Genomic DNA, 57,671 nt, shown 5'->3' with positions numbered 1-57,671 from the left:
GTCGTCCGCAGAATGACGCAGGGATATGGCCGAATCCCTATATAGTCCCAAGCAATGGTGATCGTTTCTCTTGGATTTTCAGTTCGTTAACTCCCCTGCGTTAGATGGTGGCCCAAGGGATACGGCAGGCATCGAAAGGGTGGATTGCCCCATATAAGCGGTTGGCGTTCGTCGGGCTGGAATGCTAACTGAGGGCGTCGACGGGGAATGATCAGGTTGTTAATGCGATTACCAGTGGTTGCACTTTTAAGCGTGCTGTTGGCAGGCTGTGCCGCTTTGCCGGGCCAGGGACCGGCTGCGATTTCAATTACGGCTGAGGATATCGAGAGCGACAACACGAGCGCGCAGTATGCCGTCGTCCCGCTGACGCAGAGTACCGTTTCCACTGTCCAGGCGTACCAGCCTGTCCTGTTCGGGCGGAAATTCGGCGATGTCGGGGGCGGGGGCAGAGCGGCAACGCTCGGAGTGGGCGATAGTCTCGCCATAAATATCTGGGAAGCCGCGCCCGATGGGCTGTTTTCCTCCTCGGCCGGCAAGTCCGTCTCCATACCGACAGTGATCGACCAGTCGGGCTTCATCTTCATTCCCTATGCCGGGCGGATACCCGCGAACGGCAGAACCGTCGAAGGTCTTCGCGTCGCGATTGAGGAGCGGCTGAAGGGAAAGGCGATCGAGCCGCAGGTCTCGGTTCTCGTAGAGGGTAATGAAAGCAACAGTGTCGTTGTCGTCGGCGATGTTGTGAAGCCTGGCCAATACCCGCTCTCGGTGCGTGGATCGCGAATCCTGGAGGTCGTGGCTCAGGCAGGCGGCGCGCGTGAAGCGAGCTACGAAACGGTGGTGACGCTGAAACGCGGGCGAAGCTCGGGAACCGCGCGCTTCGAGGAGTTGATCGATTTTCCTGACAACAACGTGCGCCTCGCGCCGGGCGACAATGTGCTTCTGTCGCACAAGCCGCGCACCTACTCCGCTTTTGGCGCCGTGGGGCAAACCAAGCTTGTGCCGTTCAAGACCGAGAGCGTGACGCTGGCCGAGGCACTGGCGCAAGTGGGTGGCTTGAAGGATTTCTTTGCAGACGCGGGCGGTGTGTTCCTTTTCCGGTATGAAAGCGCGGATCTTCTGCGCCGCGTGAGGCCGGATCTGGAAGGCAGGATCCCCGGAGAAACCTTCCCGGTGGTCTACAAGCTCAATTTCCGGCAACCGAATGCCTTCTTCATGGCGCGGTCGATGGAGATGCGCGACAAGGATGTCATCTACGTTGCCAACCACCCTACGGCCGAATTCGGAAAATTCCTTCAACTCATCGGGCCGCTCTTGAGCAACTACAATGCGGTGAACCGGGTGATCACCAACTGATCGAAGACATTCTGGTGGTCGATCTCGGGAAGCGATGTGCAGGCGCTTGCCAATACCGGACGGAAAGACGGCAGCTGTGGGGGAAAGAAAAACCGTCCTGTTTTTGCAGGGGCCTCCGGGCACATTCATCCGGCACGTCGCGGACGAACTGGAAGTGCTCGGCCACCGTTCACTCAGAATAAATCTCAGCCCGGCGGACTGGTTTTTCTGGCATGACAAGCGTGCCAGGCTTTATCGGGGATCCTTGCGGGATTGGCCGGCCTATCTGGCGCGCTTCGTCGAGGACCACGGCGTTACGGATATCGTCTATTATCAAGACCGCTTGCCTTATCATGCGGCGGCGGCTGAGCTCGCTCATAATCTGGGCCTCAATGCGGTTGCTTGTGAGTTCGGCTATTTGCGGCCGGATTGGATCACGCTGGAGCTTGACGGCATGTCCGTGCTCTCGCGGTTTCCGGATCAGGCGGACGTAATTCTCGCGGCGGCAGGCGATCTTCCCGATGTCGACAGGAGGCCACTTTACAAGCACAGTTTTTTTATTGAAGCTTTCAATGAAGTTCTTTTCAATCTTTTGAATGTATTTTTCTGGTTTATAAGCCCGCGCTTTTCACAGGATAAATATTATCATCCGATTGCTGAGTACCTCTCGATGATTCCGAGATTACTGTTGTCGCGCCACCGAGACAGGAGCGCGACATTTCTGATCGATGATGTGATCGACGCGGGTACTCCGTATTTCGTATTCCCGCTCCAGCTGCAAAGCGACTATCAGCTTCGCTACAATGCCCCTTTCGACCACTTGCTCGATGCCGTCGATATGGTGATGGCGTCGTTTGCGAAAAATGCACAATCGGAAGCGCGTCTTGTCGTCAAGGTCCATCCGCTGGATCAGGGGATCGAACCATGGAAACGCGAGCTTAAGGCCATGGCGCGCCGGCACGGCTTGAAAAAACGCGTCTATATGATCGATGGCGGCAATCTCGATACGCTGTTGAAGAACGCGGCCGGGATGTTGACCGTGAACAGCACGACCGCTCTTCATGCCGTCCGGGTGAATTGTCCGATCAAGGTGCTTGGCATTGCCGTTTACGATATTCCGCGACTGACGGCGCAGGGCGATCTCGATGATTTCTGGCGCGACCCGCCGAGACCGGAGCCGGAACTTGGCATTGCGGTCGAAAAGCTGATGGCCACCGGTATCCAGGTGAAGGGCAGCTTCTACGAAAAAACAGGCCGCAAGATCGCCGCCGCCGAGATCGCGCGCCGGATCGTGGAGGAACGCATCAACCTTCCCGAAGCGCTTCGTGGCCCGTCACCGCGGGTCGCGAAGGCGAAAAAGCTCGGCCTTCCGATCGGATTTGCCGAAATGCTCGCCAAACCACAGAAAACGGACAGGTGGCGGAATGCCGTACGCCGGTGAAAATGCACCAGCGGCCCCAAATGCCACCTGGCCGACAGGGCGCCGGTTTCTATTCTTGCAAGGGCCGTTGTCCCCGCTTTTTCGCCTGATTGGAGCGCGCCTGGAGGCAGCGGGCCATGAAGTCAGGCGGATAAATTTCTGTCTTGGAGACCGATTATGCTGGAGCGGGCCCAATACGCTGTCTTTCAGGGGCAAGCCCGGGGAATGGGCAGGTTTCGTCGCAGCTTTCCTCGATGAGAATGCGATAACGGACCTTGTGGTTCATGGCGATCGGCGGTTCTATCATCGTGTTGCGATCGATGCTGCGAACGCCAAAGGCATCGGTGTGATAGCCTGCGAACTCGGCTATCTGCGGCCGGGGTGGATGACGGTCGAGCGTGGCGGCTTTTCGACGTTGAGCCACTTTCCGGATGATCCTTCGAAAATTCGTGAAATCGCGGCGACAGCCGGGCCCGTCGATCTGACACCGATGTTTCCGGGCAGCTTTGTTCTCGAGGCCTGGCAGGATGTCTCCTATCACCTCGCGAACCTCGCGGGCCGGCCGTTTTATCCGTTTTATCGAAGGCATACGCCGCTTCACCCGCTCAACGATTATGCGGCGTGGCTCATGCGCCTCTCAGGCAGCCGGCGACGGCGCAAACGGGCTCAGGCGACCGAAAGGGACCTTCTTTCGCACGGGAGGCCGTTTTTCGTTGTTCCGCTCCAGATAGACGGGGACTATCAACTCACCGCTCACTCTCCATACGCATCAATGCGTGCGGCACTTGAGGATATCGTTTCGTCTTTCTCAAGGTCGGCGAGGAACGATGCGCGGCTTGCAGTCAAATCCCATCCCAACGACAACGGCATCACGAACTGGGCGAAGGTAGTTGCGGAGTTGGCGGATCGGTATTCGCTCGCGGGCAGGCTTGTGTTTGTTGATGGAGGCAGGCTGGGGGCATTGCTTGAGCGGGCGGCGGGACTGGTGACCGTAAACTCGACCGCAGGACTTGAGGCATTGCGCGTGGGGTGCTCCGTAAAACCGCTTGTCCCGGCACTCTACGACATTCCGGGAATGACGCATCAGGGCGATCTCGACAGTTTCTGGAATGCGCCAGAGAAGCCGGATGGCGAACTTATAAAGGCGTTTATGGCGGCTGTCGCGGCAACGCTTCAGGCGCGTGGGTCGATCCACAATCGCAAGGGGCTGAGTGTCGCGGTGGAAGAGATGGCCCGCCGGATCCTGAGTGACGACCTCAACGAGCCGGGTGGTTTTGTCGATACCCCGCCTCGGCTTGAGCGTGCGCGCAAGGTCGGAGTGCGGCTGTGACGAGGCGCGTTGAGATCATTGATCCCGCGCTCATGCCTCTCAAGGCTCATCTTGAATCGGTCGCCAAACAGCCATCGTTTCAACGACACTTGGCCCGCGGCAAGAAAACCGCGCTTTTTACCGGCCTCTCCTTGAAAGGTTATTCGGCTGCTCGAGAGCGCGCAAAGCGCGAAAACTGCGATGTATTTCTTGCGGGCGAAGGGCCGTTTTCGGATCGGGTCGACAAGGTGTTCGTCTGGCCGGCATCGATCCTGATCGTGCCGGTGCCGCAACCCGTCCTCGAGCGTGCCGCGACGCCGGGCCGTGCCTTGCGGCTGGCGTTGCTTGATATGGCCAAAAGCCGGGAAAGCCAAAGGTCATGGCAGGCAATAGAGCGCAAGATCGCGCAAATCGATCCGATCCTCGCGAAGGCCTTGAGAAGGGGAGGCGCCGTCGCCATCGCTGGAGGCATGCATCTTGGCGCGGACGAAAAGGGAGAAGAATTCGCGCATGAAGCGGTTTCGCTGTCGGAGGTGCTGGTCTTCGATGCACTTTGGTTTCCCGACCCCTATTCGCAGTCGGGCTTCCTTGATCCCTGGACGGCACTGGATGCGCTCGGTGCAGGAGCGCAGGCGCTGAAGGACAATTCTCTTCCGGCTTTTTGCGCTGGTGCGCAGTCCTGGAACCACGCTTCCATCAGCGCGGCTTTCGGAACGGCTGTGTCACCTGTGACGTTTTGCGCAGCGTTGGATGAGGCGATCGAACGGGCAGCGGAAGCAAATGGACGCGTCATTTCCTGGGCCGGTAAAACCGACAATGCGCTGTCATCCTTTGCCGCTGCGCGCGGTGTGGAACTCATCAGGATCGAGGATGGCTTCATCCGGTCCGTTGGGCTTGGTGCTGGGTTGGTCGGCGGCGCGATGATTGCGTGTGACGATGAGGGCATCTACTACGATGCGACGCGACCAAGCCGCATGGAACGACTGCTCGCGACCGAGACCCTGAGCGAAGACGACAAAGCGCGCGGCCGAAACTTGCGGGAGCGCATCGTCGAATTGAGGCTTACCAAATATAATGTCGGTCGACGAGCCGTGGCTCTCGACCTGCCAACAGACAAGGAAATTGTCCTTGTGCCGGGGCAGGTCGCGGACGACGCGGGGATCAGGCGATCGCTTTCTTCGGTCATTGATTGCAAAACTACTGCGAACGTAAATCTTGACCTGCTGCGTCTGGTTCGAGCGAGAAATCCGGATGCGCATATAGTCTACAAGCCGCATCCGGACGTACAGGCGCGGCTCAGAAAGGGCAAGATTGCGGCGTCGGAACTGCAGGGGCTTGCCGACCGGATAGTGCCGGACATCGATATCCTGGAACTGATCGGGCTTTGTGACCGTGTCGAGACGTTTTCGTCACTCTCCGGCTTCGAGGCGCTCATTCGGGGCAAGCCGGTCACAGTTTACGGAATGCCGTTTTATGCCGGCTGGGGATTGACCAAGGACACCGGCTTTTGTGCGCGCCGCAACCGTAATCGATCCGTCGATGAGCTTGTTTACATAGCACTTGTGAAATATTGCCGGACGATAGACCCGGTATCCATGAAATCTTGCACGCCGGAATATCTGCTGGAGCGACTTGCACGACGGCGCGAAAGCGTCTGGCACACTTTCAAGGTACGCGCGCTAAGCGAATTATCATGGGTAGGACGCAAGCTCGGATTTTGATCGGGCATTTGAAATGTGGCGGTGAAGCCCGCTATCGGTGAGCCATCTCCTCGAATACATCCATATCGCCTTCAACCGACAGCCAGTCCGGTTTGGTGCGGGCGAACACGAACCTCTCGATCTCATACCAAAATGTCGGGCTGTCGAATGTTCCGCCTGCTATCCCTCGGAAACCGGGCAGAAACTCCAGTGTCCACGTAACGGTGGTGCCGCAGTGCGGGCAGAATTCGCTATCTATCCAGCGACCGGCATCGGAAAAAAGCCGGTATCGCTTCAATTCTCCAGCCGTGAACTCGACATCTTCCGTGCCGAAATAGACGGAAATGCCCAACGCGCTTCCCGTGCGCTTCTGGCACCAGCGACAGGAACAGACGCTGACCCTTTGCGGCTGGCCGGATGTCCGATAACGGATGTTTCCGCAAACGCATCCGCCTTCATGCTGTTCCGACATTCGTCTCTCCAATGAAAGCGTGCAGCGCAATTCGTCGGCGCGGGCTGCTTGTTTAAAGTGAATGGTATCGAAAATCGGAACGCTGAAAAACGATTGTAAGCTTTCGGTCGTGACCCGGGGATTGTGGTCAGCCGCCTTTTGCCAGAAGCGCGCTCACATCGTAGTCTGCGCCTCTGACAATCGCCAATTCCTCGGCGACTATCTCCACGGCACGATCGATCTGATCGAATGTGTGCTCACTGGTAATGAAGAAGCGCAACCTTGCGGATTTTTCTGCGACCGCCGGAAAGATGATGGGCAAGGCGTTGATCCCGCGCTCCAGAAGCCGGTTCGAAAGGATGGCCGCGCGCGGTGAATCTCCGACAATAACCGGAACGACCGCGTACCCTGCGCTCGGTCCGATATCCAATCCGGCGGCTTTCGCCTTCTCCAGGAAACGTTGGCCATTTTCCTGCAGGCTTGCAACGCGCTCCGGCTCCTGCTTCATCACCTCAATGGATGCAATCGCAGCCGCGCCAAGCGCGGGAGAAAGGCCAACGGAAAAGACGAAGCCAGGCGCCGTAGCGCGAAGATAATCACAGAGCGCTTTCGAGCCGGCGATATATCCACCGCAGGCGGAAAACGTCTTGGACAGCGTGCCCATCCAGACCTCGACGGCGTTCGGGTCGACCCCGAAATGTTCGGCAATTCCACGGCCGGTATTTCCCATGACGCCCATGGAATGAGCCTCGTCGACCAAAAGCCAGGCGTCGTGCTCCTGTTTCAAGGCAAGAAGTTTCGGAAGGTCCGGAAAATCCCCATCCATCGAGTAGATGCCCTCGACGGCAATCAGCACGCGCTCATATTTGTGCCGATTGGCGACAAGGAGGTTTTGCAGGGCCTCCAGATCGTTGTGACGGAAGTTCAGGCGCGTTGCGCCCGAAAGACGCGCACCCTCGGAAACGGAATTATGGATCAAGGCATCCGTCAGGATGAGATCCGACTTGCCGAGCAGATGGCCGATCGTGGTGACGTTGGTTGCGTGGCCGCTCACCATGACGATGGCATCTTCAACACCGTGAAGATCCGCTAGCGCGTGTTCCAGCTCGCCATGAAACGGCCGTTCTCCCGCGACGACCCGGCTGGCGGAAACACTGGTTCCGAAGCGCTCCACCGCCGCCTTTGCCGCCTCGACGACGTGGCTGTGCCCATTGAGACCAAGATAATTGTAGGACGCGAAATTGTCGTAACGTCGCCCATCGATAAGGGTTTCTCCGGCGGCGAGTGCATCATGCGGCCGGAAAAACGGATTTCCGATGCCCATGCGGTCTGCAAGTGCCCGCTGCATCATCAGTTGCTTGACCTGGGGCAACGAACCGAAATCGAAAGACTTGGCATCCGTTCCGTTCGCGGAGCCAGTGCCCTGCCGCATCGATTTGCTTTGGTTGGCGTTGCCTGACTGGCGCTGCGACCGCTTTTCCGTTCGCAGGCTCTCCAGAAGCTTTGCGCGATCTCCCGCGGCCAGCCCTTTGGATTTTCCGATGTCTTCGCTCAAAGCAGTGATCTCAGCTTGTCGCTTTCTGCTTCGATGTTATCAACAATTTCCGTAAAGTCAGCAAGGTCGGCATCCTGGATATGTTGGCCCGCGAGGTTTCGTGCCTCGCGAGACAGGCCCGCCGAACTATCTTCTCCTCCTTTGACGCTGGCCAGAACCTTCGCTGAGATGTCGGCAAGCGTTGTGCCATTGGCGAGCGACATCAAAGGTATATCAACGCCAAGTTGCCGCTCAGCGCCCATGCGCAGTTCCAGCGCCATAAGCGAATCCATGCCGATGTCCGACAGCGGTCGTTTGGCATCGATTTCATCTGCGGATACGCGCAGGATCTTTCCGATCTCCTTTGCAAGAAGGCCGGTAACCAGCGTGTTCGCTTCCTTGTCGGACAGGCTTTCAACCATGCCCGCCAGATCGATTTCCCCATCACTTGCGCCTGCTTCATCGGCATCGTTGAGGGCGAGAAGATCGACAAGTGGCGTGGACAGGAGCTTGAGGTCGCGCCTTGCAGCCTGCCAGTCGATGCGGGCATAGCCGGCGGCGGCAAGGCCGACTTCGTCTTGTGGCCGGCCCATCAGATCGAAAAGGCCGTCGAGAGCTTCGCGTGCCGTGAGCGCGTGGCGACCGAGCTTTCGAGCCAGAAGATCGCTCACCTCGCTGTTGCGTGCGAGATATCCGGCATCGGAGATGGCGCCCCAGGAGACGGCAAGCGCCGGCAGACCTTTCGCGCGCCTGCTGCGGGCAAGCCCTTCAAGGTACCCGTTTGCAGCGACATAATTCGCCTGGCCAGGATTTCCGACGAGTGTCGTCGCAGATGAAAACAGCACGAAGTGATCGAGCGGATCCTTCGCCGTCAGCCGATCGAGGATCTGTGCCCCGCGCACTTTTGGAGCCAGTACCTTCGAAAGGGCTTCATGCTCAAGATTTGCCATGAGCACGTCTTCGATGACCATGGCGGTGTGAAATACGCCGCGGATGGGCGGCAGAGACTTGCGCGCTTCCTCGAGGCTTTGCGCGACGGCGCTTTCCGACGTGACGTCGCATTCTCGCGCATGAACCTGTGCCCCCATGGCTTCAAGTTCATCAATCGCGGCTTTCGTGGCGTCGGATGCGGCCCCGCTTCGCGAAAGCACCAGAAGATGGCGCGCGCCCGAATGGGCCATCCGCTTCAGGAGTTCGGTTCCAAAACCGCCGAAACCACCCGCGACGACATAGGTCGCATCGGGGAGAAGTTCGCAAACCTGTGAAACGGACTCTGATCCAAGTACTTGCGGCGGCGTTAGCACGATCTTGCCGATATGTCCGGCCTGCTGCATCAGCCGGAAGGCATCGACAGCCTTATCGGCCTTGAACTGCCTATAGGGGAGGGGTGACAAGGCGCCCTGCTCGAACAAGGCGACGAGGTCGCCGAACAGCTTTTCGGCTAGCGGGCGCTGGCGCGTCAGTAGTTGATCCGCGTCTATGCCGAAGTACGAAAGGTTCTGACGGAACGGCCGGAGCCCGATATGCGTGTTCTCGAAAAAGTCCCGTTTGCCCAGCTCCAGGAATCTGCCGAATGGGCGCAGAACCTCGATGCTGCGTTCCATCGCCTCGCCGTAGAGCGAATTCAAGACGACATCGACGCCGTCGCCGCCGGTCAATTCCATAACCTGGTCGACGAATTCGAGGCTGCGGGAATCAAGAACATGATCCGCACCAAGAAGCCGGAGAAAGGAGCGCTTCTCCTCCGATCCGGCCGTTGCGATTACCCGCGCGCCTTTCCATTGGGCAATCTGAAGCGCAGCCAGGCCGACGCCACCCGCACCACCATGAATCAGGACCGTCTCGCCGTCGCAAAGGTGGGCCAATTGGCAAAGCGCGTAGTAAGCGGTAAGGAATGTCACCGGGATCGTGGCCGCTTCTTCGGCACCGAGCACATCCGGGGCAGGGGCGCAGGCAGCTTCCGTTACCGTAACATGCGAGGCGAAGCAGGCGGGGGCAAAGGTGATTACCCTGTCACCTACATTGAAGCGGCTGGCGTCTTTTCCTGCCCGTACAACCCGGCCGCAACATTCCATGCCGAGGGTCGGGCCCGCGAAACCGTCTTCCAGCGCCTCCTCCGGCAAAAGCCCGAGCGCCCACATGACGTCCCTGAAATTCAGACCACTCGCCTCGACTGCGATTTCGATCTCGTCGCCGGAAGGCTCGACGCGCTTTTCCGCGTGCCAGACAAGCTCGTCGAGCGATCCCTGGCGGCGGATATCGAGGCGCATCGCCGTATCTTCGCGGCCGTGCCCGGCCCCCCGCATTGCGGTGCTTCCTTCGTCTCGCTGGAGGCGAAGGCCGTAGAGCTTGTCGTCATTGACGATGATCTCGCGTTCATCAGTGCCGGAGCGAAGGATTTGCGAAATGACGCGCGCGCACTCCAGCGGATCCGCATCCGGGTCGACGTCTATGAGGCTGAGGTCGATGCCCGGAAACTCATTCATCGCAACGCGCGCGAATGACCAAACGGCCGTTTGTACCGGATCGGCCGGACTTGCCGTGACAAGATCGCGCTGCGCTCCCGGGGCGACGATCCTGACAGAGGTCGCCGACGTTCCGATTGCCCGAAAAAGCGTGGTCAGGAACCAGACGCGCGAATCCACCGCCTGTTGATGATCGACGGCGCCGTCACAAGCGTCGGCAAGGCAGACAATGCCCGCGTTTGCCGTGTCGACAAGGTCCCGCAGGCGTTCGGAGTCGTTATCCGGCGATATCGTCCAGACCCCTTCCGCGTCTTCCTCAGTCGTTTCCCCGGGGGTCGCGATGGAAACATGTATGCCGTGCGCATGCAGGACCGACCCGAGGCTTTTGGCTATCTGCCGGCTTTTCCCTTCCGGTTCGCAAATCACCAGCAAGCGGGACGGCTCATCCGTTCCGGCTCCGTCGGAATGGACATCAGCTTCACGGTGCTTTTCGCCTGCGCGGGCCAAAAGCACCGTGCCTTCGACGATCTTCGAGGAAAGTTCGTATGTATCGACGGTTGCGAAGCCTGCACCGAGAAGGGCGGAACGCCACTCGTCCGGCCATTGAAAGCCGGACATCGGAAGATCGGGCGAAACGCCTTTTTCCCACCAATCCTGACCGACGCCCCGGATAAGGTCGTCCATAATTGTCGGGACGGGCTCGACTGCGAATAGAACACCTTCGGTCGCCAGAAGCTCGTTCAGCCGAAGGCGTGAACGATCGTGCAAGGATCCCAGGCCGCCTGCCGACAGGATAATGTCAAACGGCCCCGAAGCGTCGACCTTCTCATCGTCAAGTGCAAGGAAACGAACTTCGCCGCTACCTTTCCAGTCTTCCTTGAGGCGGTGTTGCATTGCCTCGTCTTCACCGGCGATGACAAGCCTGCAGCGAGCGGGATCCATGAACGGCGCGATTGCCCGGGCAATCGCGTTATCGCGCGGTCCGGCAATCAGGACGGCAAGCGTGCGCTCGTGCGGCCAGCGCTTGATGGCATCGCGAGCTATGCCGATAGCGCCTTCGACGAGGGCCTGAACCGAAGGTGAAGATGACCGATATCCTTCGTAGAGGGAAGGCGCAAACCAGTTTTCGGCTTTTTCCGGCAGGCCGTCTCTCAGCAGTCCGGGAAGCGCTTTGTCGAGTCTTGCGAGAAGTGCGGCAGGCGCAACGTGATCGCCCGCCTCCTGAACAACCGTTTGCAGCAGGGCATTTACCGGCGGATGCGCGGAGGGATTGTCGAGCCGCCAGCCGGTTTCGGTTTCTTCGGCGATCCCCGCAGTTTGCAGCCAGTGCAAAAGTGCATAAACGAGCGGGCGCGCATTCTCGGCGATGTTGCCTGTGGCAATAAGGCTTTCGGCATCGAATTCCGCGTCGCCAACGATCGCGTAAAGAGAATTGTGAGCGATTGCGCGCGATAGTGCTTCCAGAAGGAGGGGCGCGTCGTCAAATTCCTTGGCTTCTCCTGTAACGACGCCTGTTTCGCGCAAGAACGCATCACCTTGCCCCAGTAATTCGCGTGCCGGTGACGTGGTCTGGGCATCCGGCAAGAGACGGGCGATCGTTCGATAAGAGAGTCTTTCCTCGCGCGCATCAATTCCGAGTTGCACGGCCTTGAAGCGCGCCTTGGCCAAGCGGGCCACGATGAGGCCGTCGGCATTCAGGAAGTCGAAGCTGGCCTCAACGGAGCGCGGAGAGGCGCGGGTGACCCTGATATGCACCTGCGTCGGGTCTTCCTGCGGCCTGAATAGCTTCAGACGCCCGATACGAACAGGCAGAAAGCTTTTCTTGCCCGTCGCTTCACCTTCGTTGCCGGCCAGAAGCGCAAACAGGCCATGGAAGCCGGCATCAAGAAGCGTCGGACACAATGCGAAACTGTAAGTCTCAACTGCCGGCGAACGCTGAAGAAGATCGACACGGGCGGTGTGATCGTCCAGACGCGCCACACGCTTCACTCGGCGGAATGCGGGGCCATAATTGAGGCCATAAGACGCCGTCAGTTCATAGAGCGCGTTTTCATCAAGAGTGGTTTTCGCCTCGCCTTCGCCAATTGAAGACAGCTTCGTTTCCACATCGCCTGTAAGCGTAACGAAACGCCCGCGTGCGTGCAGAGACCACTCGGCGTGCTGAAGCCGGGGACGGCTGAATATCTCGATGACGCGATCATCGGCCGAAAGCCGAACCATTGTTTCGCGCATTCCGCCGCCGTCGAATACCATCGGCCGGAATATCTCGAAATCGCGAAGTTCGATCCCGGGCTTTCCCGTCCACTGCTCAACCGCCCGCAAGGCCATGGCGACGAAGCCGGCAGCCGGAAAGACGGCCGCTTCCTCCACCTTGTGATCGAGGAGGAACGGATAGCGCTGCGGATCGCAATGATCGTACCATTCGGTTGAACTGGCGTTGAACCGATATCCAAGCAGCGGCCAGTTCTGGCCGAACATCGCCTGGTTCTGTTCGTCCGTCGAAGCGGGTTTGAATTCCTCGTTCTGCCAGGGATAAGCGGGCAATGAGCCGGGCATACGCCCACGCGAGCCGACGAAGGCATCAAGGTCCACGTACCCGCCATTGACGAATACGCTGGCAGCCACGCGCTCGACCGGATTGATGTCAGGCTCAAAGTCCTCGCAGGCGTCGAGCGAAGGAACCACGCGTCCGTCTTTTTCGCGTTCCCTGATATTGTCGTTGATGTATGTCGCGAGGATCGGCTTTGGCCCGATCTCTACGAAAACGGCAGCATCATCTTCAAGAATGCGCGCAACGGCTTTCTCGAATTGCACAGGCCTGCGCACGTTACGCCACCAGTAGCCTGCATCGAGAAGGGGGGATTCCGTATCCTCATCGACCGTCGATACGAAGCGGATTTCCGGTTTCCGGGTTTCGATGTTTGCCAGATCGCTCAAAAGCGGCGCTTCGATCGTGTCGACAAGGGCGCAATGGAACGGATAGGCGATCTTCAAGCGGCGCATCGCCCAGCGGTTCTTGCGAGCGTGGCGGGCAAACCCCTCCAGGCTTTCCGAAGGGCCGGAGATCGTCACGCTTCGCGCGCTGTTGACGGCTGCGATTTCCAGGCCGGGAAAGGCGGGATCATCGATTGCCGCGCGGGCGGCATCCGCGGACAATAGCAACGCGGCCATTCCACCAAGATCGCGCGTCACTTCCTGATGGGCCGAGCGCGCATGAACGACCTTGACGGCATCCGCAAGCCCAAGCGCTCCCGAAGCCCAGGCGCCCGCAACTTCGCCGACACTATGGCCGATCACCGCATCTGGACGTACGCCTTTTTCCCGTAGTGACTGAACGAGCGATACCTGGAGGGCAAAGAGAAGCGGCTGCGCAACCGCGGCACGATCGATTTCTTTTTCAAGGTCTTCTGAAAACAGCATCGTTTCCAGAGACCAGCCGGCGAGCCCCTTGAAGATTTCGTCGATATTCCGGAAAGCAGTTCGGAATGCGGCATCGGCAAAGAATGCATCGCGGCCCATGCCGGGCCATTGGGAGCCATTGCCGGAAAATGCGAAAACCACTTTCAGTGATTGCGCGCCAGCATAGCCAGCCACTACGGCCGGTGTCTTGCGGCCTTCGAGATGCGCATCCAGCGCATTTACCTTGTCGGCGGCGGTCGCGCCGTGAATGACGATACGTTCCGTAAGCGCGTCGCGATTGTGAGCGGCCGCCGCAATCAGTGCAGCAGCGGAAGTTGCATCCTTCCCCGAGGCGAGAAGTTGCCGGTAGTCATCGGATAATGCGCTCAATGCTTCCCGGCTTTTAGCCGAGACGACGAGAGGCGCGCTTTCCGCCGCAGGGCTTGGAGGCAGGCGGGAAGCTTCGCCATCGGCAATAACGACATGGGCATTCGTGCCGCCGAAGCCGAAGGAGTTGATGCCGGCCAGCCGAGGACGAGAATTGCGTTCCAGCGGCACCTGGTCGCTGGCGACAGAGAGGTTCAACCCCTCGAAGTCGATATCGGGATTCGGAGTTTCAAAGTGCAGTGAACGGGGGAAACAGTCGTGGCGCAGCGAAAGAACGGCTTTTAGCAAGCCTGCTGTGCCGGACGCCGATTCCAGATGCCCGATGTTGGTCTTGACCGACCCTATGGGGAGCACGGAACCTCGCCCGCGTGCGAGCACGGTACCAATGGCGCTGGCTTCGGCGGGGTCGCCGACACGGGTGCCGGTGCCATGCGCTTCTATGAACGCCAGATCGTTTACGTCGAGTTCCAGCTTGCCGTAAATCTCACGGAGCAGATCAGCCTGCGCAAAAGAGGAGGGAAGCGACAGCCCGACGGTGCGCCCGTCCGAATTCAGGCCGGACGCGACGATACGTGCATGAATCTCGTCGCCCCGCTCGCGCGCCACGTCCATTCGGCGAAGGATCAGCGCCACAGCACCCTCGGAGCGAACGTAGCCGTCTCCATTGGCATCGAAAGCCCTGCAAAGGCCTTGCTCGGACAGCATCGATGCGCGCGAAAACCCTACGAACGACAGCGGGCTCAGCAGCATGTTGACGCCGGCCACGATCGCCGTGTCGACCTGACCGCTGTCCAGAGCGTTTATCGCCTCGTGCAGGGCGACGAGCGATGACGAGCATGCCGTGTCGACGGTGAAGCTGGGCCCGCGCAGGTTGTAGATATAGGAAATCCGGTTGGAGATGATCGACAATGTATTGCCGGTCATCAATTGGACGTCCGCCGCTGCCGGATCGAATACGAAACGGTGATGGTAATCGATGGAAGATGCGCCCACGTAAACGCCCGCGCCGGACTCGGAAAGTTCACTCGGCTTGATGCCCGCGTGCTCGAGCGCTTCCCAGACGACCTGCAGCAACAGCCGTTGCTGCGGGTCCAACTGGATCGCCTCGCGAGGCGAAATGCCGAAAAAGCCGGGATCGAAGCCCCAGACATCGTCGATGATACCCGCTGCGAACGTATAGCTCTTGCCCGCCGCGCTGCGATCCGGGTGAATGAAGCGAGCCGTGGGAAAGCGATCGTCGCCGATCGAGGTAACGGAGCATTCGCCGGATTTCAGAAGACGCCAGAATTCATCGGCGGACGCGGCGCCGGGCAGGCGGGCTGCATAGCCCGAAATTGAAACCTCACAACCCCTGAATGCCATTCCAATCGCCGTTCAATCCGGAATTTCCAAAGTTGAGCCCATTCTCTTGATCCTCCAACCATCAAACGTCCGCCCGCAACGCCGCCGGGCCGATGCAATGCCGCCTGATTTAGCCGGAGCAGAGCCGGGCTGATTCACGTTTAAACGTGCCGGGTCATTTGATGAATGGTCCTCTCGTAACGAAACCGGCGCACTTAAGCAGTTGATTTGATAATGGCTGGTCGGGCCATATGCAACTGCGGTACTCGCACAGCGTAATCTTAGCTAGGAAATTAACGAAGACGCAGCGTTTATAATTGGGTCGCACTCCCGCGGGACACTTGATTGTGGATAATCGCGGAATTGCCGGCTCTCGGTGTGCAATGTTGGCGTCCGGCACCCGCGCCGCGTTGCGAAGAGACCGTGCGTCGCTGGTGGGATGATCGCAAAGGGCGTGTACCGTTGGAAAATCATGCTCCGGTCGAAGGGATATTTGGGCGGGTGTTTCCTTGCAAATCGCGAAGGACGGCTATACCTGCTGCCTGTCCGAACGCAAAGGAGGCTGCGGTGGCCGATTTGGAACTCGCGAAGAAGTTGAATGCGATCGCCTGGGCGGCCGGCGCCATTACGCTTGAGTATTTTCAGGTCGATACGGCGGTGGAAAGCAAGGCGGACGACTCGCCGGTGACGCAGGCCGACCGGGCGGTCGAGGAGTTCATTCTTGCCGAACTCGAAAAAGCGTGCCCCGGCATTCCCGTTGTCGCGGAAGAAGCGGTCAGCGCTGGTTCCGTGCCCGCCTCAGCGGACCGTTTCTTCCTCGTCGATCCGCTGGACGGTACGAAGGAATTCATCGCCGGACGGTCGGATTATACGGTCAATATCGCACTTATCGAAAAGAACCAGCCGGTATGCGGCGTCGTGCATGCGCCAGCGCGCGGAACATCCTATGCGGGCGGGCGTGAGTGTGGCGCGTATCTGTGCCGAGGTGAGGAATTCGGCGATAGCGCCTCGCGCATAGCGGTTCGACACGCCGACCCGGCTGGCATCGTGGCGGTAGCGAGCCGATCCCACAATTCGCCTGAGACCGATGCGTTTCTTGCGAAGTTCGAAATCGCGGAGAGGGTTTCCGTGGGCTCCTCCCTGAAGTTTTGTCTGCTGGCGGCGGGAGAGGCCGATCTTTATCCGCGTTTCGGCCGCACCATGGAGTGGGATACGGCCGCCGGCCATGCCGTTCTACTGGCAGCCGGCGGGGGTGTAATGACGGATGCGGGCGTACCACTCGCCTACGACAAGCGCGACCAGACGAGCGATTCCGATTTCGCCAATCCGCATTTCATCGCGTTCGCCGATCCCGAAATCGGTTCTAAGGTCGAAAAAATGCTCAAGTCGACGGATATCGCCAAGGTCGGTTGAACCATCCACGGCCTGTCCAAGTGCGCCGAGTTCAATATCAAGTCGCCGGCTCGAAGCGAGCCCAAGTATTCGGAGTTGTCGATCGTGCCTCAAAGGCGTAGCCATCTTAAAAGACTGGAAGCGGAATCGATCCGCATCATCCGCGAAGTCGCGGCGGAAATGAAAAAGCCGGTCATGCTCTATTCGATCGGCAAGGATTCCAGCGTCATGCTGCACCTTGCGCGCAAGGCGTTTTATCCTGCTCCGCCGCCGTTTCCGCTCATGCATGTGGATACGACCTGGAAGTTTCGCGAGATGATCGAATTCCGCGACCGTATGGCCGCGGAAGCTGGAATGGAGCTGATTGTCCATACCAACCTTCAGGGCAAGGCGGACAATATCAATCCTTTCGATCACGGATCGTCGTACTACACTCAGGTCATGAAGACGGATGCGCTGAAGCAGGCGCTCGATATGCACAGGTTCGACGCCGCTTTCGGCGGTGCGCGGCGGGATGAGGAAAAATCCCGTGCGAAAGAGCGCATCTTCTCGTTCCGCACGGCCGCGCATGCGTGGGATCCCAAGAACCAGCGCCCGGAACTCTGGTCCATCTACAACACGCGCGTGAAGCAGGGCGAATCCATCCGTGTCTTCCCGCTGTCCAACTGGACCGAGCTGGATATCTGGCAGTACATCCTGGCGGAAAACATCCCCATTGTGCCGCTTTACTTCGCCGATCACCGCCCTGTCGTGGAGCGGGATGGCACGATTATCATGGTCGATGACGAGCGCATGCCTCTGAAGGACGGAGAAAGCCCCGAAATGCGGCTCGTCCGCTTTCGAACACTTGGCTGCTATCCACTGACCGGCGCCGTTGAATCGGGGGCAAACACACTCGAAGAGATCGTCGAGGAAATGCTGATTGCCAGGACCTCGGAGCGTTCCGGGCGAATGATCGACCACGACGATTCTGCGTCGATGGAAAAGAAGAAGCGCGAAGGCTATTTCTGAGGGGCCGGGACCATGAACGAATTGACCGAGATTTCGGCGAATATAACCGATTACCTGGCCGAGCAGGAAAACAAGGGCTTCCTTCGCTTCATTACCTGCGGCAGCGTCGATGACGGCAAGTCGACCCTGATCGGACGGTTGCTGTTCGACACGAAGCTGATTTTCGAAGATCAACTCGCGGCCCTTGCGCGCGATTCGAAAAAACACGGCACCCTTGGCGACGACATCGACTTCGCCCTGCTTGTGGACGGGCTTGAGGCCGAGCGCGAACAGGGCATCACGATCGACGTTGCCTACCGCTTCTTCGCCACCGACAAGCGCAAGTTCATCGTCGCCGATACGCCCGGCCACGAGCAGTATACGCGCAACATGGCGACAGGGGCTTCGACGGCCGATCTTGCCGTTATACTGATCGATGCCCGCAAAGGCGTTTTGACGCAAACGCGACGCCATTCCTTTATCGTGTCGCTGCTCGGCATTCGCCATGTCGTCGTCGCCGTCAACAAGATGGATCTCGTCGACTACAGCGAGGAGCGGTTCCGCGAGATCGAAGCGGCCTATCGCGCATTCGGCGAAACCTTCGATTTCGAGACACTCGAGATTGTTCCGGTATCCGCGCTAAAGGGCGACAACATTATCGAACGTTCGCCGGCCATGCCGTGGTATCAGGGCATGAGCCTGCTCGATCACCTCAACACGGTTGAGATCGGGAGCGACGAAGCCGAGCGCCCGTTCCGCATGCCGGTGCAGTGGGTAAACCGGCCCAACCTCGATTTTCGAGGATATTGCGGGACGGTTGTAAGCGGAACGGTGCGGCCGGGCGACAAGGTCGTTATCGCGAAATCCGGCAGGGCCACGGAAATTTCCCGTATCGCTTCGATGGACGGCGACCTTGAGGAAGCCGTCAGCGGCGATTCAATCACGCTTCTTCTGAAAGATGAGGTGGATATTTCCCGTGGCGACGTCATTTGCGCTTCGGATTCGCGCGCGGAAGTCGCCGACCAGTTTTCCGCACACCTGATCTGGATGAATGACGAGGCGCTATATCCGGGGCGCCCCTACCTGCTCAAGACCGGCACCCAGACGGTCACGGCTACGGTCACGGAGCTGAAGCACAAGATCGACGTAAACTCCTTCGAGCATCTGGCGGCGAAGGAAATGCATCTCAATGAAGTTGCCTTCTGCAATCTTTCGCTGTCGTCTCCGATCGCGTTTGATCCATACGAGACAAACCGGGAGATGGGATCATTCATCCTCATCGACCGTTTCACAAATCAGACCGTGGGCGCCGGCGTCATTTGGTATGCGTTGCGCCGTGCCTCGAACATTCATCTGCAGGCGCTTGACGTCGACAAGACGGCTCATGCCGATCTCAAGGGCCAGAAGCCGGCGGTTCTCTGGTTCACCGGGCTTTCCGGCGCCGGCAAGTCGACGATTGCGAACCTGGTGGAGAAGAAGCTTCACGCGCGTGGCCGCCACACATACCTGCTTGACGGCGACAACGTTCGCCACGGGCTCAACCGCGATCTCGGCTTCACCGAGGCCGACCGCGTGGAAAATATTCGCCGTGTCGGTGAAGTTTCGAAGCTATTCGTGGATGCGGGCCTGATAACGCTCGTTTCCTTCATCTCGCCGTTCCGCGCCGAGCGCCAGATGGCAAGAAATCTCGTCGAAGACGATGAATTCATCGAAATCTACGTTTCCACACCGCTTGCGGTTGCCGAAGAACGCGATCCGAAAGGGCTTTACCGCAAGGCGCGTGACGGACAGTTGAAGAACTTCACCGGTATCGACAGCCCGTATGAAGAGCCGGAAAATGCGCAGCTCGTTCTCGATACCGTCGGTAGCGATGCGGATGTGCTTGCCGACCAGGTCGTGCGGTATCTGGAAGATAACGGCTATATCGGGCGGTAGATCGCGCGTTTAATCAGATAGATGGAGATCGGCCTGTGTTCCGCCCGCTATTGCGGAGCACAGGCCGAATGCTATCAGGATGTCGCCAGGTGCTGCCTTTTGGGCGGTCCGATATCGATTACGCGTTCCAGAATTTCCCGCAAAGCTTTTAAGTCCACCTCTGAACTTGCCACTGAATTTCGTCCTTCGGCTGCCAGGTTCTGGAGGGCGAAATAACCATGGCCGAAGGCATTCGCGATCAGGGCATAGTGAAGCGATTGCAGATTTGGGTTGAAAAGTTCAATAACGGTCGTCGGCGAATGTCGGCGAAACAGCAGGTTGGTCAATCCGGCACCGTGAGCCGATATGAGAATTGCCGCCTGGCTGAATGTTTCAATCTGCTCGCGAAGGGTAAGGTCCTGAGGGTCGACTTTCTCGATCCCGAATTCGTCCAATAGCGCATCAAGGTCCGACTGGTTGCGAAAGAAGCGCCGATTTGGGGACTTCGGGCCGCGCGCGATAAAGATGCGCCGGTCTCCCTTAGGGTATCTCTCCAGACCCAATTCGTCGAATGTCGCGTCGATCAACGTGCGATCGACATCAAAGGGTTTGGCTACGTAAATCTCGCCGGCCTTGATGACCTCCCGCTTTCCCTGGACGATTATGGGGCGCTCTCCGAAAACGCCGAGTTCCAGCGCCTGGGCGAAGAACGGAACGTCCACGGCCGTCTTCGGCACCACGATCGGGACATCGGCGGGAACACCAGCCAGCGAAAGCAAAGGTGCCTTGGGGGCGATATTGTTCCAGAAGTGGAAATAGTTGCCGGAAAACTTGTGGTGAGCGAGCGCGATCCGGTCGAACGTGCGGCCGCGTCGCAATATGTGGCGGGCAAAGATCGGCGTCGGCTCTGCCGACCGGTTCCGTTCGATGTCGGTGGAGCCTCGCAAAAGCGTCCTGCCCGAAAAGACGTGCCCCGATCTCGGATCCACCGCGAGGTCGCCACGATATCGCCGCACGTAGGCTATATCTCGCCCGTCGGCCCAAACCTCACGTAGATGCACCAGGAATTCCGGCAGATCGACATTGAACGGTTCGGAGATCAGATGCCGCGTCGCGCAGTGTAATTCTTCTGCGAAGGGTGAGTACTCGGCCCACGGCCAGGCATTCATGACCTTCCGGCGAAGCCGTACGAACCGACTTTTTTGATGCAATTCATTCATCTGCTTGATACTAACGCAGCGGTAAGAAGATAGGGGACTAGGGAATGTTGTCGGAGTTTCAATATTGGCTGAAAAGCCGCGTGCCCCTGTCGGTACAGGAACGATTGCGCCCGGGCAAGGCGAAAAAGTTTGAAGCGAAAGCACGCGCTGCGGGAGCCGACGCCGTTGTCATCAAGATGGGGAGCGACCGGCAGCTTGCTCACGGCACCTGGTACAGGGGCGAGAATACCAACTATCAGCCGACCAAGGTAAATCTCCACGAAGCCAATGCGATCGAAGACTATTTCTTGAAAGGGTGGCTGCCGGAGAAGCCGTTCATCACGAAGCAGCATTATGTTACTGCATTCGGCAGCTGCTTTGCCGCGCATATGACGAACTATCTTGCGAAAAACAATTTCAACATTTTTGGCGGAAACCTGAAGCTTGATAGCTACGTCGTTCGATGCGGCGAAGGAATGGTGAATACATTCGCGATAGCCCAGCAATTCGAGTGGGCGTTCGGCGAGCGTGCTTTCGGTGATAATCTCTGGCATGACAAAAAGGGAAATGTTGCCGAGGATAGCCTCGATATACAGAACGAAACCCGCCACATTTTCGAGCAAACCGACGTATTCATCATTACGCTCGGTCTATCGGAGGTCTGGTACGACAAGCGTACGGGCGATGCGTTCTGGCGCGCGGTGCCCAGAAGCGAATACGATCCGGAGATTCATGGCTTCAAGGTTTCGTCCGTTGCGGAGAACCTGACGAACCTGCAAACGATCTATCGATTGATCCGTGAGCATCGGCCGGATGCCGCGATTGTTGTGACGCTGTCTCCCGTTCCGCTGGTCGCGACGTTCCGCCCCGTCTCCTGCATTACCGCGAATTCGGTGTCGAAGGCCGTGCTTCGCGTTGCCGTCGACGAGTTTTATCGTGACCACTCGGACGATGATAATCTGTATTATTTTCCATCATACGAATTGGTGAAAGAATATTTCAAAGATCCATATGAAAAAGACAACAGACATATCAGGTCAAGTGTGGTCGAAATGATCATGAAAACATTTCACAAGCATTTTCTGATCGGCTAGGCGACCAAGATATGTACGGAATAGGTACGCTTTCCAGTTCTCTATACTATGATTTGTGGGTTCGACTCCCGTCGGGAGAGCCGAGAAAATTCATACGTGAGTTGGCGCCTGAGTTTCATGAATATCGTCGACTGAAGCTTATGTTCATCATCTCGCATGAGCGCAAATATCTTTATGTGATCAATCCCAAGGTCGCCAGCACGTCTATCCGCAATCGCCTGAGGGAACTGAACGGATTTCCGCCTTTGGAAAACCCGCGCGATGTCATGGGACACAAGGGCTCCGGGTTCGTGCTTCCCAAGCATTTGAGTGAGAAGGATTTTTTTGAGATTTGCTCCGGGCGGAGAAATTACTACACGTTTTCGTTTGTGCGAAATCCGTTCGACAGGCTTGTGTCGGCCTATACCTACTTTCAACGTGGCGTGGATCAGCCGGGCTTCAATGCTGAAAAGAAGAGCATTTATCTGAGGAAATGGGACCCGCATCGCGATCCCAAGACGCGGGCAAAGATGGGTTTTGAAGAATTCGTCGAAGGTGTTTGCCGTCATCAGCATTACATGCAGGACCAGCACTGGAGGACACAATGTGACTTGTTGAAGGTAAAAAACATAAACTACGACTATGTGGGGAAGATGGAAGATTTCTCTTCGGATTTTATGAAGGTATTGAAGCATCTTGATGCTTCTGAAGAGATAATTGCACGTGCCGGTGACGTGACGAATGCCAGTGAGCGCCGGAAGAATGACATTGCATCTTTCTTCACGGACAAAACTGCCGATATGGTACGTGAAAAATTCAAGGAAGATTTTGTAAGGTTCGAATATTCGATGGACTTTCCCAGCCTTCATTCCATTTCGACATGAGCAAACCCCATATCTCGTATATTGTTCCGGTCTACAACAAGGCAAACTATCTTGATGAGCTTGTTGAAAGCATAATTGTACAAGTTCCAGATAAGCTGAAACAGATATGCTTTGCGGATGATGCTTCGACCGATAATTCAGTCGAAGTGCTGCATGACCTTGCTGAAAAATATAATCATATCCAAAACGTGGATATCAATATCGCGGCGAGTCCGCAAAACAAAGGGCCTGCCGCCGCAACCAATCTGGCATTATCCAATGCGACCGGAGAGTATTTTCATTTTGTAGATGCAGACGATCGTTTGCCTGAGGGTGCGAGCGCCTCGATGATCGAGGCGTGCGAAATTTCCGGGGCGGATATCGTTTATGGCGGCAAAGCGCATTTTATCGATGGTCAGCGCTCAAGAAGCGCAAGAGTAACGCCGGACGCGTTCAAGACATATTCTCCGGCTTTGCCTGCGCTCGTTCGGCGTCGTCTCGTCGGCATCAGATTTCTGGCCAGAGCGAGCAACGTTATTGCTGCGAATGGTGCGGATGGAAGCGTCTTTATCCAGGATGTGAGCCTTCCGCTTCGTATCGCTGCCGCATCTTCTTGTCTTGCGGTGCTGGAAGCTGCCGTCGTCGAAGTGCGCGATGCGGCGAATTCTGTGTCCTCCAACAAGTCGCAAGAGCTGCATGACTATTTGATGGCCGTGCGAAATTTCCTCGCTGAAGGCGATGTGGATCGTTCGGTGCAGAGCAGGCTGCTTCGCCGCTGCTATCAACGCATTGCCAGGCGGCGAAAATCGGAGGGAGTATCGGCGGGCGCGGTCCGCATAGCCTGGTTTGGCACTGTTATTGGGTGGTTGCCTGCCGACCCGCTAAGGTCCCTGGAAGAAGAGTGTGCGCGCCTCGCAGCCACCGGGAATGTGCGAATTCCCAACAGTCCGGGTTGATTGTCCGCCGGGGCGGTGGCTACGCTGCCCAATCGCAGTCAGGCGGACCGGGCACCGGCCAGTGCGCTGTCCCGGTAGTGCTCGCGGTACCAATCCACGAAGGCGCGTATTCCGTCCCTGACCGATGTCTCTGGCCGATATCCGGTCAGCGCGTGCAAAAGCGATGTGTCCGCCCAGGTGGCGGGAACGTCGCCCATTTGCATTTCCATGTAGTTGCGCTCGATCGGCGTGCCGATCGCAGCTTCGATTTCATCGATGAATTCGAGTAACGTGACCTGTTCCGAGTTGCCGATGTTGACGACGCGGTGCGGCGCAACTGCGCTCAAACTGTCGTTGTGAATGGATATCCCGCGCTCCGCGACCTGAGGAGGCGGACAATCGATGAGCAGGCGAATGCCGCGCACGAGGTCTGTCACGAATGTGAAATCCCGAGCCATTTTCCCGTGGTTGTAGACGTCGATCGGTTTGCCTTCGAGGCCTGCCTTCACGAATTTGAACAACGCCATGTCGGGGCGACCCCACGGCCCGTACACGGTAAAGAACCGGAACATCGTCGTCGGGATTTTCCACAGGTGGGCATAGGAATGCGCCATGCTTTCATTTGCTTTTTTCGTGGCGGCATAAAGGGTCAGCTGCGTATCGGCCTTCTGGATCTCCATGAACGGCATGTTCGTCTCGCCGCCGTAAACGGACGACGTGGAAGCCATCAAAAGGTGCTCGGGCGGGAACTCGCGGGCGCACTCGAGAAGGTTGAATGTGCCGACCAGGTTGGAATCGATATAGGCGCGCGGGTTTTCCAGACTGTAGCGCACACCTGCCTGTGCCGCGAGATGAACGATCACCTCAGGTTTGGCGTCGCGAACGGCGGCGGCAAGCGTATCCATGTCTTCGAGGTAGGCTTCATGTGCCGTGAAGTGCGGATTTTCGCTCAGAATAGCGTGCCGTTGCCGCTTCAGTTCCACGTCGTAATAGTCGGTCATGCCATCGAAGCCGACTACGCGGAAACCTTCCTTGAGGAGAAGCCGAGCCAGATGAAAGCCTACAAAACCGGCTGTTCCAGTTACAAACGCCGTACGCATACCGACCTCATACTTGCACATACGCAATGAGTGAAGGCTGTCGCCGAATGAAAGTCAACGCCTGAAAACCCCTTCGATTACCGGGATATTGACCGCCGACGCAGTGCTCACGGGAGGAGCCACTGCGGATTTTCCAAGGGGGGGCGCAGAGCCCCTGCAGCCATACGCAGATCCCGCCAAAACCGATACGGATTTGTCAGGATTCACTCTAGGTCACCAGATGTACGACAGTGACGAACGTGAGATCAGGCTCGGAAACTGGAAGCGGGCGAAAAGGCTCTCCGCTTTCAACGAACTTTAATCGCCCCTCTCGCTCCAACGTTTCGCAGAGTTTCCAGAGGCCCCGCTCTTTTGCGCGTTCATCGGACCCGCAGTAGACGATATATCCGCCCGGCTGCACGATGCGGACGAATTCGCGATAGCATTCAACGGGAAGGTGGATGCTTTCTCCAACGATGGTCACGGCTTGAAAGGCGTCGTCTGGAAATTCGAGCGATTTCGAGAGGTCGCCGGTCACCAGCTCGCGGTAGATGCCCTTGCGTCTCGCCTGTTCCAGCATCGCGGGCGAAAAGTCGAGCCCGACAAGGTTGGTGAAGCCCTTGTCGTGAAGTGCGGCGCCACTCAGCCCCGTGCCGCATGCGGCATCCAGAGTGCGAGCGTCGGGCCTGAGGTATCGTGCAGCCGCATTGGCCGCTTTCGCGGGAGCCGTGTAGTTCTCGATCTCGGTCAGGTCGGCGTCGTAGTGCCGGGCCCAAAGGTCGTAGCGAGCTTTCAGTTCCTCACTTCCGGCCGGAGACACCGCCCAATGAATTCGCTTAAGGCCATCGTCGGGTATGTTCGCCATGGACGCCTCCTCGTGTGACGTAAGGGCCGAGCGCTATTTTCAATCGGGCGCGGCTGTGTGACCGGACTGCAAGGCGAAACGTCCGGCAGAAAGTTTAGGCGCATTCAAGCGGGAGATCACGGCATCCGGAATCGCCAGGTTTTCGGCGCTTACGAACGGTCCTTCGTAGGGACGAATGCGGCCGGCTTTAAAACGCAGGCTCATTCGGCCGCACGGCGCAGCGTGACCCTCAGGCCGGGCCGCAGAATGTAGTTCGGATTGGGGAATTGGGCGATGATCGTGCCCATTTGCGTGGCTTCGTTGATATAGGGCCGCGCGGAAAGTGCGCGTCCCGTATGCTCGTAAATGCTGCCGTCGGGCAATTGGAGTTCTATGCGAAGTTTTTTCAAGATCTCACGATCGATGGCACCCGACTGCATCCGCGAAATCAGCATGGCGACGGGAAAATCGAAACGGACATTGATTGGGTCGAGCCGATATATGGTGCCGATTGCGCTGTCTTCGCCAACTTCGACATCCGCTCCCTCATTCGCCTTGGGTGATGACATCTGTCCGCTGAAGGGAGCATATAGCTTCTGATCTTCAAGCAGGATCTCCGCCCGGCGGCGCGTAATCCTCGCAAGTTCCAGATCCGCTTCGGCGACTTGCATGTCATGTACCGCCGTCAGGTAGTCGGCGACCGAGATCGTGTTGTTCTCCTTTAGCCTTTCGAGGCGCTCCAGTTTGTCGCGGGCGAGGGAGAGTTGAGCCTTGGCCTTGTTTTCGGCGGCCGCCGCGTAATCGGCGTCCAGACTTATGAAACGCGGGTCGAATTCGACTAGCAGATCTCCCTTGTCGACAAGCTGGCCCTCGATGAAGTTGAGCCGCAGTATCTTGTTGTCCGCAGCAGGCGTTATGTCAAAAGCGTGCGCGATTTCAACCACACCTTCAAACGCCATGCCTGCATCCAGGGCCTGATCTTCGGCCTGCGCAGTTGCATTCAGTGCGAGGAACACTGCGGCGAGTGCGAGAAGGCACCTGCGTCGAGGGATCGGTCCTGCTGTGACGAGGGCTGGAACCTGCATGGTGGTAGCGCCTCATTTCGCTGTGCATCCACTCTAATCATATTTCATCCGTGAGTCCGCATCGCGGGGTAGCGTGGGATCACGTGCAATAGAGCTGTCATCATTCTTCGCCGACAGTACCCTGCTCGAAAGTCGGTCATGGACCTTGTGCGGTTTGACCGGTTTCGCCCCATGACCAACAGCAAACGTAGAGGAAACTTGTCCTGCCAACCCGGATACCTGAGGATGTGTTAGGGTTTGGACCCAGTCCTCAACCTTTGTCCGGAACCCATAGTTCAAGCATTCAACAGGCGGATGAGGCCAACTGTCAGCCCGGTTGCTTCAAGGATTTAGATAAGGATTTACATATGGCTCTGACACCCACGACAAGCGCTCACGACGGTTCGCTTCACAACGAAGACCTTGCTCCGCTGCCGCCTGAAAAAAGAAAATGGGGCGCCTTCGAGATCTTCAACGTGTGGAACAACGACATTCAGAGCCTGTTCGGTTATTCGTTGGCCGCATCGCTTTTCATTACATATGGCATCAATGGCTGGGCGGTATTTGCTGCAATTGTCATTGCGGGCTTTTTCGTGATGATCCTCGTAAACCTCACCGGCAAGCCCTCGGTGAAATTCGGCGTGCCTTATCCGGTCATGGCAAGAGCGTCCATGGGCGTCTACGGGGCGCGCTTTCCCGCTCTCATCCGCGGTATCGTCGCCATTTTCTGGTACGGCGTTCAGACCTACTTCGCCTCAACGGCCGTGGCGTTGCTTCTCAACACGATACTGGGCACCGATGGGGGCGGCGAATTCCTGGGCATGACGTTGGTCGGGTGGCTCTCCTACGCCATCGTCTGCGTTTTCCAGGTCGCGCTCTTCATGCGTGGCATAGACTGGGTCGGCAAGTTCCTGAACTGGGCCGGTCCTTTCGTCTATGTGGTCATGATCGCGCTATGCCTCGTGATCTGGTGGAAGGCCGGCAACGGCATTTTCGGCGCGCTCGGTACGATTTTCGAAGGTGCCGAAGCCACGGACCCGCGAGGTCCCGTTGCCGCCTTCTTCACAATTATCGGCACCATGATCGCGTATTTCGCGGCCGTTATAATCAATTTCGGCGATTTTTCGCGCTTCGTGAAATCCGAGCGCGCAATGAAAACAGGCAATTTCTGGGGCTTGCCGGTCTCAATGGCTTTCTTTTCGCTCATCGCGCTGTTCGTCACAGCGGGAACCGTCATTCTTTTCGGAGAAAAACTCACCAATCCGGCCGATATCGTGGACCGGGTGGACAACGTGTTTCTCACGCTGGTCGCGGCCGTCACGTTCTTCGCGGCCACGGTCGGCATCAACCTGGTCGCGAACTTCATCCCGCCCGCCTATGACATCGCAAATCTTGCGCCATCGACGATCTCTGCAAAGATGGGCGGGATCATCACCGCAATAATCGCCTTTTTCATCGGCGCGCTATGGGTGCCCCTGATCTCCAACATCGGTATTGCGGGATTTGTCGATACGCTCGGTGCATTTCTCGCACCGCTCTACGGAATCCTCGTGGCCGACTACTACCTGCTGAGACGGCAGAAAATTTCGGTCGAGGACATGTTCTCGTCCGACCCGGAAGGGCCCTATTTCTACGGCAACGGCTGGAATCACAAGGCTATTCTCGCCTTTGGCGCTTCCGCGATTTTCTCGGTGGCGACCGTCTGGGTGCCCGCACTGGCGGGGCTTTCCGGTTTCGGATGGGTGATCGGCGCAGTTCTCGGTGGAACTCTGCATCTGGCGTTAATGCGAAGCAATTTGCCAATTCCAGAAAAAATCTGACCGATTGACCTCTCAATAATCGAAGCGGGGATACAACAAACAACGGCAATAAATCGCTGAAAGAGCCGTAATCCCCAACCGTCCGGATCAAAATCTTTTGCGACGTATTCGCAGCTCTTACCGAAGAACGCGCCTACAAGGAGCACTACTCGTGGCGCTTAGCCTATGCGATCCTGCTCGAGATGGGATCGAAAATCGACAGGGAGCTAACGAAGCAATTCCGGCCAGTGGCGTTGCGAAGCGAATTCGGTGAATTGGGCCGCGCAGCCAAGACCGGGGGGGGGCTCCCAAACTCACCGCTTCCGCCTGACAGAAGAAACGGAGAAGAACAACTCCGGGCATCCGGAGCGAATTCCTCCCATGAAAGCGATCCTGCTTTCGTGGAAAGCGCTCTAAGCGACCCACTCCGGCTGTGAAATTGACGTTCGTCTGCCACCCGCCGAAAACCTTTTCATTAACGGCACGAAGCGCGTTGATGACAATGACATTACGCCAGATCTTACAGATCCGATAGCCGGCGCCGAGGGCCAACTACCAATCAATCAACGTTCCCGGGGTTGCGGCAATTTGGATCCGTTGCCGACAAGATCTTTGCGGACTGAGGCGTGAAATGGCCGAACCAAACGCGGCGTCATCCGTGCCTGAACCGCAAGATGGGCCACCATACGAAGCGCCAACGCTATGATCGTCAAAGTCGGGTTAGCATGGCCACCTGTAGGGAATAGAGCGCCCCCGATAATGTAAAGGTTTCTCAAACCATGGACACCGCCGTTAGCGTCGGTTACGCCATACCGTGGATCTGAGTGCATGCGGGTAGTTCCGAGATCATGGGACGATGACGTTAAAACTGGCCAGCTATTCATTTGCGGGTCTAGGCGGCTTTGAAGGCTGCCAATTTTGTAGCGGCTGAGGTTTTGGCCTAGAAGTTCGTGGAAGCGGCAGAGGCTTTTCTTCTCCGCGTCACCGATGCGCCATCTCGTGCGCAGGAGAGGAACACCGAAGCGGTTCGTTTCCCTGGAAAGCTCAATGCGGCTGGATGGCTCGGGCAATTGCTCCATATGGTTGATTACCCGATAGTGCAGGGCTCCATGGGATAAAGAAGAGATTATATTCCTGCAGGTGGAAGCCGCGACCTTGGGTATGCCAATCGCACCAGAAGTCGCTACCATACGAAAGGCTTTTCCACATTGCCTCTCGCTCCATAAGGCGCGGAGTTCGCCGTAGCGTCTGGCGGCGTGGCTTCCCGAAAGCTGCAACAACGGAGCAAGTACGACCCGGTGGTTCAATAGCTCTTCGCGGCGCTGCCGTTGGTTTGTGAGCGAGATACAAGCCTTTAAAAGCCGATCTTTAAGCAAAAGGCCCGGCACGTAGCACTTCAATTTAGTATTTTTTCGAAGGGCTATATGCCCGTGGCTGCCTTTGGGATGTTGCATATAGTAGCGGCCAACCAGATCATTCTGATTTCCTACGCCGCAGGCATGTTTGCGTTTGGAGGCAAGCAGGAGTCGCGTGGTCTCAAGACCGCCGCATGCCAACACGAATATTCCTGCAGATAACCGGTGCTTTTTTCCGCCCTTTGCAAAGGAGTGGATAAGGCTAATACCGTGCTCTGATCGGCATTCTTCGATTTCTGTCGCGTAGGAGTTCAGCAGAACGCGGACATTTTGTGCCCGACCCAACGCCTCTTGGTACTGCTTTCCAAACCTGATGGGTCTGACAAGATAGGTCATGCACGATCGGAAAACGTCATCGTCGAATGCCGCGAGAAGGTGATCGCTATGCCGCTGTGCATCAAAATCTTCACTTGGCAGTTCGTTAACGAGGCTGCACGCGCGTTCGTAAAAAGGCTTTAACTCTTGGTAAGAAATTGGCCAGCCGCTGTTTGGCACCCACGGTCTCTTCTCAAAGTCGATTGGGTCGAGCGGCATGAAACCAACATTGAGTCCGCGTACGCCGCCCCAAGCATTGCTCATACCGCCAAAGTATCTTGTTCGTGGGTGAACTATGATCGAATGATTTAGCTGTTCGGACACGCTGGGGACCGCATGATCACTTTGTGGCAGCAAGCCACCTGCCTCCGTGAGGCAGATCTGTAATCCCATCTTTCCTAGGCCATCAGCAAGGACGATCCCTGCGGGACCCGCCCCGATAATGCAGATTTCGCAGTCCAATTGAGCATTGTCCGCCAATTCATTAGCGTCGATGAACATTTGGGCTGCCCCGTAAACTGGCATCAAAATCTAAGAAACAATCCGGTGGTCGTTGGTCAGAATTAAGTCGAGTTCACCAACAGCTTAGGCCAGGAAGGACGCTAACGGCAAGGCTGTAACAAGGCAGCAGGTCAGCGTAAGCAAAGGTGTCAGGTTTTATGGGCTCGGAGCGGTTTAAAAGTCCCTCTTTCCATAAGGCGGACGCGCCTATCCAACACCAGAGATTGATGGAGATTATGCGCGGGATCGAAGGTGCGATCGCCTCTCGGGACATCTTCGTGAAGCCAAATTCAATCAAAAGTATCTAGGGTCAGGACCTATTAAATTGACGGAAATGGCACCTGAAACGGCAAAGAGATGCTAGGAGATGGGCGCGGGGCGGGTTGACTACCCGGCCAAGCGCTTCGACAAGGCAGGTCGAAGCCGTTTCGGTGTCTGTACAGATATGGCCGATTTGGCCGGCGACTTTGTCGAAAAGCCTTGAAAACCAGACGGTTTCCTGCGCTTTTGCTCCTCGTATCCAACCAAATTGGCTCATACCATTTTCCTCAATTGAATAGGTCCTGACCCTAGGGTCTGGTTTCCTGCGTTCTTGTTCCTGCGTTCCTGTTCCTCGTTACCGCCTCAAATCGGCTCATACCATTTCCGTCAATTTTATGGGTCCAGACCCTAGCTATGGAACGCCCGAAGCGTCCACCGCTCGCTCTTGCATGTTTCGAGCGAAGGGCATCGATTATCGGGCGCATTTGAATTCCATATCGCCTGGGGCCGCCATCGGTAGTGGCTTTGCGCAGACACCCCAAGCATCCTTCAAATCCGGCCAACCGTTTTGCCTCGACTCAGGCGAACCTCGGCCTCTCGGAACAGCGCGATGATTTCTTCGGGGGAATAGCGTTTCTTCGGCATTCTCAGCTCCAGTATTGGAGCCAATGCTAACCTAGAGGAATGGCCACTTTCCGTGGAGCAGATCACCGTCGGGAACGTTTTTCGCCGAAAGTCGGGCCGTTAAAACGCCCATAAAGTGGCAGATGGGAAATACATCAATCACAGGCTGTTCGAATGCTACTTTCACGTGATGATTATTCATCGAGTCAACCAAATATTAAAATTTGCTTAAAAATAATACTTTAATTCACGTAAAGTTTCGTTAATATTAGTTTTCCACAGAAATTTGATTGGGACGTTGCCGCTCCGGTTGACAGTAGAAGGATTTTGGCATGGTCCGATTAAATGTAAACGAGCGAATTCTTGCCCGAGTCGTCGGAGCGACCCTGATCCTAGCCGCGACGGCGGGGGAATTATCCGCACAGCCTGTGGCTGGTAGGGCGGTCGAGAGCGTGCCCGACGCGCGAAGGATCAGTGCCAAAGCGGAAGTCGACATCGTAATCGTCAGGGGCACGGCGGTGCAGGAAGGAGACCGTATTGCAACGGATGCGGCGGGTCTCGTCCATCTCATATTCAGCGACCAGACTAAGCTGGTGGTAGGACCGCGCTCGTCCCTACTGATAGAATCCTATCTTCTTCGCTCAAGCAGTACAGCAAACAATTTCACCGTTCGGGCTCTAGGCGGGTCCTTTCGTATGATTACGGGAAATAGCGAAAAGCGGGCGTACAGGATAAATACGCCCACGGCGACAATCGGGGTCCGCGGAACTGAATTCGACATGTCGGTGGAGCCCAATGGCGCTACGCGCGTCGTTGTGTTCAGTGGCGCCACGGATATCTGCACCTACGACGGTTTTTGCCAGATCCTGCGCGGCGGCTGCGCGATGGCGCAAGCGGCGCCGAGGCAGGATGTGGAGCTCCTTGAGGACGAATCCGTCCGAGAAGAACAGCTGCGGGCGAATTTCCCCTTTGTGAAGACGCAAAATCCGCTGAGAGCGGATTTTCAGGTTTCGTTGGACGATTGCCCGACGCTCGGCCTGCAACCGAGCGCGCCGACGCAGCGGCGGGCGGGCACTGATACTGATCCAGCAGCGCTCGCGTCGCCACCGTTGGTGCAACGCGTTGGGCTATTCCCATCGCAGGAAGAACCCGAAGATCGCGGAGTGGTGGAGCTCACGAACTCAGGAAGCGCGAACTGAGGTCATCGTTCAAGGCGAGATCGCCATTGTAGTCGGGCAGCACCGAAAGCGGCGGCAGGCCGACAAAGAAAATTTCTAAAGCTGAATTCCCCAACGAAAAGCATTTGGTCTTTCGGCAGGCTTGGTGCGCTTCGGGAATTGGCTGCGAAGTGGCGAGGTAATAGGGGGCACAAAAGGGGGGGCGCCTGATCGCCGTGCGGAGCTAGGGCGATTTGATAACGGCGCTGCACGGGACGGCCGTACTTAAATACGAACGCGCATGGAGGGGTGCGCGTCGCAGCCTTGAGGAGAATGTTTTGCGCATCCTCGAAGAAAAACGGGCCTTTCGGCAAAATGTGCGTCCATCGGTAGCCATCGCCCTGAGCCGATCGGGGACGGGCTCCCATCGATTGGCGATACGGGCGGACCTAATCGGCCGTCGCCTGACGCCGATCCTGCGGCGGACGTTGAATTCTCCGCTACCGGTCTGGAAGCGCGGCTTCGACATAGCTGTCTCGCTGGCAGCGATCATGGTTCTTGCGCCTGTGCTGCTCATGATATCCGCGCTTGTCGCCATGGATGGAGGCCCCGTCATTTACTCGTGCAAGCGCCCAGGTGCAATGAAGCGCAGTTTTCGCATGTTTAAATTCCGGACAATGAAGATGGACGGGGACAGGATTCTCGAGGCGTATTTCGCGGAACATCCGGATGCGCGCGCCGAATACAACAAGCGCTTCAAACTTCGCGACGATCCGCGCATCGCGGGCGCGGGGCGCTTTCTGCGTAGATACAGCCTCGATGAGTTGCCGCAGCTTTTTAACGTGCTCAGGGGGGACATGAGCATTGTCGGCCCGAGGCCGCGCGGGTACAACGAATTAACACAGGCTTGTCTTTTCGATGGCGCCGACTTCGACGCTTATTTTCGCGTCCCCCCGGGAATGACCGGTCTTTGGCAGGTTTCGGGCCGCTCCGATACCGACTACGGCATCAGAATACAATTGGACGCCGAATATGTGCGCACCATCGCATTGAAGCGCGATGTGGCAATCGTTCTGCGCACGATACCGGCCCTGCTGAGCGGGCGGGGGGCATATTAGAGGATTTTCTGCCGAAAAGCAGTCGATTTAACGGTAAGATTGTACTTCAACATACTGATGTCGAAGCGTTTTCTTATCACAAAAGCGACTTCGCTTTTAGGGGAGAAGCTTTAGAATGATTAAGCGGTCTCGGCCCGCGGTTGCAAGCAAGCGACTACGCAGTGGGGCGCGCGTTGCGGAGGAGGAAAATGATCGATGGCTTGCGGCAAAACCGGGCGAGCCTTCCCCCTGAAACACTCATCTATGTGATCGGTGACGTTCACGGCTGCCTCGACCTCCTGGAAGGTGCAATCGCGGCGATAGAGGCCGATCGCACGAAACGTCGGCAGCAACGTCACTTCGTCGTGACCCTCGGTGACTGTATCGACCGCGGACCACAATCTGCTGAAGTCCTCGAAAGGCTGGCAAATAATCCCTTTCCTGGGGCGGAGTATGTCGCGCTTCTCGGAAACCATGAGCAGGCGATGCTCGGGTTTCTCGAGGAACCGGAGCGCTGGGCGAGTTGGCTAGAGATCGGCGGACTTGCTACTCTGGAATCCTACGGCATCAGCATGCAGTCGCCGGCAACGCCCGAGGCGCTGGCGGAAACGTCAATGTGCCTCGGTAGCCTTCTGCCTGAGCGCCATCGCGCATTCCTGCAGAGCCTCCAGCCGTTTTGGTCGGTCGGCGATTATTATTTTGTTCACGCCGGCATCCGCCCCGGAACACCGCTCGATCGGCAGTCGATCAGAGACCTAGTGTGGATCCGAACGCCATTCCTCGACACGAACGAGGAGTTTACTAAAGTTATCGTGCATGGCCACACCCCGGTCCCTGAAATTGATGTGCGGCGCCAGCGGATCAACATCGACACCGGGGCATATTTCACCGGAAACCTCTCGGTGCTCGTTCTTTCGAACGGACAAAGGGAAGCCCTGCGAATAATCCAACCGGCCCACGACCACGGCAAGATCGGGAAAACGAATGGAGGCGCACGTCCTTCAAGGTTGCGGCCGAGCCGTGCCGCCCATCCTGAAGGAGCTTGGAGGACGTCTGGATTTCAGGAGCAGGGTGCGCCGAATTCGCTCCGGAGAGTGGCGGATGCGAAGGTGCCAATGCTCCTGTCGGCCGCCATCATGCTGAGCGTCGGCCTTTGCTTGGCTTACAGCGGCGTATCGAGAGCAATGTCGGCGTACAACGAATTGACGCCGCTAGGCCTTTCGGCGTTGGTGGGTAGGGAATCAGTCGCAGATGGATCCAAGCGCCTGGTCCTTGCGACGCGCCTCACTCGATGCCGCAAGAATTATTTTTCCGGCATCAAAACACGCACGTCGCTTAGTTCTCAGGCCGTTTATCGGTCCTGTCAGAAACTGATCGCCGACTACAATGGACAATCTCCTGGTGATCCATATGGATGGCTGAATGCGGCTGCATTTGCGTACGAAGCCGACGGCGTCGGGCTGTTGCCGGTAGAATTGCTGCGAATGGCCTACAAGACGGGAAGGTCCGAAGGGTCGGGCATCGCAAGACGGATCGTCCTCGGCTTCTTATTGGACAGTATGTTAGACGAGGAGTTGCGGGAAAGGCGGCGTGCCGACCTCGAGGTCGCGGTTCGAGACCGGCTCTACATGATCCCTTTCATCGAGCATTATATGAAGAGCGCCACTGATCGACGCCTCATAAATTCGGTTATTGCCACCCTTCCTCTCAAGGAGCAGGAGTATCTTGTCGCAGCGATCGATCATGTCCGCTCGGCGGAGATGGAAATCAAGGCGCCGAAGATATCCTCCCCAAGGAACAAGGGACCGATATCGCGGTAAACAAAGCGCAGGATAGCCGGCTTTCGCGTCTTGCAAAAGCTGCTCGGCATTTGCAGGAGCTTAATATAATCATCAAATAGTATAAATTGATTTTCTATGACCATTAATAAAATTATTTTCTTTACATGTAATATTTTTTCAATCTAAGTAAAATAAATTGAAAAAGAGAAAATGGAAGTTTTTGTAATTAAATTTCGTATTGATATTTGATAATATTTTGCAAAAATCATGCTACGAATTAAAAATGGTAAATTCGCCAAACCTGTGAGAGCTTGGTGACTCTTCATAGAGGACTTGCGCAATGCACGACAGCTTTGGGCGGTCGCACAATCTCCAGCACCTCCAGCCCTCCAGCGACGAAACGCTGAGGCAAGAACAGAATTTGCTTGCGTGGGCCGCTGAGGTTTTGAAACGGCAACTCATCGTCGCGATTGCGGTATTTCTCTGCGTTGTCGTCCTTAGCGTGCTGCTCGTGGCAATGCTGGAACGATTCTACACGGCTACGGCACTCGTCGTGGTCGATCCGACCGAATCCCGGCTTCTTGGAATGATGGAGAGGGGGCGCCAGGATGATGCGGCGCTTGGTGTCATTGAAACGGAGGTGGAGATCGCGCGTTCCGCTGATGTTCTTGACGCCGTGATCGAACGGCTCGAACTGGCGGAGGATGATGAATATCGATATCGACCTTCCTCGGTAAACCGGGTTCTCGGCTGGATTGGATTAAGCCCTGTTGCCGATCCGCTGATGGTGGGGGAGGGAGCCCGGCTGCGCAGGGAGGCGGAACGGGCGGCCGTCGTTCAAAACCTTGCCCGCACGCTGAATGTCCGCCGGCGGGGGATCACGAGCATCATTTCGGTCTCCGCCGAGAGCCGCTCTCCGGAAAAAGCGGCGATGATCGCCAACGCCGTGGCGGAGGAATATATCGCGTTTCAGGCCCGCAGCAAGGCGATGTCGGCAGAGCGGGCCGTACGCCTGCTTGACGGACGGGTCGAGGCGATGTCGGCCAATATCCGCAATGTGGAGGATCGCCTCGATCTTTTCATCGCGTCGGCGGCTGAGCGTTACGGTACGCCCGAAGTGGCGACTCGGGTACGCGAACTGAAAACGCTGCTCAAAGATGAGACCGAACGCGCGGGAAACCTGAGAGCGGATGCGGCGAGCCTCGCACGGCTCCGGTCTCAGGACGGAGAGCTCGAAGATATCGCCGAACTTGTTGGCGGTGGCACGTTGAACCGCACACTGGCTGAGCGCCGCGCTGCGCAGACCTTTCTGCAGCAAGCCGGCCCAGACGAGACGGAGCGCGCGAATGCGGTGAGAGAACGCCTTGCTGAAATCGATCGCACGCTTGAGACGACCATCGGGGAATATAAGCAGAATCTCTCGCAGGCCCGGCAGGAGGCGAAGGATCGCATTGGCGAATTGCGCGCCGAATTGCAGTCTAGCCTCGGGGATATTTCGATCCCGAACGAGGGTATGGTGGAATTCTACACGCTGCAGAGGGAGGCGGAATCAGGGCGTCAGCTTTACGACGAAACGCTTACACGACTACGGCAACTGGAACTGCAGTCCAATTTCGCGATTGCCGATGCGCGTATCGTTTCGCGTGCGATGTTGCCGGAGGAGATCAGCTTTCCCGCCGTCAAGATCATGCTGGGACTCGGCTTCGCGGCGGCACTTGCCACGGCTTGGGGTGCCGCAGTGCTGCGTGAGCAATATATCGGCGGTTATCGCTCCGTCGATCAGATAGAGGCTCTAACCGGCCAAACGGTGTTGTCGAGCATACCCTATTATCGCCCGCTCTCCGGCGATTTGGCTAATGCATTGGTCGAAGAGCCTCTAAGTCCCTACGCGGAAGCCCTTCGGCGCGCAAAGCTGAACATCGACGTCATGCTCGATTTTCCGGAAAAACTCTCGCTGATAATGACTTCGACGACCCGAGGCGAGGGGAAATCCACCGTTGCGCTCGGCCTGGCCGAGACTTACGCGCTAGCGGGACGGCGGACAGTTTTGGTGGATGCGGATCTCCGGCAGCCTTCGATCGCAAGTATGGTCGGGGAAGCGCAAGGGGCCGGCCTCTTCGATTGGCTCACCCGTACGGATGTGCCGCTGCAAAGTGTCATCTATCCGGACCAACGTCCGCGGCACGGCGAACTTTCTTTCATCTTCGGCGGCTCGCGAGACGAACTGCCGACGGATCGGCTTGTTGCTTCCGAACGCTTCGGCGAACTCTTGAAGGCACTTTCCGATGCGTTCGAAGTGATCATTATCGACACGCCGCCATTTGGTCAGGTCGTTGATGCCGGCATCATGGCGCGCAATGTCGATCTTTCACTCTACATCGTCCAGTGGGGCGCGACGAGCCAGATCGAGGCGTGGACTGGCCTGCGCGAACTGGAGAGGGCGAGGGCGAGCCGCCTTTCCGTAATCGTGAACCAGTCGAAAGAAAAATCGACCTCATATGCGTATGGCTACGGCTATCACAGCGACACGAAGGCGTAAACGTTCATGCAAGTGGCCCGCTTGCACGCCACGGCGTTTGTTCTGGCTATTGCGGTCGTTTTGGTCGCGCCACTGCCCTTGGGCGCGAACCGGCCGCTGTTTTGGGCCGTCAACGGGGCCGTGATCGGTCTCTCGCTCGCTCTTTCGGGCGTAGCGCAGTTGTTTTCGCAAAAGGCGCCCAAGAAACTGTCGGCGCCTTTGAGGATCGCCGGCGCGATCTTTCTGTCGCTTCTAGCCTGGATTGCAGTGCAGATGGCTCCATTCGTGCCGCGCGCCTGGCAGCATCCTTATTGGGACGATGCCAGAGTGTTGGTCGGCGCGCCGATTCAAGGCGCGATAAGCGTTTATCCCACCGGCACCCTGGACGCCGCCCTGCGCTGGCTAAGCACGGGAAGCCTGTTCGTTGTTTTCCTCGCAACGGGACAAGACCGCAGGCGAAGAGAGGTAGCCTTGTTCGCGATTGCTGCGGCAACAACCCTTTATGCCTTTGGCAGCTTGATCGTGCATCTAAATGCTCCTCTCCTGATTACCGGGATCCGCAAATGGGCCTATTTCGATTTCGTGACCGGCCCGTTCGTCAATCCGAACCACTTTGCGACCTATCTGGGTATCGGATCGATGGTTCTTCTTGCTCTCATTTTATCGCGCATCGACTTGCTCCAACGGCGGACGGCCGCTCGCTTTCGCGTCGGGATGGCCTCCTTATCGGCAGTTCTGGACGCTCAAGTGTTTGTTTTGGTCTGTATGGCCGCGGTTGCCATCCTTGCGCTCTTGGCGACAGGCTCGCGCGCGGGGATCGCTTCTACAGCGGTGGGAGCGATCGTCTTGCTGGTGACCTTTAGCTTGCGTTCGCGTGAGCGTTCGGGACTTGCCAGCGTGATAGCCGCCGCGCTACTGGGCGCCCTGGTATTGGCGTTGCTGGGTTTCCTGGCAGGCGTGATGACGGGTGGCAGCGGGCAGGCGGCAAGCGACGTCGAAAATCGGTTGCGTCTATTTCGCGATACGCTTTCGGCAATCGGCGCGCGCCCTTGGACGGGGCATGGGGCGGGGGCCTTTTCTGATGCTTTTGCAAGCTTCGTCGGTGTGGATATTCACGTCGGCCGGACCTATCGCGAGGCCCATAACACCTATCTCGAGATTGCGGCGAGCTTCGGCATTCCAGCCGCGCTAGCCGCGCTCGTCATGTTTGCCTGTCTCATGATTCCCGTCGTGAAGGCCAACTTCCAGCGCGGACGACCATACGCGGCACCACTTGCGGCCACCGGTGCGATCGTTGTGGTCGGCATCCACGCTCTTTTCGATTTTTCGATCCAAATACAGGCCGTGACCCTGACCTTTTTCACGTTAATCGCGATCGCTCACGCACAAGCGATGTCGCAACAGTCGCAACGCGAAAAAAAGGCGCAGCGCGAGGCGGACCTCGGGCAACCCGGTCTGTCGGTTCGCGACGTGATTATTCGCGGGCCGGCGCCTTTTCCTCGATCCGAAGCAGGCGGTGACGAAGCGACGAGCGATAAAGGCGATTGGCCCACGAACGGGGGATGATGCGCATCAGTAAGCGGCAAAAGGCAAACGCGTAGGCAGGCGAAAACGGGCCGCGCGTTGCAAGGATGTATCCGGAATAAAGCCTCAGTTCGACGAGGCCTCGCGACAGAGAAATGCGGCGCGCGAAAAAGGCGCCCGCAACCCGGAACTTCAACAGGCGGGCGGGAGAGTTGCCGAGGCGGTGCCCTGCGAGAGCGAGGCGCATCACGAAATCGAGATCTTCGCAAAGATGAAAGGGCCGATATCGGATGCCCGGGTCGTCGAAGAGCTTGCGGCGCATCGCATAGCTTGGATGGAGAATTGGGTTCATGTAGGCGAGTGAGCGGACGATGGCATCGTGGTCCGTAGGGAAATTGCGGTCGCCTAAGGGCCTGCCTTCCGTATCGATATCGCATGCCTGGGCGCCGATTAGCGCGATTTCAGGATGTTCGACCAGATGAGCGACCTGAACGCGGAAGCGGTTAGGTTCGCTGATATCGTCCGCATCCGCTCTGAATACGAATTCTTCATCTTCGAGCATCTGGATCAGAATGTTGAGCGTGCGGGCAAGACCGATGTTCCGCTCGTTGCGATGGATCTTGTGGATCAGCGATGCGAACTCATCGTTCGCAGCCTCGATGGCTTGAGGAACCTCGCCGTCGATGCCGAGATAGATCCGGAGGTTATGCGAACTGATATCCTGATCCGCGATCGACTGGAGAGCATCACGATAAAGACATGGATCATCCTCACCGTAGACGCAAAGAAGCACGGCCACCGAAGGACGCGTTCTCTTTTCGATGTTCTGCTTTATTTTTGTTGGACGCTGCGTCATTTCATCGAAAATATCTGAAAAATTCGATTTAGGATCGAAAATAAAATAAAAATATAGCAGTTCAAAGCGATGGAGCAGCAAATTGCTGAGAAGGACTCTTCGTGAATCAGCGATCTTTGCCACCAATGTCGGTCAATGAACCTATCGTGTCGAATTCTCCGGTCATGCGTTTACTTGCGTCGGGTTTCTGGATCTCCGCGTTGCGGGTCGTCGGTCGCGGGGCCCTTTTCGCCGCCACGTTGTTGATGGCGCAGGCGCTAACGGATGAGGAATTCGGCGTATTTTCATTCGTGCTGGCCTATCTCCTCGTTGCCAGCCTTGTCGGTGCTTTCGGACTGGAGCAAGTCACCCTCGTGTCAATTGCAAGGCTTCGCGGCGCCGGGCGCGAATGCGATATGCCGGGACTGCTTGCACGCATCCTCGTGGCTCGTGCCTGGACGCTGTTGCTGGTGCCAGCCGGGGTCACCGCACTCAGTGCCGGTGTTCTTGGCACAGTCCCAGACCTGTTGGCGATGTTCCTCCTGAGCACATTCCTATCCGTCCTTGCCGTGCTGTCGGGCATATTGCGAGGCGCGGATCACACGCTTGCTAGCGTGGCGGTTCAGGAACTGCCGCGCGGAGGGGCATTGCTGTTCGCGGCGGCGCTAGTTCATGGCAATCCTGTCATGACGCACTTCTGGTGGATCGCTCTGGGATTGCTGGGTCTTTTCCTAGCGATCTCAATGCTTGTGACGGCGCGTGCGATCAGCCGATTGGGCAGGGAAGCGATCGGCAACGGCGAGCAGGGAGCGAGGGGGGAAGGAACGCTTGAGCTGCCGGGGCAGGTCGCCTTCATGATGATCCTGATCGCCACCAATCTCTACATCTGGATCGTGCCGCTGCTGCTGGAACGCCTGAGCGGCGTCGGCGAGGTCGGCAATTTCAATGTCGCCATGCAGTATCCCGCCCTTGTTTCGTTTGTATCGACATCGCTTTCAAGTCTGTACATGTCACGTATCCCTTTCCTGCAGCACCAGGGCCGCCTGCAGAAGATGCGCCCGGAACTGGTTGCCGGATCGGGCATGGTGCTGGCGATCGCCGTGCCAATTATCGCTTTGTTGGTGTTGTTCGGCGAGCCGTTGCTCGCTCTGTTTGGAGAGACCTACCGGCGCACCTACGACGCGATGCTGGTGATCGCGCTCGCCCATACCGTCGCGATTTCCTGCGGCCCGGCGGGGTATATGCTGCTGTTGACGGGCCGGGAGAAAACCAACCTTTCGGTGATGGCTTCCACCAACCTAGCCGGCATTGCGGTCGCGGCGGGGCTGGCGTCCCAGATGGGGCATATGGCCGCCGCCATCGGTTTTCTTGCGGCAACCGTCCTCGCCAATACATTCATGGCTGGTTATTGCATCCGGAAGTTACGCATCAACCCTACGCTGACATGCATCTTATGGTGGCCCAAAGAGCAGCAGCCATGAGCAATCCCAATGCGCTGTCAGGGACGTTCGATCGGAAAGAGACGGGCCGGGGAACCCGCTTGCGGAGGAAGCCCGCACGCGCGAGAAACAAGGTTATCGAGGCGCTCGCGGTGCTTTTCATTCTGACGCTGCCCTTTTCAAGCGTTAGTCTCCAGATTCCGCTGGGCAATTTTGCGCATAACGCGGCACTTCCCTTCTTCCTGATGCTCGTTCTCGCCTGCCTGCCGGTCATGCGCCAAGTGCGCCTTCCGGCCATCGGCGCGCGAGATCCGGCTGCGCAATTCCTGCTAGTGATAATCCTGTTTTTCGGATGGTGCGCGTTCACGACCCTCATAACAGGGGTAATCTTCGAGTATCGCGCGGTCGACGCCTTTGGCCATAGTCCGTTTGCCCATTCCGTCGCACGTTTTCCGATCCCGGTCTTTCTCGGCTTTGTCGTGTTCGCATCGTTTTTTATCGCACGCTTCATTCTGCCTCCGCGCAGGCTCGACGGGACGCTGCTTCTTGCCTCGACGGTCGTTACCATGTACGGCTTGGTTCAGTTTTACTCCCTTCAGTTCCAACCTGAATGGTACACCCGCATCGCCCTCCTCATGGAGGGTGCGCGAACGGCACGCGACCACATTTTTCTCGACTATGTGACGCTCAAGGGCCGGCTGAACCTCACGACCTACGAGGCCGCGGAAGGGGCAAGGCTCGTTCTTATCCTGCTGTTGCCGGCGTTACTGACGATGCCGCTGGTCAACGGGTTCGCAAGAGCGCTCCGCGTACTCTCGGTCTTGAGCCTGATCGTCTTCATATTCGCCGCCGAAACGTTGGTTGGCCTTGCCGGTCTGGCAATACTCACGGTAGTCATTATCTTTCTTGAACCATCACGCCAGCGCTCGCGGATTGTTTTTGTGATCGCGGGGTTCGGCATGGTTGCCTTTGCCCTTTTGCCAGGCGAGTTCCTGGACCGCATTCGCGTTATCCTGACCAATCCCGGCCTTGCCCAGACGGACCCTTCCACGCTTACTCGCGCCGCTTTCGTCTATGCATCGCTTGATATCGCGCTGGATCACCCGCTTTTAGGCATCGGCTGGTCCAAGGATATCTTCTTCATGCATGAGGCAATTCCCGATTGGGGACTTTCCTGGGAAGTCGTCAATTCGATCACCAGCGGTGAAGCCGTCGCGGCGAAAAGCCTAGCGATCAGGCTGTTGCTCTACGGTGGCTTGCCTGCCTTCGGAATTCTCACTTGGTACTATGTGAAAATGTTCCTCACCGCTGTGAGCAAGGCCAGACAATCGCGCGACCCATGCTGGCGGAGGCTGGCCTTCGTGCTCGCGACGTTTGGAATTTGCGGCATCGTCGACGGCGGAATCCTGTCGACTCTCTATCCTTGGGCTGCGATTGGGCTCGCCTTGGGGTCTATCCGCCCCGAAGCGGCATCGGGAAGGGATGGCGAATGAGCCCCGCAAAACGCGCAGTTCTCGTCTTGAGCGCCTACCACCCGTCTTCCGAGGCGGTCTCTTCAGGGCCGAAGATCGTCGCCAGCGTCATCGCCGGTCTGGAGCGAAAGGGCTATCTTGTTTCGGTCGTTTCATTCGAGAACGAACTGGATTGGGCTCATCGCCCCGGCGGTTACGTGGCACGGGGCGCCCCTGGGAGCCGCGTCTTCAAACTGACGAGGACAGGTCGCATAATTGCAGGCCTTCTCCATCCATTGCTCCCCTTCGCTGCCTCCGTGCGCCGCTATGCTGCACGCAGGCATGTGCAATGTGTGCTCGCGGAACGGGATTTCGCCAAGATCGAGGTCGAGTTTACCCAAGCGATGGAGGCGCTGCCTCACAACCTATGGCCGCGAGCGCGGCTGGTATGCCACGACGTTCTGACACAACTTCATGAGCGTCGGCTTGAACATGCGCAGGGGCTCTGGAAGCTTTTTGCCCGTTTCGAGCTCTTCCGTATTCGACGATGGGAAGAGAAAGTGCTGCGATCCGTGGGCGAAGTTGTGACGTTGAACGGGAAGGACAAGGCATTGATCGAGGCGATCTCGGGGCGAAGCGATGTGAGCGTCCGGTACCCTGAGATAGCATCATATGTGCAGCCGCAGGAAAGAACATCCTCGACGGTCGAACCCGCCAGCTTGCTCTACTGGGGGCATATGGGCCGCACGGAGAATGTCGACGCCGTGCTCTATTTCGTTGCGGAGATCCTGCCGCGCATCAAGCTGCACTGCCCCGAAGTGCGGCTCATCGTGGCGGGGATAGATCCGCCAGGGGCAATTCGCCGTCTTGAGGGGCAAGACGTGGAGGTGACCGGCTTCATTGAAAATCCGGCCGACGTATTCCGCCGCGCCGGCATCGGCATCGTACCGCTGAGATTGGGCGCCGGGCTAAAGATCAAGACGCTGGAGCTTCTTGCAAGCGGCCTTCCAGTTGTCTCGACAAGCGTCGGCGCCGAGGGTGTCGAGCCTTGTGCACGACTTCGTGTGGCCGATGATCCCGAAAGTTTCTCTGCCGCGGTGATCGAAGTCATCAAGGAAGAGGGACCTTTGGGGCTTGGCAAGCGATCCTAGAGCGCTTGTCCTGAAAGCGGGATCGCTTCCGTGACAAGAAATCGCTCCAGGATCAATGTCTTGAGCATATCCCTCGTCCGGCCCCTAAATCCGGCGCATTATTACGACAGAGCCGCAAACCGTTAAATCGTCAGTACGTCCTATTGTCACTGTGTCCTATTGAATATCCCACCTAATCCGGATCGGATTTTTTGACAGGGTATGTTTTATGTATTGATTCTGGAGATGTTCATGACCCGCGAGAGCGATCTAACGCATGATTCTCGTGGCGAGCCCGAGACGCAATGCATCTTGAGCATCGATCCATGTCATATCGCGGGGTTTGGTTTGGTCGATAAGCTTTCGAAGGGCTGGAGCGCTTGCACCTTGCGTTCCCATCAAGTAGGCGATGCGTCGATTTACTTCTCGGTCCGGCTTGAAGTTTCCATAATACGAAGAGTGAAATCCGATCCGCGAACGTTTCGATATTTCTCGATTTTTCCCGGCCGCAAACATTAGTGCGCAGATTGATGCGCAAGAAGCGCCGCCTGCAACGCGCGTGTCGGCCTTCGAATTGCGGATGGTGTCGCTTATATCGGCGCCCGCGAGTACGTGGCCACCCGGTGAATTCAGGGAATAGACAATCTTGTCGCCGGGCTTGCGCAATAGGCCGTCAAACCCTTTTACCTCTTGCGCCATGACCTTTGTTACGCGGCCGCGAATGTCGAGCAGCAGCGTCCTTTTGCAGTCTTTGGTCACCACAGTTGCCCGAATTCGGGAATACGCTGCGACATAGCGATCCACGCTATCCTTGCAGATGTTTGAGGTGGAGGTCAGCGCGAACTTCGGGGGATCGGACGTTTCCGCCATGTGAGCAGGACTGCAGGCCGCAATCCAAGCCCCTGCAATGCCGAGCTGCAAGAGCCTGACGACCCCAACCGAACCGGATACCCTTACGTTGCTTTTTCTCCGATTCGATCGAAGAAAGTTGCAATACACGGGTAAACGAGGCGCTGTTTTGATCATTCGCAGGTATCCCGCATTGGTACTTGCGGAATATTGACCCAGAGTCAGTTGAAAATATGTGAAAAGCAGAAGGGTATATTTAATACAATAATTATTTGAATGTGATGCCGGCTGGTTGCCTTTGCTGTCACGCTCCATTCAAGATGTGTGCCTGTCTAATCTTTCTGGATATTCCTGCAATCCGGATGCCGAGCGACAATACGGCAGTGCCAGGTCGTCATCGACCAATGCCAAGGCGACGACAATCACATCCGCCTACCAAGGTTTCAATATGTGCGCACTTATACCGGAGACAATCTAGGGTCTGTTGAGATTCAGGATTTGGAGCGTGGTATAAGCGAAAATCGTTCAGCTTCAGAAGCAGGGCCGCAGGAAGGATCGCCCCCTTTCAAGGTCCTGCGACGCAAAGATGGGCGATTTTCGCCATATCCCGAATCAGCCGAACCGAAATCATCCCGATTTCGGTTCGAGAAGTTGATCGTAAATTTATAGCGGAGCAACATGTCTGCGCCTTCCAGGCGCAGGTTGCTCCGTGGACGCGGCGAATTTCGGCCCTTGCCCTTCGGGCGTTCGGCTCGCGAAACGTCCACCGGACGTTTCGTCGGGCAAGCCCGATAAACGAGGCCTCACCGTTGAAGAGCCCTTGTGGTGGAATACACCACGGCGGTCTCTTGGCCTGTTCAGATCCGAAATCCGTCACGCGCAGAGCCTGTCCTCGGGCTTGCCAGAGGCAAGACCCGGGGGCTCGAAACCTGATTCTCAACAGACCCTAGAGAAAACCGGAAATCCGCCGCAGACCGAGGGGTATTACATTTAGCAAAACCATAACAACCGACGAAACGAGCGGCCGTTTTTGCTGCCGTTCGCAAGTGTATATTGGCCGGATATTCTATGGAATAGGGATATTACAGGCATAAGTGATTGAATATAATTGAAAAAATTGGCACGCCCAAGGGGACTCGAACCCCTGTTTCCGCCGTGAAAGGGCGGCGTCCTAGACCGCTAGACGATGGGCGCGCGGTCGACGTCGTTGCGACGTGGGCGCGTTATAGGGATGTTTGCGCAGGCGGGCAAGGGGGAAATCGTAGTTATATCCACAGGCTTGAGTTTGGCAGGCGCGGCACCGGTGTGGGGTGCCGCGCGCGCGTCATATTCAGGAGGCCTTACCAGCTGCCCGTGTTTTCCATGGACGCCCATGGTTCCTGTTTCGGCAGCGCCTCGCCCTTCTGCAGGAGTTCGATGGAGATACCGTCCGGGGAGCGAACGAATGCCATGCGCCCGTCACGCGGCGGGCGGTTTATCGTAACGCCCGCGTTTTGCAGAGACTCGCAAAGCTCGTAGATGTTGTCGCACTCATAGGCGAGGTGGCCGAAATTACGCCCGCCCTGATAGTCTTCCGTGTCCCAGTTATAGGTGAGTTCCACAAGCGGCGCCTTGTTTTCCAGCGCTGCTGCCTTGTCTTCCGGAGCGGCCAGGAAAATCAGCGTAAACCGTCCGGCTTCGCTTTCAGTTCGCCGGACCTCGGTAAGGCCGAGTTTGTTGCAATAAAAGTCGAGAGATTCGTCAATGTCCTTCACACGGACCATTGTATGGAGATAGCGCATGGTTTTCCTCATTGCTTTGAGTGGAAATTGAAATCCGGTTCGGGGTTCACAATATGGCGGCGATCACAAACATCAATGAGGCATCTGACCTGCTCCGCGCCTGCGTGGAGCGCGCGCGGAGAGGTGTCGGCTTTACAGGGGCAGGAATCTCGACGGATTCGGGTATTCCCGACTTTCGCTCCCCTGGAGGGATATGGGAGCATTACCGACCGATCGAATTCGACGAGTTTCTGGAATCCGAGGAGGTGAGGCTTGAGGACTGGCGCCGGCGTTTCGATATGATCGATACGATCCGCAATGCCGAGCCGAACGCCGGTCATATTGTTCTGACGAGATTGGTTCGGGAAAAGAGATTTTCACTCGTAATCACTCAGAATATCGATGGTCTGCATCATAAAGCGGGGCTGTCGCATGAAAATCTCGTCGAGCTGCATGGCAACGGAACATATGCCGCCTGCCTTGACTGCGGCCGGCGCCATGAATTTGACGATTTGCGATCGACATTCGCGGCCGGGTGTGCGCCGCGGTGTGCGGACTGTGGCGGCTTGGTCAAGGCTGCGGTGGTCAGTTTCGGTCAGGCGATGCCGGAGGCGGAGTTGGCCCGTGCCGCAGAAGAGACAGAATCCTGTGATCTTTTCGTGGTTCTTGGATCGTCCTTGCAGGTTCAACCGGCGGCGAGCCTGCCGATCCTCGCCAAACGGGCGGGAGCGCGCCTCATTATCGTAAATCGCGAGGCAACTCCGATAGATGATCTTGCCGACGTCGTAATTCGAACTTCCATCGCGGAGGTTTGCGAATCGCTGATTTGAGGTCACAATAGTCGCGACGAAAACGGAAAGTTTTCAACGACTGTAAAAATTATGTCTGTAGACGCCGCCATGGAGTGTTATGCTTATTATAGGGAATCGGTCGAAAGCGGATTGATTCACCGTTCTAAGTACATCGTGGCGGTCAAGACGACGGAGACAGGGTATCATGGGGGCGAAAACAGCAACTCAGCCGCGTCCCATTGACGTTTCGGGAGAAGATCCTTCGCTTGACGTCTCTGTAGTTGCGGGCGCCATCAAATGGTTCGATGTCGCCAAAGGTTACGGCTTCATCGTTCCCGATAATGGCGTCGGAGATATATTGCTCCATGTGACCTGTCTCAGGCAGGATGGATTTCAGACCGCTTACGAAGGTGCGCGCGTCGTCTGCGAAGTGGTTGAGCGTTCGCGCGGCCTGCAGGCGTTCCGCATCCTGTCGATGGATGAATCCACGGCAGTCCATCCTTCGCAGCTTCCTCCTTCCAGAACCCACGTCCAGGTCACACCTGAAAGTGGGTTGGAGCGGGCGGAAGTCAAGTGGTTCAATCGGGTCAAGGGTTTCGGCTTCCTCACTCAGGGGGAGGGAACGGAAGACATCTTCGTCCATATGGAAACGCTCCGGCGGTTCGGAATTACCGAATTGCGGCCGGGACAAACCGTGCTCGTCAGGTTCGGTAACGGCCCGAAAGGGCGGATGGCGGCTGAAATCCGGCCGGCAGGTGACGGCGCGCATATTCCCTCATCTCATTGAAGTCTGCATCTCGACCACTAAAGTATTGTTATAATTTATCTTTGCGCCCGGTAGATAGACGGGACGCGCCTGCCGCTGACGAGGTGTCCTGCTTCTCGAAAGTTTCGCCTGGCGAATGTCCTTTCGGCTTGCAATCCGCCTTGACGAACGGCAGCGGACGGCCAAGTCTGGACCGGAACATTCAGACACTGGTGACGCATGACGCCTTCGACCTTGATATCGATATACCGCACTACCCGCCTGAAATTGGTTCTGGCGGCTTTGACAATCTTCGTGATCTTCGGTCCGGCCGCAGCGGATTTGGCACGGGAAACCCTTATCGTCGAAACCGCTCGGGGAAGCAGCCACAGGTTCGAAGTCGAGATCGCCAACACTCCGGAGGCGCGCGGGCAGGGGCTGATGTTCCGCAAAACGCTTGCCGATGACGCGGGAATGCTGTTCGATTTCGGCGAAGAGCGCCCGGTTTTCTTCTGGATGAAGAACACTTATGTCCCGCTGGACATGATCTTCGCGGATTCAGCTGGAGTAATCGTTCGCATCGCGAAAGATACGACGCCTCTCTCGCTTGCTGTCGTGCCTTCCAATGCGCCGACCCGTTTCGTGCTCGAGGTGCCTTCGGGCACGTCGGACAGGCTCGGCATCGACGAAGGCGACCTGCTGAAAAGCCCGACAATTAATACCGCCGGCGACTGATGTCGCCGGATTGAAAGCCGAGAAACCTTCGCACCGGAGGGCGTCTCGATTATCAAATCAGCCTCTGAAGCAGGAATTGGGCGTGACTTGATCGCAAGTCGGTGTCAGGCTTGTTTCGGGTGCATGCAAAGAAGGGGGCGGAATAGTCAGCAACCTCGAAGGAGGCGGCTATGAAGCATACTTCACTCGACGACCTGAAGGTCGTGTCCACAGTCCGTGCCGATCCGCAGACGGGCGAACTTTCCCGCAACGAGCGCCTGGAGCGTTGGGCCAAGTTGCTGGAGCGGGCGCCAGACAGAAGACTGGCGACGCTGCGAGGCACCGAATACGAACCGCCAGACGTGCGCCACGGAATGCGAGCGTCAGGTTCCGCGATTTCGGTTGCATTCGAAGATCCGGTTCTGCGCCGGCAAGGCCTGAAAAGCGATACCTACGGCGATGCCAAAGAGTTCTTCAATCTGGACGACTGGCAACTGCACGGTATCGTCTGCTACTGCCACTTCGGCGCATCGATGTCGGCGGAAACGGCTGCGCGCTGCGTGCGCGCGACGATCAGCCAGCCGACAGGGCCCGGCATTTTCGAAAGACTGGCCCGGATGCTGATCAGATCCACGCGCTAGGTAACGGACCCATAATTAAGGAGCTGATCGCCGGATGTAGCCCTTTTGAGCCGGCCGCACTGTGATTGATTGCTCGAAAAGGACGCAAGCCAATCATTCGGCCGGCATATTTTTGCCAAGTCCATGGCATCGACGTCTTCCTTCAGGCTTCGCACTTGACGGGACAGGACAAACCCCGCTACATCGCGAAGCTCAATGTTCGGGGTATAGCGCAGCCTGGTAGCGCATCTGCTTTGGGAGCAGAGGGTCGCAAGTTCGAATCTTGCTGCCCCGACCATTTTTTCAATGACTTGGCCATTGTTGCTAAACCTTTGCCAGATGCCCTGTGAGAGTCCTGTGAGGGCAGGGTCTCGCCCTTGCCCTTGTCGAGCCGCCGACGGCATGCACGAATCCGCGAAGAGAAATCGACAGGGGCCGAAAAAGGTTATTCGGCGGCCGGCTTCAATTCCTTTTGGTTCCTTCGAGGCGTCAGCCGAATCGACGCAAATTCACCACCCGGCGGGGATAAAATTTTCGGGGAAACGGGGATAAGTCTCGCGCGAGGAGGCCGGCGCCGCTTGGCGGGTTGTTCGCCGCTCGCTTGAAATAGGAAAATTATCCCCGTCCACTCCGCGTGGCCCTATTCTCGTACCTGATCTTCACGGAGAGGGACGGATGACCACGCGATCGTTTTCGATACCCGAACTTGCCGCAGCCCAGGCGCAAAAGCACGTAACCGTCAACGAGGCGCTTCGCGTCATCGACGCGGCGATGAACCTCGTCGTGGCTTCGCGGGCAGTGACCGATCCGCCCATCGAGCCGGGCGAGGGCGAAAAATACATTCCCGCAAACCCGGCGACCGGCATCTGGTCGAGCCACGAAAACGAGATCGCGGCCTTCGTCAACGGCCAGTGGCGTTTCTTTTCGCCCGAGGTCGGCTGGCGGGCCTTCGACCAGGCGACGGCCAAACTCGCGATCTGGGACGGCGCCGATTGGACCGACTTCGCGGGCGGCGGAACGCAACCGCTGCTTGGCATCAACACGGTTGCCGACGCGACGAACAGGCTTGCGGTCAAATCCGATGCCGTGCTCTTCAGCCATGACGACGTGACACCCGGAACGGGCGACATGCGTTTCGTCATCAACAAGGCGGCGGTCGGCAACACGGCCTCGCTTCTCTTCCAGACCGGCTATTCCGGCCGCGGCGAGGTGGGGCTTGCCGGCTCGGACGCGCTGGAACTGAAGGCGTCGGCCGATGGGGCGACCTTTGACGACGTCCTGACGCTCGATCCCGTGTCCCACACGCTGAGGTTTACGCTCGACGGTTCGGAGCGTGCGCGCGTCTCCGCCGAGGGCTATTTCGGCATCGGCACGTCTTCGCCGCTGGAGCGGCTTCACGTCAACGGCACGGCGCGGATGTCCGAGATCTGGACCGAGCAGGGCATTGCGATCGGAGGAGACAATACGCCGGCCGACTTCTGGGGCTCCGGCGGCAACGCGGCGCTGTTTTTCAACAAGGGATTTTTGGGAACGAACGGCTCGTTCGCGACGAGCCTGTTTTCGAACGGGCACCGGAACAACGCCGGCTCATTCACCTTTTTGGGTGTTGCGGGCATCACCGACACGGCGAGCGGCATCGACCTGTACCCGGACGGTGCAATCTGGTTCCGGGGTGGGGCCGCGGTCGGCACGACGATCTTGCCGCGCATGATAATCGACGCGAGCGGCAATGTCGGCATCGCGACGACGAGCCCATCCGACACTTTGAGCGTGAATGGCACCGTTGGTATATCCGGCGGAACGACAAACATCGTCCTGAGCCTGGAGTCGACCGACGGACGGTGCGGGCTTGCGCTTTCCGACGTTTCGACGACCGGCCCGTTCCAGGTCCTCATCGAGGCGCTTGGCGACGACATGATCCTGAGCGCGGGCGGAGCCGCTCGTTTGACGCTGGGCAGCAACGGCAGCCTGACGGCCGGCGGCGTTTACACCATGACCACGGCTTCCGCCGCCAATGTCAATGTCGCGTCCGACGGCCTGCTGCGGCGTTCCACATCGTCCGCGAAATACAAGGACGATATTCGGGAGATGACTGCTCCCGAGCGCGACGTGCTGAAGGCCCTTCGCCCGGTCTCCTACCTTTCGACCTGCGAGGGCGACGACCCGAAGCGCCGGCACTTCGGCCTTATCGCCGAAGAGGTGTTCGAGGCGGCTCCTTCGCTGGTTCACCTCGGCGCGGACGGATCGCCGGAAGGCGTGATGTACGACCGCATCGTGCCGCATCTGATCGCCGGCCAACAAACCCACGAAACCAGCATCGCCGAACTCCGCGGGCGTGTGGAGGCTCTCGAAGCCGCCTGAAGGTTCAAGAGCGCTCGCGCGATCGCGGCGAAATTGCGTCGTAAACACTCACTTCCATCAAAGGATAATCGCCCCATGAAATTCATCGAGCTGAAGAAACTCGGCAGCGATCTCGACGACCTCAACCGCCGTCTTCAGACAGGCGAAATCACGCAGGGCCAGGCCGAGGCCGAACTGACGGAAAAGGGCGCGCCCGCCGATTACCGGGTGTTGATCGGTGCGATGGTCAACCGCGTCGATCCGCAAAAGGGGATCGACTACGGCCAGATGAAACGCCGGTTCCGGATATCCGATGCCCTCGAGGCGGCCAAGGACGGCGTTCTGGCGCTGGAAGACGAAGACCACCGTCTGCTCGCCGACCTTGCCCAGACGCACCCCTGGGGCATGGTCGACCGCAATCTTGCGCGTCTGGTGGAAGATATTCGCAAAGCGCCGGCTGAACTTCCGGTTCGGCGGTAGGGGGGCGTGCGCGTTACCGGGATTCGCTGAACAAATCGTGCCGGCAGGCTTCAAGCGTTGCCTGAAGGATGCGAAGGCCGAGCCTCAAACCCTCCGCCTCGACATCCATCGGTATGCCTTCCGTCACGGTTCCCTTCGCGCGCGTCATCAACGTTTGACTGAGCTGTTCGAACCAGATGCGCGCATCCTCGCCTTTCGTATCCACGCCTTCTTCAATGGCCTTGCGCAGGGCCGGCTGCAAGACGGTAACGATTGCGGCCCAATGCTGGGGCGTCATGTCTTTCGGGAATTCGATATGCCAGTTCATGATGCGCGGAAGGCCGTTCATGCGGTGGAAAGGGAAACGCGGCCCGAACAAGCCGCAATCGAGAAGACGAATCCTGTTTGTGTCACAATTCCTAGCGGATTCGCACGCATGATTGGGCGCACAACCGGATTTATCCGTTGTTGCATTCCGCTCCTTGCAGGAATTGGCCATGCGCCATTGACAGGGCGGATTTGCGGAGAAATAAACGAGCGACAAGCGCCCCGTTGCGGGTGCCGTGTTTTTGGATGAACTGACGGGATCGAACACGAGATGGTTGCACGGATCTACCGCCCGGCGAAGACGGCCATGCAGTCTGGCAAGGGCAAGACGCACCTGTGGGTGCTCGATTTCGAGCCGGAGCAGCCGCGCTCGATCGAACCCTTGATGGGCTACACGTCTTCTTCCGACATGAAGCAGCAGATCCGCCTTCGTTTCGAAACGAAGGACGAGGCCATCGCCTACGCCAAGCGCAATGGAATTCCCTATCGCGTGGAAGAGGCGCAGGACCGCAGGATCCCGAAGATCGCCTATTCGGACAATTTCAAATACGACCGCTACATGCCCTGGACGCACTGAGCGTCCTTGATCGTGGATGCCGCGCGCCAACGGCGGATGCGCGGCAGTTCGCTTTTGCGCAAAACGGCCCCGTAGCTCAGTTGGATAGAGCACCGGCCTTCTAAGCCGATGGTCGCAGGTTCGAATCCTGCCGGGGTCGCCAATCATTTCGGTCCATACTCGTCACATGGGTTACGCGCCGGTCTTGAGCCTGGCATTGGACCCTCGAACCATGCTTGAAGTAATATGACCGCCCGTGCTCGAAGAGGAGCGGTCAAATGTCGGATCATGTTTACAAGCTGGTCGATCTGGTCGGGACATCCCCCAAAAGCATCGAGGATGCGATCAACAACGCAATTGCCCGCGCCGACGAAACGATCCGCAATCTTCGATGGTACGAAGTCGTTCAAATCCGCGGCCATGTGGAAGGCGGCAAGACGGATCACTATCAGGTGGTCCTGAAGGCGGCTTTTACGCTGGAATCCGCCGGCTGAACGAACAGCGGCCGGTCAGGCGTGCGCCTGAGGCAACCCGGTCCGTGATATTTCGCAGATTCAATCGGCGTCCGTACAGCTTTTCATTGCCGTTTTCCGCCTTTGCGGGAGAGCGAGTTCAACCGCGTTCCATGTCGATAGGTACGGTGAGGCCCGCCTTCACCGTATCCATGACGATGTTCGTCTGGAATTTGCGGATTTCCGCGTTTCCGAAGAAATATTCCCGTGTGAACTCCTCATAGTCCTTTATGTCCCGAACGGTGAGAATGAGGATGAAATCGGCACTTCCCGTCGTGTAGTAGCACTGCTGGACGGTGGGCGAGGAGCGCATACGCCGCTTGAAGGCATCGAGAACGGCGAGATTTTCACGCTCCAGCGTCACTTCCGCGATGATCGTCATGGAAAGGCCGATGCGCTCCGGTGCGATCACGGCGATATCCGCGCAGATCGTGCCATTGTCGCGCAATCGCTTCAGCCGCTTTTGAACCGCTGCCGGCGACAGGCCCACAGCCTCGCCGATCTTTTCGCTCGAAAGGCGATTGTCGGTCTGGACGAGGGCGAGAATCGAACGGTCGAAATCATCCATTTGTCCTGCTCCTGAAAACTGCGGTTTGTACAAATTCGAGGTTATTCCGAAAATCCTCAGGATTGTGGCAAATATCGACGCAATGCCTCGTATGGCCCATGGAATGCGATGAGTTTCATCGCATCATGCTGCTATTTTGGTTTCAAACAGTCCATCGATTTGTTGAGGTGAGGTTCCATGAGACAGGCATTGGCGTCCGACAAGTACGCGTTCGAGGCTGGGCGCATCGAGCATTTCCAGGCCAAACCGGTGTTCGGGGGATTGGAAGAGAAAATCCTCACCGGGCGAGATTACGACCGGGCGCGGAGCGAAATCACCGCGTGGGAAGGATACCGCCCGACGCCGCTTCATTCGCTGGACGCTCTTGCGGGAACGTGCGGGCTAGGCTCGATCCTTTACAAGGACGAGGGTTCGCGCTTCGGCCTTGGAAGCTTCAAGGCGCTCGGCGGGGCCTATGCCGCCTGCCGCCTGCTGGCACGCGAAGTCGGCCGGAAACTCGGCAAGCCCGTAACACTGGAAGACATTCGCCTGCGGCGCTACGCGGATGAGGCGAGCGCGGTGACGCTTGTTTCAGCGACGGACGGCAACCACGGGCGTTCGCTTTCCTGGGGCGCGCAGCAATTCGGCGCGCGCTGCGTGATCTATATCCACGCGGAGGTGAGCGAAGGCAGGGCAGAGGCCATGCGCAATCTCGGCGCGGAAATTGTCCGTATCAGCGGCGATTATGACGATTCCGTCGCTCAGGCCCGTGCGGATGCTGAAAAGAACGGCTGGTTCGTCGTCTCCGACACGTCCTGGGAAGGCTACACGGAGCCGCCGCGCGACGTGATGGCCGGATATGGCGTCATGTTCGACGAGATCGCGGCGGAAATGCCCGAGCCGCCGACGCATGTTCTGCTGCAGGGCGGGGTTGGCGGGCTTGCGGCCTCCGCGCTTGCACGCTTTCGCCAGCTTTGGGGCGAAAGGGCACCGCGCGGCATCGTCGTGGAGCCGGACCTCGCGCCATGTCTGCTCGAAAGTGCGAAGGCGGGCGCGGCAAAGGTGGTGACGATCGAGAGCGAAACGCTGATGGCCGGGCTTTCCTGCGGCGAACCTTCCGCGCTCGGCTGGCCGATCCTTGCCGATCTCGCCTCGGACTTCCTGGCGATTTCCGATGACCATGTCGCCCCGGCGATGCGCCTTCTGGCAAGGCCTTCGGGCGATGATCCGGCGGTTGAAGCGGGGGAATCCGGCGTGGCCGGTATCGCCGCGCTCATCGCGGCGTGCAAGGATGAGGGCTTGATGGCGGCACTCGGGCTCGATGAAAACTCCCGCGTGCTGGCGATAGGCACTGAAGGCATTACCGATCAGGCGATCTACGACCGTCTCGTCGGCGGGGAGGCAATATAATGAGCGGCAAGGCACCCGAACGGGGCTTTCCGACAAGCGAATACGAACGCCGCCTTGCGCGGGCCCAAGGCGCGATGGCCGAAGCGGGATTTGCCGCCCTTTTGCTGACGACAGAGCCGGAGGTGCGCTACTTCTCGGGCTATCTGACGCAGTTCTGGCAAAGCCCGACGCGGCCATGGTTCCTCGTCGTGCCGGCAAGCGGAAAGCCGATTGCCGTGATCCCGGAAATCGGCGCGCCGCTCATGCGCAAGACGTGGCTTGACGACATCCGAACCTGGGCCTCGCCGCACCCGAGCGACGATGGCGTGACGCTGCTGACGGACTGTCTGCGCGAGGTGACGGGCGAGGGGGCTATCGGCACGCCGATGGGGCAGGAAAGCCACCTGCGGATGCCGCTTCGGGATTTCCGGCGTCTTACGGAGGCTCTCGGGCAGGAGAGATTCCGCGATGCATCGCCGATGATCCGCAAGCTCAGGATGGTGAAATCCGAAGCCGAGATCGAGAAGATCGCACATATCTGCGGGATAGCGTCTTCCGCGTTCGAGGCAGGGGCTGAGCTTTTCCACGAAGGGCAGTCGCTGTCCGACGCATTCCGCGCGTTCAAGAGGAAATGCCTGGAGCTTGGCGCGGATGACGTGCCTTATCTCGTCGGTGGCGCGGGGCAGGGCGGCTATGACGATGTCATCTCGCCGCCGTCCGAAACGCCCCTTGAGCGCGGTGATGTGCTGATGCTGGATACAGGCGCGGTGTTCGACGGATATTTCTGCGATTTCGACCGGAATTACGGGATTGGGGAAGCCGATGATGCCGCGAAGCGGGCTCATGACGTGCTTTACCGGGCTGTCGAGGCGGGCTTTGCCGCGGCACGCCCCGGTGCGACCTGCCGCGACCTCTACAACGCCATGCGCGGCGTGATCGCGGAAGCGGGCGGGGCGGACGGCGATGTCGGCCGGCTTGGCCACGGGCTCGGCATGCAACTGACCGAATGGCCGTCGCTGACGGATTTCGACGAAACGGTGCTTGAGCCGGGTATGGTGCTGACGCTGGAACCCGCGACCCGGACGGTCGGAAGCCGTATCATGGTGCATGAGGAAAACATCGTCGTGCGCGAAGACGGAGCGCAGCTGCTGACGCGCCGCACGCCGCGCGAACTGCCGGTGCTGACGGCGGGATAATCCGGGGAAATGCGATGAAGCTTGGCTATGAAACCGACGATGGACTGGGCACGCGGGCCTCGCTCGGACTTGTCGTGCTGCAGGCGGACGAGACCATCGAGGCCGAGTTTCGCCGGTTCCTGGATATCGACGGCGTGTCGCTTGCCACGAGCCGAATCCCGAGCGGGCGCGACGTCACGCCCGACACGCTGAAGCAGATGGAGCTTGATTTGCCGGCGGCGGTGGACCTTCTTCCGCCGACCGTCCGTTTCGATGCGATCGGCTATGCCTGCACGTCCGGTGCAGCGGTGATCGGCGAAACAAGGGTCGCCGAGATCATCCGCGAAAT

General features: G+C 57.8%; 43 protein-coding genes and 3 tRNA genes (1 of these 46 only partly in view). 32 read left to right on the top strand and 14 right to left on the bottom strand.

Going from position 1 to position 57,671, the window contains the following annotated elements; genetic code table 11:
- The first annotated feature begins 234 nt into the window (after positions 1-234).
- From GR183_RS20210 to GR183_RS20195, 4 genes are all read left to right on the top strand, one after another.
- Positions 235-1,353 carry a polysaccharide biosynthesis/export family protein gene (locus GR183_RS20210; RefSeq protein WP_208999933.1) on the top strand — a complete coding sequence of 373 codons (1,119 nt, stop codon included), beginning with the start codon at positions 235-237 and terminating at the stop codon, positions 1,351-1,353.
- A gap of 76 nt (positions 1,354-1,429) precedes the next feature.
- Positions 1,430-2,773 (top strand): capsule polysaccharide biogenesis protein, encoded by a 1,344-nt coding sequence (locus GR183_RS20205; protein ID WP_208999932.1) that lies wholly within the window; start codon positions 1,430-1,432, stop codon positions 2,771-2,773.
- 67 nt (positions 2,774-2,840) lie between these two features.
- Positions 2,841-4,082 carry a capsule polysaccharide biogenesis protein gene (locus tag GR183_RS20200; protein WP_208999931.1) on the top strand — a complete coding sequence of 414 codons (1,242 nt, stop codon included), beginning with the start codon at positions 2,841-2,843 and terminating at the stop codon, positions 4,080-4,082.
- The gene (locus tag GR183_RS20195; protein ID WP_160777470.1) at positions 4,079-5,782 is read left to right on the top strand and encodes a capsular polysaccharide export protein, LipB/KpsS family; all 1,704 of its coding nucleotides are present in this window, start codon (positions 4,079-4,081) and stop codon (positions 5,780-5,782) included. The genes GR183_RS20200 and GR183_RS20195 overlap by 4 nt, the downstream gene beginning before the upstream one ends.
- Positions 5,783-5,813: 31 nt before the next feature.
- Here the strand turns inward: GR183_RS20195 and GR183_RS20190 are convergent, their stop codons facing one another.
- The 3 genes from GR183_RS20190 to GR183_RS20180 all read right to left on the bottom strand — a co-directional run bounded on the left by GR183_RS20190 (position 5,814) and on the right by GR183_RS20180 (position 15,359).
- The gene (locus tag GR183_RS20190) at positions 5,814-6,233 is read right to left on the bottom strand and encodes a GFA family protein (protein WP_160777469.1); all 420 of its coding nucleotides are present in this window, start codon (positions 6,231-6,233) and stop codon (positions 5,814-5,816) included.
- 127 nt (positions 6,234-6,360) lie between these two features.
- On the bottom strand, positions 6,361-7,767 hold the full coding sequence (locus GR183_RS20185) for an aminotransferase class I/II-fold pyridoxal phosphate-dependent enzyme (RefSeq protein WP_244313820.1): 1,407 nt from the start codon (positions 7,765-7,767) through the stop codon (positions 6,361-6,363).
- On the bottom strand, positions 7,764-15,359 hold the full coding sequence (locus tag GR183_RS20180) for a type I polyketide synthase (protein ID WP_160777468.1): 7,596 nt from the start codon (positions 15,357-15,359) through the stop codon (positions 7,764-7,766). Before GR183_RS20180 ends, GR183_RS20185 begins: the two co-directional genes overlap by 4 nt.
- Positions 15,360-15,905: 546 nt before the next feature.
- On the opposite strand from GR183_RS20180, the gene cysQ reads away from it, so the two are divergent.
- From cysQ to cysN, 3 genes are all read left to right on the top strand, one after another.
- Entirely contained in the window at positions 15,906-16,751 is an 846-nt protein-coding gene (gene cysQ / locus GR183_RS20175; RefSeq protein WP_312846863.1) for a 3'(2'),5'-bisphosphate nucleotidase CysQ, read from the top strand.
- A gap of 75 nt (positions 16,752-16,826) precedes the next feature.
- Positions 16,827-17,741, top strand: a complete 915-nt coding sequence (gene cysD, locus GR183_RS20170; RefSeq protein ID WP_160777467.1) for a sulfate adenylyltransferase subunit CysD — start codon at positions 16,827-16,829, stop codon at positions 17,739-17,741.
- Positions 17,742-17,753: 12 nt separating this feature from the next.
- Positions 17,754-19,655 (top strand): sulfate adenylyltransferase subunit CysN, encoded by a 1,902-nt coding sequence (cysN, locus tag GR183_RS20165; RefSeq protein WP_160777466.1) that lies wholly within the window; start codon positions 17,754-17,756, stop codon positions 19,653-19,655.
- Between the two features lie 74 nt (positions 19,656-19,729).
- Here the strand turns inward: cysN and GR183_RS20160 are convergent, their stop codons facing one another.
- A complete protein-coding gene (locus GR183_RS20160; protein WP_208999930.1) occupies positions 19,730-20,803 on the bottom strand; it encodes a glycosyltransferase family 61 protein in 1,074 nt (357 codons plus the stop codon).
- Positions 20,804-20,898: 95 nt separating this feature from the next.
- Here GR183_RS20160 and GR183_RS20155 point away from each other — a divergent pair, with 95 nt between their 5' ends.
- The 3 genes from GR183_RS20155 to GR183_RS20145 all read left to right on the top strand — a co-directional run bounded on the left by GR183_RS20155 (position 20,899) and on the right by GR183_RS20145 (position 23,725).
- Complete coding sequence (locus GR183_RS20155) at positions 20,899-21,927, top strand: GSCFA domain-containing protein (RefSeq protein WP_208999929.1); 1,029 nt, start codon at positions 20,899-20,901, stop codon at positions 21,925-21,927.
- 140 nt (positions 21,928-22,067) lie between these two features.
- Positions 22,068-22,790, top strand: coding sequence for a sulfotransferase family protein (locus tag GR183_RS20150; RefSeq protein ID WP_160777463.1), 723 nt, complete (start codon positions 22,068-22,070; stop codon positions 22,788-22,790).
- Positions 22,787-23,725 carry a glycosyltransferase family 2 protein gene (locus tag GR183_RS20145; RefSeq protein WP_160777462.1) on the top strand — a complete coding sequence of 313 codons (939 nt, stop codon included), beginning with the start codon at positions 22,787-22,789 and terminating at the stop codon, positions 23,723-23,725. The genes GR183_RS20150 and GR183_RS20145 overlap by 4 nt, the downstream gene beginning before the upstream one ends.
- Positions 23,726-23,763: 38 nt before the next feature.
- On the opposite strand, the gene GR183_RS20140 is transcribed toward GR183_RS20145, so the two are convergent.
- From GR183_RS20140 to GR183_RS20130, 3 genes are all read right to left on the bottom strand, one after another.
- Positions 23,764-24,804, bottom strand: a complete 1,041-nt coding sequence (locus tag GR183_RS20140) for an NAD-dependent epimerase/dehydratase family protein (RefSeq protein ID WP_160777461.1) — start codon at positions 24,802-24,804, stop codon at positions 23,764-23,766.
- A gap of 208 nt (positions 24,805-25,012) precedes the next feature.
- Entirely contained in the window at positions 25,013-25,648 is a 636-nt protein-coding gene (locus GR183_RS20135; protein ID WP_160777460.1) for a class I SAM-dependent DNA methyltransferase, read from the bottom strand.
- A gap of 200 nt (positions 25,649-25,848) precedes the next feature.
- The gene (locus GR183_RS20130) at positions 25,849-26,712 is read right to left on the bottom strand and encodes an efflux RND transporter periplasmic adaptor subunit (protein ID WP_260514027.1); all 864 of its coding nucleotides are present in this window, start codon (positions 26,710-26,712) and stop codon (positions 25,849-25,851) included.
- Between the two features lie 347 nt (positions 26,713-27,059).
- On the opposite strand from GR183_RS20130, the gene GR183_RS20125 reads away from it, so the two are divergent.
- On the top strand, positions 27,060-28,511 hold the full coding sequence (locus GR183_RS20125) for an NCS1 family nucleobase:cation symporter-1 (protein WP_160777458.1): 1,452 nt from the start codon (positions 27,060-27,062) through the stop codon (positions 28,509-28,511).
- A 542-nt stretch (positions 28,512-29,053) separates the two neighbouring features.
- Here GR183_RS20125 and GR183_RS20120 read toward each other — a convergent pair.
- Positions 29,054-30,721 (bottom strand): GMC oxidoreductase, encoded by a 1,668-nt coding sequence (locus GR183_RS20120; protein ID WP_160777457.1) that lies wholly within the window; start codon positions 30,719-30,721, stop codon positions 29,054-29,056.
- A 1,217-nt stretch (positions 30,722-31,938) separates the two neighbouring features.
- Between GR183_RS20120 and GR183_RS22225 the strand changes: the two genes are divergently transcribed.
- From GR183_RS22225 to GR183_RS20095, 5 genes are all read left to right on the top strand, one after another.
- A complete protein-coding gene (locus tag GR183_RS22225; protein WP_260514025.1) occupies positions 31,939-32,805 on the top strand; it encodes a FecR family protein in 867 nt (288 codons plus the stop codon).
- Between the two features lie 296 nt (positions 32,806-33,101).
- The gene (locus tag GR183_RS20110) at positions 33,102-33,881 is read left to right on the top strand and encodes a sugar transferase (protein ID WP_160777455.1); all 780 of its coding nucleotides are present in this window, start codon (positions 33,102-33,104) and stop codon (positions 33,879-33,881) included.
- A 188-nt stretch (positions 33,882-34,069) separates the two neighbouring features.
- Positions 34,070-35,680, top strand: a complete 1,611-nt coding sequence (locus GR183_RS20105) for a metallophosphoesterase family protein (RefSeq protein WP_160777454.1) — start codon at positions 34,070-34,072, stop codon at positions 35,678-35,680.
- A gap of 301 nt (positions 35,681-35,981) precedes the next feature.
- Complete coding sequence (locus tag GR183_RS20100) at positions 35,982-38,180, top strand: Wzz/FepE/Etk N-terminal domain-containing protein (protein ID WP_160777453.1); 2,199 nt, start codon at positions 35,982-35,984, stop codon at positions 38,178-38,180.
- Positions 38,181-38,186: 6 nt separating this feature from the next.
- Complete coding sequence (locus GR183_RS20095; protein ID WP_160777452.1) at positions 38,187-39,725, top strand: O-antigen ligase family protein; 1,539 nt, start codon at positions 38,187-38,189, stop codon at positions 39,723-39,725.
- Here the strand turns inward: GR183_RS20095 and GR183_RS20090 are convergent.
- The gene (locus tag GR183_RS20090) at positions 39,634-40,482 is read right to left on the bottom strand and encodes a glycosyltransferase (protein WP_208999928.1); all 849 of its coding nucleotides are present in this window, start codon (positions 40,480-40,482) and stop codon (positions 39,634-39,636) included. The genes GR183_RS20095 and GR183_RS20090 overlap by 92 nt on opposite strands.
- A gap of 302 nt (positions 40,483-40,784) precedes the next feature.
- Between GR183_RS20090 and GR183_RS20085 the strand changes: the two genes are divergently transcribed.
- Genes GR183_RS20085 through GR183_RS20075 form a run of 3 tightly spaced genes read left to right on the top strand, consistent with a single transcriptional unit; the run spans position 40,785 to position 44,559 of the window.
- Positions 40,785-41,999 carry a lipopolysaccharide biosynthesis protein gene (locus GR183_RS20085; protein WP_208999927.1) on the top strand — a complete coding sequence of 405 codons (1,215 nt, stop codon included), beginning with the start codon at positions 40,785-40,787 and terminating at the stop codon, positions 41,997-41,999.
- Positions 41,996-43,450, top strand: a complete 1,455-nt coding sequence (locus GR183_RS20080) for an O-antigen ligase family protein (RefSeq protein WP_160777449.1) — start codon at positions 41,996-41,998, stop codon at positions 43,448-43,450. The genes GR183_RS20085 and GR183_RS20080 overlap by 4 nt, the downstream gene beginning before the upstream one ends.
- Positions 43,447-44,559 (top strand): glycosyltransferase, encoded by a 1,113-nt coding sequence (locus tag GR183_RS20075; protein ID WP_160777448.1) that lies wholly within the window; start codon positions 43,447-43,449, stop codon positions 44,557-44,559. The genes GR183_RS20080 and GR183_RS20075 overlap by 4 nt, the downstream gene beginning before the upstream one ends.
- Positions 44,560-44,808: 249 nt before the next feature.
- On the opposite strand, the gene GR183_RS20070 is transcribed toward GR183_RS20075, so the two are convergent.
- The 3 genes from GR183_RS20070 to gloA form a co-directional block, all read right to left on the bottom strand.
- A complete protein-coding gene (locus GR183_RS20070; protein WP_208999926.1) occupies positions 44,809-45,702 on the bottom strand; it encodes a COG3904 family protein in 894 nt (297 codons plus the stop codon).
- Positions 45,703-46,505: 803 nt separating this feature from the next.
- Positions 46,506-46,581: transfer RNA gene (locus GR183_RS20065), tRNA-Glu, on the bottom strand.
- A 146-nt stretch (positions 46,582-46,727) separates the two neighbouring features.
- Complete coding sequence (gloA, locus tag GR183_RS20060) at positions 46,728-47,168, bottom strand: lactoylglutathione lyase (RefSeq protein WP_160777446.1); 441 nt, start codon at positions 47,166-47,168, stop codon at positions 46,728-46,730.
- 53 nt (positions 47,169-47,221) lie between these two features.
- On the opposite strand from gloA, the gene GR183_RS20055 reads away from it, so the two are divergent.
- From GR183_RS20055 to GR183_RS20025, 7 genes are all read left to right on the top strand, one after another.
- A complete protein-coding gene (locus tag GR183_RS20055; protein ID WP_160777445.1) occupies positions 47,222-47,977 on the top strand; it encodes an SIR2 family NAD-dependent protein deacylase in 756 nt (251 codons plus the stop codon).
- Positions 47,978-48,143: 166 nt separating this feature from the next.
- Entirely contained in the window at positions 48,144-48,725 is a 582-nt protein-coding gene (locus GR183_RS20050; RefSeq protein WP_160777444.1) for a cold-shock protein, read from the top strand.
- Positions 48,726-48,923: 198 nt separating this feature from the next.
- Positions 48,924-49,418: a DUF192 domain-containing protein gene (locus GR183_RS20045; RefSeq protein ID WP_160777443.1), complete on the top strand. Its 495-nt coding sequence runs from the start codon at positions 48,924-48,926 to the stop codon at positions 49,416-49,418.
- 170 nt (positions 49,419-49,588) lie between these two features.
- A complete protein-coding gene (locus tag GR183_RS20040; RefSeq protein ID WP_160777442.1) occupies positions 49,589-50,038 on the top strand; it encodes a hypothetical protein in 450 nt (149 codons plus the stop codon).
- A 200-nt stretch (positions 50,039-50,238) separates the two neighbouring features.
- A tRNA-Pro gene (locus tag GR183_RS20035) sits at positions 50,239-50,315 on the top strand.
- 377 nt (positions 50,316-50,692) lie between these two features.
- Positions 50,693-52,378: a DUF2793 domain-containing protein gene (locus tag GR183_RS20030; protein WP_160777441.1), complete on the top strand. Its 1,686-nt coding sequence runs from the start codon at positions 50,693-50,695 to the stop codon at positions 52,376-52,378.
- A gap of 75 nt (positions 52,379-52,453) precedes the next feature.
- Complete coding sequence (locus GR183_RS20025; RefSeq protein ID WP_160777440.1) at positions 52,454-52,837, top strand: hypothetical protein; 384 nt, start codon at positions 52,454-52,456, stop codon at positions 52,835-52,837.
- Positions 52,838-52,850: 13 nt separating this feature from the next.
- Here the strand turns inward: GR183_RS20025 and GR183_RS20020 are convergent, their stop codons facing one another.
- Positions 52,851-53,144, bottom strand: a complete 294-nt coding sequence (locus GR183_RS20020; RefSeq protein ID WP_160777439.1) for a hypothetical protein — start codon at positions 53,142-53,144, stop codon at positions 52,851-52,853.
- A gap of 270 nt (positions 53,145-53,414) precedes the next feature.
- Here GR183_RS20020 and GR183_RS20015 point away from each other — a divergent pair, with 270 nt between their 5' ends.
- The 3 genes from GR183_RS20015 to GR183_RS20005 all read left to right on the top strand — a co-directional run bounded on the left by GR183_RS20015 (position 53,415) and on the right by GR183_RS20005 (position 54,193).
- Positions 53,415-53,720 (top strand): ETC complex I subunit, encoded by a 306-nt coding sequence (locus GR183_RS20015; RefSeq protein ID WP_160777438.1) that lies wholly within the window; start codon positions 53,415-53,417, stop codon positions 53,718-53,720.
- Between the two features lie 65 nt (positions 53,721-53,785).
- Positions 53,786-53,862: transfer RNA gene (locus tag GR183_RS20010), tRNA-Arg, on the top strand.
- Positions 53,863-53,977: 115 nt separating this feature from the next.
- Positions 53,978-54,193, top strand: a complete 216-nt coding sequence (locus GR183_RS20005; protein WP_160777437.1) for a dodecin — start codon at positions 53,978-53,980, stop codon at positions 54,191-54,193.
- A 118-nt stretch (positions 54,194-54,311) separates the two neighbouring features.
- Here GR183_RS20005 and GR183_RS20000 read toward each other — a convergent pair whose 3' ends face one another.
- Positions 54,312-54,779 (bottom strand): Lrp/AsnC family transcriptional regulator, encoded by a 468-nt coding sequence (locus GR183_RS20000; RefSeq protein WP_160777436.1) that lies wholly within the window; start codon positions 54,777-54,779, stop codon positions 54,312-54,314.
- A 177-nt stretch (positions 54,780-54,956) separates the two neighbouring features.
- Here GR183_RS20000 and GR183_RS19995 point away from each other — a divergent pair, with 177 nt between their 5' ends.
- The 3 genes in view from GR183_RS19995 to GR183_RS19985 are tightly spaced (at most 14 nt apart) and all read left to right on the top strand, a layout consistent with a single transcriptional unit that may run on beyond the window.
- On the top strand, positions 54,957-56,168 hold the full coding sequence (locus tag GR183_RS19995) for a diaminopropionate ammonia-lyase (protein ID WP_160777435.1): 1,212 nt from the start codon (positions 54,957-54,959) through the stop codon (positions 56,166-56,168).
- Positions 56,168-57,343 carry a M24 family metallopeptidase gene (locus GR183_RS19990; protein WP_160777434.1) on the top strand — a complete coding sequence of 392 codons (1,176 nt, stop codon included), beginning with the start codon at positions 56,168-56,170 and terminating at the stop codon, positions 57,341-57,343. Before GR183_RS19995 ends, GR183_RS19990 begins: the two co-directional genes overlap by 1 nt.
- A gap of 14 nt (positions 57,344-57,357) precedes the next feature.
- Positions 57,358-57,671 carry the beginning of a maleate cis-trans isomerase family protein gene (locus GR183_RS19985; protein WP_160777433.1) on the top strand. 439 nt of this gene lie beyond the right edge of the window, so only the first 314 of its 753 coding nucleotides appear in the window; its start codon is at positions 57,358-57,360; the stop codon falls past the right edge of the window.

It is taken from the genome of Stappia sediminis (genome assembly GCF_009826895.1).
GTDB lineage: Bacteria > Pseudomonadota > Alphaproteobacteria > Rhizobiales > Stappiaceae > Hongsoonwoonella > Hongsoonwoonella sediminis.
Note: the sequence above shows the minus strand (reverse complement) of the source record. Positions and strands in the feature narration are given on the sequence as shown.

Coding starts and splice junctions, on each gene's coding strand:
- GR183_RS20160 (WP_208999930.1), bottom strand. CDS start 20,803: ATGAATGCCTGGCCGTGGGCCGAGTACTCACCCTTCGCAGAAGAATTA.
- GR183_RS20080 (WP_160777449.1), top strand. CDS start 41,996: ATGAGCAATCCCAATGCGCTGTCAGGGACGTTCGATCGGAAAGAGACG.
- GR183_RS19995 (WP_160777435.1), top strand. CDS start 54,957: ATGAGACAGGCATTGGCGTCCGACAAGTACGCGTTCGAGGCTGGGCGC.
- GR183_RS20180 (WP_160777468.1), bottom strand. CDS start 15,359: ATGGCATTCAGGGGTTGTGAGGTTTCAATTTCGGGCTATGCAGCCCGC.
- GR183_RS20050 (WP_160777444.1), top strand. CDS start 48,144: ATGGGGGCGAAAACAGCAACTCAGCCGCGTCCCATTGACGTTTCGGGA.
- GR183_RS20015 (WP_160777438.1), top strand. CDS start 53,415: ATGGTTGCACGGATCTACCGCCCGGCGAAGACGGCCATGCAGTCTGGC.
- cysN (WP_160777466.1), top strand. CDS start 17,754: ATGAACGAATTGACCGAGATTTCGGCGAATATAACCGATTACCTGGCC.
- GR183_RS20005 (WP_160777437.1), top strand. CDS start 53,978: ATGTCGGATCATGTTTACAAGCTGGTCGATCTGGTCGGGACATCCCCC.
- GR183_RS20100 (WP_160777453.1), top strand. CDS start 35,982: ATGCACGACAGCTTTGGGCGGTCGCACAATCTCCAGCACCTCCAGCCC.
- GR183_RS20055 (WP_160777445.1), top strand. CDS start 47,222: ATGGCGGCGATCACAAACATCAATGAGGCATCTGACCTGCTCCGCGCC.
- GR183_RS20155 (WP_208999929.1), top strand. CDS start 20,899: ATGTTGTCGGAGTTTCAATATTGGCTGAAAAGCCGCGTGCCCCTGTCG.
- GR183_RS20140 (WP_160777461.1), bottom strand. CDS start 24,804: ATGCGTACGGCGTTTGTAACTGGAACAGCCGGTTTTGTAGGCTTTCAT.
- GR183_RS20000 (WP_160777436.1), bottom strand. CDS start 54,779: ATGGATGATTTCGACCGTTCGATTCTCGCCCTCGTCCAGACCGACAAT.
- GR183_RS20045 (WP_160777443.1), top strand. CDS start 48,924: ATGACGCCTTCGACCTTGATATCGATATACCGCACTACCCGCCTGAAA.
- GR183_RS20105 (WP_160777454.1), top strand. CDS start 34,070: ATGATCGATGGCTTGCGGCAAAACCGGGCGAGCCTTCCCCCTGAAACA.
- GR183_RS20030 (WP_160777441.1), top strand. CDS start 50,693: ATGACCACGCGATCGTTTTCGATACCCGAACTTGCCGCAGCCCAGGCG.
- GR183_RS22225 (WP_260514025.1), top strand. CDS start 31,939: ATGGTCCGATTAAATGTAAACGAGCGAATTCTTGCCCGAGTCGTCGGA.
- GR183_RS20130 (WP_260514027.1), bottom strand. CDS start 26,712: ATGCAGGTTCCAGCCCTCGTCACAGCAGGACCGATCCCTCGACGCAGG.
- GR183_RS20075 (WP_160777448.1), top strand. CDS start 43,447: ATGAGCCCCGCAAAACGCGCAGTTCTCGTCTTGAGCGCCTACCACCCG.
- GR183_RS20025 (WP_160777440.1), top strand. CDS start 52,454: ATGAAATTCATCGAGCTGAAGAAACTCGGCAGCGATCTCGACGACCTC.
- GR183_RS20145 (WP_160777462.1), top strand. CDS start 22,787: ATGAGCAAACCCCATATCTCGTATATTGTTCCGGTCTACAACAAGGCA.
- GR183_RS20095 (WP_160777452.1), top strand. CDS start 38,187: ATGCAAGTGGCCCGCTTGCACGCCACGGCGTTTGTTCTGGCTATTGCG.
- GR183_RS20020 (WP_160777439.1), bottom strand. CDS start 53,144: ATGAACTGGCATATCGAATTCCCGAAAGACATGACGCCCCAGCATTGG.
- GR183_RS20085 (WP_208999927.1), top strand. CDS start 40,785: ATGGCGCAGGCGCTAACGGATGAGGAATTCGGCGTATTTTCATTCGTG.
- GR183_RS20190 (WP_160777469.1), bottom strand. CDS start 6,233: ATGTCGGAACAGCATGAAGGCGGATGCGTTTGCGGAAACATCCGTTAT.
- GR183_RS20120 (WP_160777457.1), bottom strand. CDS start 30,721: ATGTTCATCGACGCTAATGAATTGGCGGACAATGCTCAATTGGACTGC.
- GR183_RS20125 (WP_160777458.1), top strand. CDS start 27,060: ATGGCTCTGACACCCACGACAAGCGCTCACGACGGTTCGCTTCACAAC.
- GR183_RS19990 (WP_160777434.1), top strand. CDS start 56,168: ATGAGCGGCAAGGCACCCGAACGGGGCTTTCCGACAAGCGAATACGAA.
- GR183_RS20150 (WP_160777463.1), top strand. CDS start 22,068: ATGTTCATCATCTCGCATGAGCGCAAATATCTTTATGTGATCAATCCC.
- GR183_RS20040 (WP_160777442.1), top strand. CDS start 49,589: ATGAAGCATACTTCACTCGACGACCTGAAGGTCGTGTCCACAGTCCGT.
- GR183_RS20070 (WP_208999926.1), bottom strand. CDS start 45,702: ATGGAGCGTGACAGCAAAGGCAACCAGCCGGCATCACATTCAAATAAT.
- GR183_RS20135 (WP_160777460.1), bottom strand. CDS start 25,648: ATGGCGAACATACCCGACGATGGCCTTAAGCGAATTCATTGGGCGGTG.
- gloA (WP_160777446.1), bottom strand. CDS start 47,168: ATGCGCTATCTCCATACAATGGTCCGTGTGAAGGACATTGACGAATCT.